Annotated in this window: 54 protein-coding genes, 1 rRNA gene and 1 riboswitch; of the genes, 42 read left to right on the top strand and 13 right to left on the bottom strand. The window is 49.3% G+C overall.

Annotation, left to right across the window (positions count from 1 at the left end; all coding sequences use genetic code 11):
* Window positions 1–102: 102 nt before the first annotated feature.
* A complete protein-coding gene (locus WH45_RS19590; protein WP_046216115.1) occupies window positions 103–1071 on the top strand; it encodes a glycoside hydrolase family 43 protein in 969 nt (322 codons plus the stop codon).
* Between the two features lie 155 nt (window positions 1072–1226).
* Here the strand turns inward: WH45_RS19590 and WH45_RS19585 are convergent, their stop codons facing one another.
* From WH45_RS19585 to WH45_RS19575, 3 genes are all read right to left on the bottom strand, one after another.
* Window positions 1227–2696: an amino acid permease gene (locus WH45_RS19585; protein WP_046216114.1), complete on the bottom strand. Its 1470-nt coding sequence runs from the start codon at window positions 2694–2696 to the stop codon at window positions 1227–1229.
* Window positions 2697–2804: 108 nt separating this feature from the next.
* Window positions 2805–3001, bottom strand: a riboswitch (Lysine riboswitch).
* 167 nt (window positions 3002–3168) lie between these two features.
* Window positions 3169–4311, bottom strand: coding sequence for a virulence factor (locus tag WH45_RS19580; protein WP_046216113.1), 1143 nt, complete (start codon window positions 4309–4311; stop codon window positions 3169–3171).
* A 239-nt stretch (window positions 4312–4550) separates the two neighbouring features.
* Window positions 4551–5738: a slipin family protein gene (locus WH45_RS19575; RefSeq protein ID WP_046216112.1), complete on the bottom strand. Its 1188-nt coding sequence runs from the start codon at window positions 5736–5738 to the stop codon at window positions 4551–4553.
* Window positions 5739–5828: 90 nt separating this feature from the next.
* Between WH45_RS19575 and WH45_RS23620 the strand changes: the two genes are divergently transcribed.
* A complete protein-coding gene (locus WH45_RS23620) occupies window positions 5829–5981 on the top strand; it encodes a hypothetical protein (RefSeq protein ID WP_156075163.1) in 153 nt (50 codons plus the stop codon).
* 406 nt (window positions 5982–6387) lie between these two features.
* Window positions 6388–7506, top strand: coding sequence for a helix-turn-helix transcriptional regulator (locus tag WH45_RS19570; RefSeq protein WP_046216111.1), 1119 nt, complete (start codon window positions 6388–6390; stop codon window positions 7504–7506).
* Window positions 7507–7732: 226 nt separating this feature from the next.
* Here the strand turns inward: WH45_RS19570 and isdG are convergent, their stop codons facing one another.
* The 4 genes from isdG to WH45_RS19550 form a co-directional block, all read right to left on the bottom strand.
* Entirely contained in the window at window positions 7733–8068 is a 336-nt protein-coding gene (gene isdG, locus WH45_RS19565; protein WP_046216110.1) for a heme oxygenase, read from the bottom strand.
* A gap of 1 nt (window position 8069) precedes the next feature.
* Window positions 8070–8864 carry an ABC transporter ATP-binding protein gene (locus tag WH45_RS19560; RefSeq protein ID WP_046216109.1) on the bottom strand — a complete coding sequence of 265 codons (795 nt, stop codon included), beginning with the start codon at window positions 8862–8864 and terminating at the stop codon, window positions 8070–8072.
* Window positions 8861–9829, bottom strand: coding sequence for a FecCD family ABC transporter permease (locus WH45_RS19555; protein WP_046216192.1), 969 nt, complete (start codon window positions 9827–9829; stop codon window positions 8861–8863). Before WH45_RS19555 ends, WH45_RS19560 begins: the two co-directional genes overlap by 4 nt.
* A 97-nt stretch (window positions 9830–9926) precedes the next feature.
* Window positions 9927–10907 (bottom strand): ABC transporter substrate-binding protein, encoded by a 981-nt coding sequence (locus WH45_RS19550; protein ID WP_046216108.1) that lies wholly within the window; start codon window positions 10905–10907, stop codon window positions 9927–9929.
* Between the two features lie 447 nt (window positions 10908–11354).
* On the opposite strand from WH45_RS19550, the gene isdC reads away from it, so the two are divergent.
* The 10 genes from isdC to WH45_RS19500 all read left to right on the top strand — a co-directional run bounded on the left by isdC (window position 11355) and on the right by WH45_RS19500 (window position 23986).
* Window positions 11355–11828 carry a heme uptake protein IsdC gene (gene isdC / locus WH45_RS19545; protein ID WP_046216107.1) on the top strand — a complete coding sequence of 158 codons (474 nt, stop codon included), beginning with the start codon at window positions 11355–11357 and terminating at the stop codon, window positions 11826–11828.
* 37 nt (window positions 11829–11865) lie between these two features.
* On the top strand, window positions 11866–12351 hold the full coding sequence (locus tag WH45_RS19540; RefSeq protein ID WP_046216106.1) for an NEAT domain-containing protein: 486 nt from the start codon (window positions 11866–11868) through the stop codon (window positions 12349–12351).
* Window positions 12352–12520: 169 nt separating this feature from the next.
* The gene (locus WH45_RS19535; protein WP_152663606.1) at window positions 12521–15778 is read left to right on the top strand and encodes an NEAT domain-containing protein; all 3258 of its coding nucleotides are present in this window, start codon (window positions 12521–12523) and stop codon (window positions 15776–15778) included.
* Window positions 15779–15987: 209 nt separating this feature from the next.
* A complete protein-coding gene (isdE, locus tag WH45_RS19530; protein WP_046216105.1) occupies window positions 15988–16947 on the top strand; it encodes a heme ABC transporter substrate-binding protein IsdE in 960 nt (319 codons plus the stop codon).
* Between the two features lie 72 nt (window positions 16948–17019).
* Complete coding sequence (locus WH45_RS19525; RefSeq protein ID WP_046216190.1) at window positions 17020–18033, top strand: FecCD family ABC transporter permease; 1014 nt, start codon at window positions 17020–17022, stop codon at window positions 18031–18033.
* Window positions 18023–18820: an ABC transporter ATP-binding protein gene (locus WH45_RS19520; RefSeq protein WP_046216104.1), complete on the top strand. Its 798-nt coding sequence runs from the start codon at window positions 18023–18025 to the stop codon at window positions 18818–18820. The genes WH45_RS19525 and WH45_RS19520 overlap by 11 nt, the downstream gene beginning before the upstream one ends.
* Window positions 18821–19102: 282 nt before the next feature.
* Window positions 19103–20203, top strand: coding sequence for an MBL fold metallo-hydrolase (locus WH45_RS19515; RefSeq protein WP_046216103.1), 1101 nt, complete (start codon window positions 19103–19105; stop codon window positions 20201–20203).
* Between the two features lie 225 nt (window positions 20204–20428).
* Window positions 20429–22054 (top strand): ABC-F family ATP-binding cassette domain-containing protein, encoded by a 1626-nt coding sequence (locus WH45_RS19510; protein WP_046216102.1) that lies wholly within the window; start codon window positions 20429–20431, stop codon window positions 22052–22054.
* 329 nt (window positions 22055–22383) lie between these two features.
* Window positions 22384–23256 carry a cation diffusion facilitator family transporter gene (locus WH45_RS19505; protein ID WP_046216101.1) on the top strand — a complete coding sequence of 291 codons (873 nt, stop codon included), beginning with the start codon at window positions 22384–22386 and terminating at the stop codon, window positions 23254–23256.
* A 121-nt stretch (window positions 23257–23377) separates the two neighbouring features.
* Window positions 23378–23986, top strand: a complete 609-nt coding sequence (locus WH45_RS19500) for a hypothetical protein (RefSeq protein ID WP_046216100.1) — start codon at window positions 23378–23380, stop codon at window positions 23984–23986.
* A 205-nt stretch (window positions 23987–24191) separates the two neighbouring features.
* On the opposite strand, the gene WH45_RS23270 is transcribed toward WH45_RS19500, so the two are convergent.
* Window positions 24192–24356 carry a DUF1328 domain-containing protein gene (locus WH45_RS23270; RefSeq protein WP_046216099.1) on the bottom strand — a complete coding sequence of 55 codons (165 nt, stop codon included), beginning with the start codon at window positions 24354–24356 and terminating at the stop codon, window positions 24192–24194.
* A gap of 285 nt (window positions 24357–24641) precedes the next feature.
* On the opposite strand from WH45_RS23270, the gene WH45_RS19490 reads away from it, so the two are divergent.
* From WH45_RS19490 to WH45_RS19445, 10 genes are all read left to right on the top strand, one after another.
* Window positions 24642–25175 (top strand): DUF948 domain-containing protein, encoded by a 534-nt coding sequence (locus tag WH45_RS19490; RefSeq protein WP_046216189.1) that lies wholly within the window; start codon window positions 24642–24644, stop codon window positions 25173–25175.
* A 100-nt stretch (window positions 25176–25275) separates the two neighbouring features.
* Window positions 25276–25839: a hypothetical protein gene (locus WH45_RS23000; RefSeq protein ID WP_152663605.1), complete on the top strand. Its 564-nt coding sequence runs from the start codon at window positions 25276–25278 to the stop codon at window positions 25837–25839.
* A gap of 87 nt (window positions 25840–25926) precedes the next feature.
* On the top strand, window positions 25927–26271 hold the full coding sequence (locus WH45_RS19480) for a YflT domain-containing protein (RefSeq protein WP_046216098.1): 345 nt from the start codon (window positions 25927–25929) through the stop codon (window positions 26269–26271).
* A 239-nt stretch (window positions 26272–26510) separates the two neighbouring features.
* A complete protein-coding gene (locus tag WH45_RS19475) occupies window positions 26511–27677 on the top strand; it encodes a PP2C family protein-serine/threonine phosphatase (RefSeq protein WP_046216097.1) in 1167 nt (388 codons plus the stop codon).
* Window positions 27677–31381 carry a response regulator gene (locus WH45_RS19470; protein WP_046216096.1) on the top strand — a complete coding sequence of 1235 codons (3705 nt, stop codon included), beginning with the start codon at window positions 27677–27679 and terminating at the stop codon, window positions 31379–31381. The genes WH45_RS19475 and WH45_RS19470 overlap by 1 nt, the downstream gene beginning before the upstream one ends.
* A gap of 243 nt (window positions 31382–31624) precedes the next feature.
* A complete protein-coding gene (locus WH45_RS19465) occupies window positions 31625–32518 on the top strand; it encodes a CheR family methyltransferase (RefSeq protein WP_046216095.1) in 894 nt (297 codons plus the stop codon).
* 18 nt (window positions 32519–32536) lie between these two features.
* Complete coding sequence (locus WH45_RS19460; protein ID WP_046216094.1) at window positions 32537–34204, top strand: response regulator; 1668 nt, start codon at window positions 32537–32539, stop codon at window positions 34202–34204.
* A gap of 242 nt (window positions 34205–34446) precedes the next feature.
* On the top strand, window positions 34447–34785 hold the full coding sequence (locus tag WH45_RS19455) for an STAS domain-containing protein (RefSeq protein WP_017814317.1): 339 nt from the start codon (window positions 34447–34449) through the stop codon (window positions 34783–34785).
* 18 nt (window positions 34786–34803) lie between these two features.
* The gene (gene rsbW, locus WH45_RS19450; RefSeq protein WP_046216093.1) at window positions 34804–35256 is read left to right on the top strand and encodes an anti-sigma B factor RsbW; all 453 of its coding nucleotides are present in this window, start codon (window positions 34804–34806) and stop codon (window positions 35254–35256) included.
* The gene (locus tag WH45_RS19445) at window positions 35253–36029 is read left to right on the top strand and encodes a sigma-70 family RNA polymerase sigma factor (RefSeq protein WP_046216092.1); all 777 of its coding nucleotides are present in this window, start codon (window positions 35253–35255) and stop codon (window positions 36027–36029) included. Before rsbW ends, WH45_RS19445 begins: the two co-directional genes overlap by 4 nt.
* Window positions 36030–37038: 1009 nt before the next feature.
* On the opposite strand, the gene WH45_RS19440 is transcribed toward WH45_RS19445, so the two are convergent.
* From WH45_RS19440 to WH45_RS19420, 5 genes are all read right to left on the bottom strand, one after another.
* Complete coding sequence (locus WH45_RS19440) at window positions 37039–37425, bottom strand: DUF5665 domain-containing protein (protein ID WP_046216091.1); 387 nt, start codon at window positions 37423–37425, stop codon at window positions 37039–37041.
* A gap of 91 nt (window positions 37426–37516) precedes the next feature.
* Window positions 37517–38203 carry a YtxH domain-containing protein gene (locus tag WH45_RS24265; protein ID WP_052723872.1) on the bottom strand — a complete coding sequence of 229 codons (687 nt, stop codon included), beginning with the start codon at window positions 38201–38203 and terminating at the stop codon, window positions 37517–37519.
* Window positions 38204–38367: 164 nt separating this feature from the next.
* Window positions 38368–38625, bottom strand: coding sequence for a GlsB/YeaQ/YmgE family stress response membrane protein (locus tag WH45_RS19430; protein WP_046216090.1), 258 nt, complete (start codon window positions 38623–38625; stop codon window positions 38368–38370).
* 135 nt (window positions 38626–38760) lie between these two features.
* A complete protein-coding gene (locus tag WH45_RS19425; protein ID WP_052723871.1) occupies window positions 38761–39222 on the bottom strand; it encodes a phosphatase PAP2 family protein in 462 nt (153 codons plus the stop codon).
* A gap of 450 nt (window positions 39223–39672) precedes the next feature.
* The gene (locus WH45_RS19420; RefSeq protein ID WP_046216089.1) at window positions 39673–39897 is read right to left on the bottom strand and encodes a DUF1128 domain-containing protein; all 225 of its coding nucleotides are present in this window, start codon (window positions 39895–39897) and stop codon (window positions 39673–39675) included.
* 146 nt (window positions 39898–40043) lie between these two features.
* On the opposite strand from WH45_RS19420, the gene yyaC reads away from it, so the two are divergent.
* The 19 genes from yyaC to WH45_RS19325 form a co-directional block, all read left to right on the top strand.
* Window positions 40044–40586, top strand: coding sequence for a spore protease YyaC (gene yyaC, locus WH45_RS19415; protein ID WP_052723870.1), 543 nt, complete (start codon window positions 40044–40046; stop codon window positions 40584–40586).
* A 136-nt stretch (window positions 40587–40722) separates the two neighbouring features.
* Window positions 40723–41505, top strand: coding sequence for an alpha/beta fold hydrolase (locus WH45_RS19410; RefSeq protein ID WP_046216088.1), 783 nt, complete (start codon window positions 40723–40725; stop codon window positions 41503–41505).
* A gap of 36 nt (window positions 41506–41541) precedes the next feature.
* Complete coding sequence (locus WH45_RS19405; RefSeq protein WP_046216087.1) at window positions 41542–42186, top strand: DUF6483 family protein; 645 nt, start codon at window positions 41542–41544, stop codon at window positions 42184–42186.
* 25 nt (window positions 42187–42211) lie between these two features.
* Entirely contained in the window at window positions 42212–43399 is a 1188-nt protein-coding gene (locus tag WH45_RS19400; RefSeq protein WP_046216184.1) for a class I SAM-dependent methyltransferase, read from the top strand.
* Window positions 43400–43857: 458 nt separating this feature from the next.
* Window positions 43858–44457 carry an undecaprenyl phosphate transporter UptA gene (locus tag WH45_RS19395; RefSeq protein WP_046216183.1) on the top strand — a complete coding sequence of 200 codons (600 nt, stop codon included), beginning with the start codon at window positions 43858–43860 and terminating at the stop codon, window positions 44455–44457.
* A gap of 25 nt (window positions 44458–44482) precedes the next feature.
* Window positions 44483–45052, top strand: a complete 570-nt coding sequence (locus tag WH45_RS19390; protein ID WP_046216086.1) for a thioredoxin family protein — start codon at window positions 44483–44485, stop codon at window positions 45050–45052.
* Window positions 45053–45694 (top strand): MBL fold metallo-hydrolase, encoded by a 642-nt coding sequence (locus WH45_RS19385; RefSeq protein ID WP_046216085.1) that lies wholly within the window; start codon window positions 45053–45055, stop codon window positions 45692–45694. It begins immediately after the preceding gene.
* A gap of 304 nt (window positions 45695–45998) precedes the next feature.
* Window positions 45999–46376 (top strand): hypothetical protein, encoded by a 378-nt coding sequence (locus WH45_RS19380; RefSeq protein WP_046216084.1) that lies wholly within the window; start codon window positions 45999–46001, stop codon window positions 46374–46376.
* 189 nt (window positions 46377–46565) lie between these two features.
* Window positions 46566–46853, top strand: coding sequence for an Asp-tRNA(Asn)/Glu-tRNA(Gln) amidotransferase subunit GatC (gene gatC / locus WH45_RS19375; RefSeq protein WP_046216083.1), 288 nt, complete (start codon window positions 46566–46568; stop codon window positions 46851–46853).
* Between the two features lie 49 nt (window positions 46854–46902).
* Window positions 46903–48360: an Asp-tRNA(Asn)/Glu-tRNA(Gln) amidotransferase subunit GatA gene (gene gatA / locus WH45_RS19370; protein ID WP_046216082.1), complete on the top strand. Its 1458-nt coding sequence runs from the start codon at window positions 46903–46905 to the stop codon at window positions 48358–48360.
* 28 nt (window positions 48361–48388) lie between these two features.
* On the top strand, window positions 48389–49828 hold the full coding sequence (gene gatB / locus WH45_RS19365; protein WP_046216081.1) for an Asp-tRNA(Asn)/Glu-tRNA(Gln) amidotransferase subunit GatB: 1440 nt from the start codon (window positions 48389–48391) through the stop codon (window positions 49826–49828).
* Between the two features lie 141 nt (window positions 49829–49969).
* Window positions 49970–50443, top strand: coding sequence for a GNAT family N-acetyltransferase (locus WH45_RS19360; RefSeq protein ID WP_046216080.1), 474 nt, complete (start codon window positions 49970–49972; stop codon window positions 50441–50443).
* A 20-nt stretch (window positions 50444–50463) separates the two neighbouring features.
* Window positions 50464–51171, top strand: coding sequence for an MgtC/SapB family protein (locus WH45_RS19355; RefSeq protein ID WP_046216079.1), 708 nt, complete (start codon window positions 50464–50466; stop codon window positions 51169–51171).
* An 89-nt stretch (window positions 51172–51260) separates the two neighbouring features.
* Window positions 51261–51830 (top strand): hypothetical protein, encoded by a 570-nt coding sequence (locus WH45_RS19350; RefSeq protein ID WP_052723869.1) that lies wholly within the window; start codon window positions 51261–51263, stop codon window positions 51828–51830.
* Window positions 51814–53277: a DUF4097 family beta strand repeat-containing protein gene (locus WH45_RS19345; protein WP_052723868.1), complete on the top strand. Its 1464-nt coding sequence runs from the start codon at window positions 51814–51816 to the stop codon at window positions 53275–53277. The genes WH45_RS19350 and WH45_RS19345 overlap by 17 nt, the downstream gene beginning before the upstream one ends.
* 183 nt (window positions 53278–53460) lie before the next feature.
* Window positions 53461–53889: a Fur family transcriptional regulator gene (locus tag WH45_RS19340; protein ID WP_046216078.1), complete on the top strand. Its 429-nt coding sequence runs from the start codon at window positions 53461–53463 to the stop codon at window positions 53887–53889.
* An 86-nt stretch (window positions 53890–53975) separates the two neighbouring features.
* Window positions 53976–55682 carry a glycosyl hydrolase family 18 protein gene (locus tag WH45_RS19335; RefSeq protein ID WP_235338427.1) on the top strand — a complete coding sequence of 569 codons (1707 nt, stop codon included), beginning with the start codon at window positions 53976–53978 and terminating at the stop codon, window positions 55680–55682.
* A 173-nt stretch (window positions 55683–55855) separates the two neighbouring features.
* Complete coding sequence (locus WH45_RS19330) at window positions 55856–56734, top strand: nucleotidyltransferase-like protein (RefSeq protein ID WP_046216077.1); 879 nt, start codon at window positions 55856–55858, stop codon at window positions 56732–56734.
* A 770-nt stretch (window positions 56735–57504) separates the two neighbouring features.
* A 16S ribosomal RNA gene (locus WH45_RS19325) occupies window positions 57505–57671 on the top strand; the annotation flags it as partial.

The raw sequence follows: 57671 nt of genomic DNA, 5'->3' as shown, positions 1-57671 counted from the left end.
TTTCACTTTTTTGAAAGCGCTTTATAATTAAGTGTAGACATTGAGCGGCGCAGGCTGGCATTCAGTGTTAAATCAATTCAGAAGGGTGGAAGTTCCTTGCATATGAAGCGCAAAGTACTTACTATGCTGGTTATTATGACACTGCTCGTCCCTATTTTTGCCGAAAGCAAAGGGTTTGCAGCACATTGGGCATTAAGCGGAGAAGTAGGGGCTCATGATCCTACACTTATCAAAGAGGGAAATAGCTGGTATGCTTTTTCAACGGGTACCGGTATTCAAGTATTAAAATCAGATAACGGAACTAACTTTTATCGTGTACCACAGGTATTCTTGACGCAACCTTCCTGGTGGAAACAGTATACACCTGGATTGACAGGAGATAGAACACTTGATGTATGGGCACCGGATGTTAAAAGCTATAACGGTCGTGTATGGTTATATTATGCAATTTCTTCCGAATTCGGTAAAAATATATCAGCAATCGGTTTGGCTTCAGCCAGCAGCGTAGGTGCTGGCAACTGGCGGGATGAAGGTGTAGTGCTCACAAGCAATACATCCAGTAACTTCAATGCTATCGATCCTGAACTGGTTATTGATAAAGATGGCAATCCTTGGTTGGCATTTGGTTCATTCTGGTCTGGACTTAAATTGACTCGTCTGGATAAAAATACAATGAAACCGACAGGCAGCGTTAGCTCAATTGCCTACCGTCCTACAGGTGAGCATGAAATTGAAGCACCAGCCATTACGTATAATGCACAAACCGGATACTATTATTTATTTGCTTCTATCGATAAATGCTGCAGCGGCGCGAACAGCACTTACAAAATGGTATATGGACGTTCCAAAAGTATCACCGGTCCTTATGTGGACAAAAACGGTGTAAGCATGATGAATGGTGGCGGTACGATTCTGGATGCAGGTAATGATCGTTGGAGAGGCCCAGGTGGACAGGATATCTACAATAACATTATTATCCGACATTCTTATGATGCTACCACCCCTAAAGGTGATCCAAAAATGTTAATCAGCGATCTGAAGTTTGATTCAGCCGGCTGGCCAACCTATTAGCAAACAAATACGGACGTGTCGAGTACACGTCTAAACAAATAAACAAAAGCCTTTCCCGGCAAGAGACCTGAAGTTCAGAGGTTAATCTTGATGGGAAAGGCTTTGTTGTTATATTTCAACAGCTTACAGCATATAACTTATGGAATGTCCTGCATTTACTCGTGTCTGGCACCAGTGTCCAGATCACATTCGGTCAGTGGTACGACTTTGGTTTTTTTGCTGAATTTATAACCCAGCCATAAGACTAGGAACAAAGGCACTGTAATATAAGTAGCAAAAATCGATTTCCAATCGATCGCTTCCGGTGTAATATAGCTCAAGCTTTGCCCCACAATAACGATCGCACATAGTACAAATGCGAATAATGGACCAAACGGGAACCATTTTGCCAAAAAGGGAAGTTCGTGAATATCGCGTCCCTGTGCATAGAAAGCACGGCGGAAACGGTAATGACTGATCGCAATTCCCAGCCAGGTAATAAATCCGCACATTCCTGAAGCGTTCAGCAGCCAGTTATACACAATTCCATCGCCGAACAATGAAGCGAAGAACGCCAGCATACCGAATGCAGCGGTGACGATCAGTGCATTTTGCGGTACACCGCGTCGATTGAGCCGGGCAAACATCTTGGGTGCTTTACCATCACGAGCCAGTGCATACAGCACTCGTGCTGAAGCAAACATGCCGGAGTTACCGGCAGACAATACAGAAGATAGAATAACAGCGTTCATCACAGCAGCAGCAAAGGCAATGCCGGCTTTTTCAAAAATGAGAGTAAATGGACTCACCGCGATATCGGTAATATCATCCCCAAGCAGTGATGGGGTGGTATAAGGAATAATTAATCCGATCACGAGAATCGCCAGGATGTAGAAAATAAGAATACGCCAGAATACCTGACGAATGGCACGCGGCACATGCTGTCTTGGATTCTCACTCTCACCGGCAGCCACGCCAATCAGTTCGGTACCCTGAAAGGAGAAACCAGCTGCCATAAAGACACCGATAAAGGCAAGCAATCCACCGTGAAATGGAGCATCACCCAGTGTAAAGTTACGGAATCCGATCACTTCTCCGCCCATTACGCCGATGATCATCAACACGCCTACAACCAAGAACACAATAACCACAGCGATCTTAATCATGGCAAACCAGTATTCGGCTTCACCGTATCCTTTGACCGATAGAACGTTCAACAGGAAGATAATCGCCAGAAACAGAAAGCTCCAAATAAATGACGAACTGTCCGGAAACCAGTATTTGATAATAATCGTAGCGGCAACGAGCTCTGCGGCAATTGTAACCGCCCAGTTGTACCAGAAGTTCCAACCCATTGCAAAGCCAAAAGCAGGATCGACAAAGCGAGCGGCATACGTATTAAATGAACCGGAATCCGGCATATAAGTTGCCATCTCGCCCAGACTGGTCATAAGAAAATAAACCATAATGCCTACACAGGCGTAAGCCAGCAGAGCGCCGCCAGGACCAGCACCAGCCACCGCACCGCCGCTGGCGAGAAATAATCCTGTCCCGATAGAACCGCCGAGGGCGATCATCGTCATATGTCTGGCACGCAGACCAGCGCGGAGTTTGTGCTCCGGCGCAGATTTCACATTTGAACTCATAATGCTTGTGTACACTCCTTCATCATCGTCCAGGGAAAAGGAGCCAATAAAAAAATAGACCGCTGGCAAGCTGCGATCTATTTTGATAGAATCCGCATCCGACTTTCCCTTTAAGATAGCTCAACACAATGAAAGGCTTGGATTTTTTCATTGTGACAGTTCTGCCCCTTTCGAGTACAGCCCCAGCACAGATATCCAGAGCGGACACCTGAACTTCGGCAGCAGGACCTTTCTAATCGGCGTCACTGGCGGCTCTTGCACCTGTTCCGATTATACTGATTCATGCTGCGACCTCTACCTCATCCGGTTAAGCTGATGAGGCATATTATTCAATTGATTGTATCTGTCAGCTGACGACTAAGTGTGTAGATGGCTTAGAGGTTTAACTGACATGAACGTGTTACAGTATACGATCTTGCAGAAGATTTGGCAATGATTTTTTGAACGGTTCATAGGAATTTCATTATTTGGCTCAATTGGTTTGCTGACGGCTCTTCGCCATTTGCTGCCAGATTGTACCGGCGGCTTCTTCACCGGATTCGATGCGTTCCAGCGCCATTCTGGCCTGCAGGCTGACTTCGAATTCCGGATCTTCGACAGCGGCTTCCAGCGCTTCACGGGCTTCTTCGGTGCCGACCTCGTACAGGAAGCGGGCAGCACGCCAGCGGACGAGCTTGCTGCTGTCCTGCAGGGTGCGAAGCATAGCCGGAGTCGCAGATGGATCGCCGATATCGGACAGGGTATCACCGGCAGTACGGCGGACGGCAGCCGATTTGTCTTCCAGTGCACGATAGAGCAGCTCCATCGCAGCCGGTGTTTTCAGATCGCCCAGATAGACGACCGCGAGGCGGCGGATTTGCATTTTCTCATCGGACAGTGCCTTTTCGATGAGCGGCAGGCTGTCTTCAGTCGGCTCCAGTACGTCAAAGGCGGCGTAGCGAGCGCGCCAGTCTTCACTGTTCATCGCTTCTGTAATCTCATCCAGTGTCATGCCGCGGCGCTGCTCGACGAACTCCTCATTGCTGGCACCGTGCGAGATCGCCTGATCGATAATTTTGCGCAGACGTTCCGGCGGGAAAGCCGCTTCCAGTTCCTGCTCGACTTCACGGGCGATATCCGGCAGTTCGCCGTAGCGTACGCCATAGTCGGTCAGCTTGCGCTCTTTGATCATCGTTGCGCTGGCTACTTCGGTCACTGCCTGCACGAACCGTTCGGCGAGGGAGATGCGTTCTTCTTTAGTGCCGGCTTTGACCCGGATCTGCATCGGAATGCCCCGGAAGAACTGGACAAATACATTGGCTTCCCCGAAATGATCACCGGACAGATCTTCCGGCACTTCCAGCTTGTTCTCGACACCTTCCTGGCCCAGCTTCTCCTGCACTTCGTTCAGGATGGCCGACCAGTCGGCACTCGCCCGGCGATCCAGCGCGACAAAGTCGGCGGTATGGAACACGCTTTTCACACCGTTAATATGCAGCATCTCGCGAATGAAAGAAGGAGCAGAGCGCTCATTGTCCAGCGTATACGTTTTGCGGATACCCTGCGGCAGTTCTTCGTCCAGACGCAGCATCATCGTATTGGGACTTGGTGTAGGTTCGATCGAAATAATTTTCATAATAGGTAGACCTCCATATATCAAATTGTGATTATGCAAAATGCAGATACCCTGTCTGCGAAGCAGCGGGCAGGCTGCGGTTGAATGGAATTGAAGCATCGGATCTAGGCACATACCTCTCTATCTATTGTAACCCAAAGGGGAAACGGTTGGCACATGAGAAAATGATGAAGACCGGCCTTGCCGCAGCAGGCAGAAAAAAGGCTGTTCTCCCATGCAGAGGGAGAGCAGCCTATTCATTACCCTGCATCACGTGCAGGCGGTGTTTCTTTCATGCCCATCAGTGCATTCATCTGTTCCAGCAGATTGCCGCCGCCGGTCAGGGAAATGGTGCCGATTTTCTCGCAAATCTTCTCCAGGAATTCCAGTTCCTTGAGCCGGTATAGTGTGGCATTCTCATCCATCAGCTTGGCGGTATTGAGCAGGCTGCGGGTAGAGGCAGTCTCTTCGCGGCGGGTGATCATATTGGCCTGCGCCTTTTTCTCGGCCAGCAATACGGTGTTCAGAATCGTACGAATATCCCCGGGCAAAATGACATCCTTGAGACCGGCGGACAGGAACTGTACTCCGTATTCTTCACTCTGCGTCTGCAGACGGCTCAGCACAAAGTTCCCGATCTCCTGCTTCATGCGCAGCAGATCATCCAGCTTGAGCGTACCGACATATTCACGCAGCAGCAGCTGCAGCTGAATGTATACCTGTTCGTCAAAGTTTTTGATCTCAGCCGCTCGCAGCGGATCGGTCACCCGGTACTGGCAGACAAAGTTCAGCCGCAGTGGGACTTTATCTTCGGTCAGAATCTCCTGCCCGGTCATATCGAGCTGCTGGCGGCGCAGGTCGATCTTTTTCACGGTTACATTGACCGGGCCGCGCCAGTAAAAGGTACGACCAGGCGGGAGCTGCTGCTGGAGCTGGTTGTCAAAGTAGAGCAGCCCGGTCTCATGGCTGGCAATATCGATCACATACAGATGGGAATGCAGCTTCGCGAGAATGCTGCGGCTGATCTCCTTGCCTACTACTGGCTGGCGAATATCCGCATGGATAAAGCTATGCTCCTGCAGCACATTCCAGTATACATACGTACCGGCGGTTAGCAGACCGTCATATTTGCCATTGACCAGATGGATCACATACTCGTGATCTCCCACCTCGACGACGGTGAGTTCGCGCATCAGCTCGTCATCATGCTGATAGAGCCGGATATTCAAGGTATCTTCGGCAGCCTGGTTATAATTCCATTCCGATGGAGTGAACTGAAACGGCTCGCTGAGCTTGCAGTAGCGTATCGTGGTCTGACCCGACAGATTGAGGTAGCGGTAGCTGCCCGGCTGTAGTGTCTTGATGTAACTGCCCTGCTCGAACAGCAGTCCGCGTTCATCGGCAGCGATATTTATTTTATGTAATGGTTGTGGCTGAATTATTTTCATGGTTGGTTCCTCCTGGGTTATCTTTGTGCGGGAAGTCCTCTCGCATCACATACGGAGCCTGAGCTTAAGACTGCATCTGCCGGGTATCCGGTGCAATCGTGGAGAGAAGCATCATCCGGCTGTGCTGCCCGCCTGATTCCGCTGTCTCTGCCGTTCATGACCATCCACTCGGACCGTCTGCTGCCGAATCCGCCGGCTGCAAAGCATGCTGCTGCGCAGTGCCCGTTACTGGCGGCACCTTGAGAACTTCCTGCTGCAAAGATTTGATTGTTATCGCTCCATTAACAGTGGAGTGCGCTACCTGCGCTCACGTGGAAGGTGAGTGGGATTCGAACCCGATTCACGAATATTTCATAGAGCGTACAGACGAATGCGCATTACGGCATACCATCGCACATCGTGCGCGGCACCGCCGGATCATCTAGAGATCCGCAAGCCTCAGGTAAGCCATTCGTAGTGGACGCTCTATTATATTCGCTGATTTGGACACAAACGAACAGGGCACAAGTATGGCGAGTATCCAAAATAATTCCCAGCCGCAGCCGAACCGGTCAATAGCAGACACGGAATACACCACAACGCAGATCAAAAGTCTGTCCGCACATTCGATATAATGAAGATACAACAATGCATCACAGGAGGAAGAGATATGAGTACACAGGTACAGGAGATGATCAACTGGCTGGAACAGCATCTGCTGGGGGAGTTTTCGCTGGCTGAGCTGGGGCGGAGTGTAGGATATTCGCCGTACTATTGTTCCTTTCTGTTCCGTCATCATACAGGCATCAGCATGAAAAGGTATATCCAGCTGCGCCGCACCTTCCTGTCCAGCATCCGATTGGCGGAGACGGAAGAGCGGATTATCGATATTGCAGTGGAGCATGGCTACTCGTCACAGGAAGCCTTTTCCAGATCATTCAAGGATATTTTCGGGGTGACACCCCATGCTTTTCGGCAGCATCCCCAGCCGCTGCAATCGTATATCCAATTAAACATTGATCCGTACGGGAGGGAATTAACGATGGACATTTCCAGTAAGCAGGGTATTGAGCAGCTGCAGCAGCACGTCGAGTCACTGTATGAGCATCAGATTCTGAATGTGCTCAACGGGCAGACCATGTATGAACAATTCAAGGCGCAGCAGTGGATGGGAGGAAGCGATTATGTTCCTTTTAATGAAGCGATGTGTGTCCATGAGACGACAGAGGATATTTTCAGCGATTCTTTCTGTAAAGTAAGGGCGCAGGGACATCATATATCCAGGGAGCAGTATGAAGTGGTTACCCTGCAGCCGCTGCAAATGCTGAACGATAACGAATACCGCTGCATCGTCCTCTGGTTTGGCGAGGACATGTTCTGTCAGATCAATCTGCTGACCATGCTGGCTTATCTGGAACAGATCGGTTTCCAGGGTACCGTCTATTTCAACGCGGTTCAGGAACAGACGTATGAAGTGAAGCAGACCGAACTTCAACTAGGTTCCTTTACCGGAATCTATCGTCAGGTACTGCTGAACCGATCCATGCCGCCGCAGCAGCTCCTGCCGGTGATGTATCAGGGCATCCGCCTGTATCTCAACCTGCAGCAGCCCGATAACGAGATAACCGCCTATATCCGCAGCCACCCGGCAGAATCCGCCGAGTCGTTAATGCGCAAAATGCTCTCCCTGTTCACCCATTACGGCCTCGGCGACACCCAGTACATGGAACTGATCGTCTCTGTCCGCCAATCCTCTGTATCTGCGCCGGATAGCCGCGACCACCAATAGTCCCAAAAATTACAAAGCGCAGCCGAGCGCTATAGAGTAACAAAATGTATCTTCGAACTGTAGGCCAACTTTGGCCCCCAAAACAAAGTAAAAAGCGAAGAACCTCTACCACTTCGGTAAAGTTCTTCGCTCCCCACAAATGCACCCTGATAAATGCATGGCACAATCTCTATCCCATCCTTCCAAGTCCGCCACTCCAACAGCAGACCTGATGTGTACGTCCGCTTTATACCGCTGCCTGATCTTCCGGCGCTGTCTGCGGCTGACGTACAATTTTCACTTCATAAAAGGTAATCTTGTTATTCAGAATATAATCCGGAATATTGCGGTGAGCGTGCGACTCGCGGAAAGCATCGCTGCGTGTCCAGCCCTGGAAATGATCCTTGGATTCCCAGCGTGTGCTGATCGTTACTTCGTCGTACTCTTTGTTGCTGTCGTTGAACAGCACTTCCAGACCGAGAAATCCTTCCATGAATTCCACTTTGCCGACTTTGTCAAAACGCTCTACGAGCAGATGGGCACTGCCTTTGGTCAGCTGGGATGTGTTGGTTACGATAATCATATTATCTTCCTCCTGAATGGTGAGGAATCTCCGGCACAATCACCGGATACCTCCCTTGAAATTGGATGGTGGCATTCATTCCATAGATATCACGGATAAAGTCGTCGGTCAGCAGTTCCAGCGGATGACCGCAGGCAGCGAGCCGACCCTGCCGAAGAGCAATCATCACATCGCAGTAAGCCGCGGCCTGCTGCAGATCATGCAGCACCATTACAATCGTCAGCCCGGTCTCCCGGTTGATCCGGTGCAGCATGTCCATCACTTCAAACTGATGGGCAATATCGAGAAACGTCGTCGGTTCATCGAGCAGCACAATATCCGTCTGCTGGGCAAGCGCCATGGCGATGCGTGCCCGCTGCTGTTCACCGCCGGACAGTGTGTGGAACATCCGCTCGGAGTACATCGAGATGCCCGTCCACTGCATGACCTGTTCCAGCACATCCCGATCCTCGGCACCCTGCAGCGGCTGGAATCTTTTTTTGTACGGAGCGCGTCCATAGGCGACCAACTCACGGACGGTCAGCTGCGGCAGGGATTCTTTTAATTGCGGCAGCATCGTAATGGTATGCGACCATTCACGGAGACTGTAGCGGTCAGCAGACTTGCCGTGTACGCTAATCTGTCCCTGATCCGGCTGGAGCAGACGGACCAGAATGCGCAGCAGGGTAGATTTGCCGGAGCCGTTGGGGCCGACGATGGCAGTTAGTTTTCCTTTGGGAATGGAGAGGTCAATATCCTCCAGCCGGAAATGTCCGCGGCTCAGGCAGATGCCGCTCGCTTCGATCGCAGTAGTCATGACAGCACCGTCCCTTTTCGTTTTAATAAATAAAGGAAAAACGGAGCGCCGAGCACTGCCAGCAGGATACCGACCGGCAGCTCAATCGGGTCCAGCCAGGAACGGGCGACCGTATCGGCAAATACGACCAGCGTCCCGCCGCCCAGCATGGAGAAGGGCAGCAAAAACCGGTAATCTTCCCCGATCAGCAGCCGGATCATATGCGGCACGACCAGTCCGACAAATCCGACCAGCCCGGCGACGCTCACGGCTGTACCTGCCAGCAGCGCCGCCAGCATGATGATCATGAACCGCTGCAGCTCGACACGCTGACCGAGCAGCCGGGCGGAGTCGTCTCCCAGCAGCAGCAGGTTGGCCGGCTGGATCGCGAACAGACAGAGCAGCAGCCCGATGATCGCATAGGGCGCCATGAACTCCAGATGATGCCAGCTGCGTCCATTTAGTCCGCCGGACAGCCAGGGCAGCACCGCCTGGACCCGATCGCTGAAAATAACCATGATCCCGTTGGTAAACGCACCGAGCAGCGCATTAACGGCCACTCCCGCCAGCACAATTTTGACAGGAGAAGCGCCGCGTTCCCAGGCCATCATATAGATGACGATAGCGGTAGTGAATGATCCGGCAAAGGCACTAATCGGCAGCAGATAGCTGAACTGGGGCAGCATGACCATGGTGATCATCGCTGCCATTCCGCCGCCTGCCGAGACACCGATAATGCCCGGATCGGCGAGCGGATTCTTCATGACGCCCTGCAGCAGTGCACCGGAGGCTGCCAGACAGGCGCCAACGAGCAGCCCGACGAGTACCCTGGGTACACGCAGATCCATCACGATCGTACGGTAGACCGATGGTTGTCCATGCAGCCATACCGAGAACAGTTCCTGCAGGGGAATGGATACGGCACCATGCAATATGCCATAAAGGGAAACGAGCACCAGCAGTACAGGCAGCAGGATGGCGAGCATGAGTCTGCGGCGTGCCCGCTGCCGCAGGTCGGTCTGGGACTGCTGCGAGTTACGGAGCTGCTTCAAGACGCGATGTGCTTTTTGCTGCAGATCGGTATTACTCATGAGTCTGATCCGGATACAGCAGACCGTGCATCAGATCCAGTGCTTCATCAACCCGTGTTCCTGGGTTCGTACCGAATAGATCGGAAGGCAGAACGTCCACCCGATTGTTTTTGACGGCACTAACACTGCTCCATGCCTGATTCTCCTGCATTTCCTTCAGAAATCCGGCTTTCACTTCCTCACCGCTGCCGTGGGTCATGATGAATACATAATCCGGGTCCGCTTCCACGATCCGCTCGGTATTCAGCTGGGCATACTGTGGGTAGTTCTGCAGTCCGGGCAGATCGGCAGCGATATTGGTGCCGCCGGCCAGTTCCAGAATGTTTCCGCTGAGTGAGTTGGGCAGAGCAGCCATATATGTACCGGGCGCTCCATAGACGAGCAGCACTCTTGGTGGATGGGCAGCCGTTTTGGCAGAGGCGGACAGTTGCTGGATATGCTTTTTCAATGTCTCGTTTAGCTGTCTGGCTTTGTCTTCCCGCTGCAGCATCTGGCCGAACAGGGTAATCTGCCGCTGGATATCTTCCACCGAATTGGCCGAACTGAGCACCATCTGCGCGCCGATGCTTTCCACCATCGGAATATCCTTTTCATTGAGCGGTGCGTTGCCGAGTACAACATCCGGCTGCAGGAAAGCGATCTTTTCCAGATCAATCTCGTGTGTTGATCCGATCGTCTGCACTTTCTCGGCGGCAGGCAGAGGAGCTGATCCTGTGGAAGTGGGCCGCCCTACGACGGTTCCACCCAGTGCATATATAATATTTACATCTCCGTTGCTGAGAGCGACGATACGTTCAGGTGTGTGCTGCAGGGAAAGAGTGCGACCGGCAAAGTCTGTCAGCGATACCGCTCCGACGGCTGCAACACCAGCGGCTGCGCTTGCAGAAGAGCCCACTGCCGGAGCTTCCGGCTGACTGCATCCGGCCAGCGTACAGACAAGCAGGATAGATAGTCCAAAATGCGAAGCTTTCATGTCAATTGATGTCCTCCTGCTTATTGTATACAAGGTATTCAAGCTAATTGATAATCATTTTCAATTACCAATCTTGAGTTAAATGATAATTAATATCATTTGTAACGTCAATGATAAAATAAATTTTAAATTTAATTTATAGCTTTGCAGCAGGGAAAAGGCAGGTTGGGTATATCTGCGTATAGAGGAAAGCAAAGGTGGAAGCAAGATTGAAATTCCTTTGGGAGCGTGGTATTACGCCAAAAATGACGTATTGACAAAGATTTGAAAACTGGTCTAACATGAGCATTGTGTAATGCACACATCTTCCCTGATTATGCATGGGGAGGGAAAATCCAGCATTTCACATGTCCGCAAGGGCATTTATTTTTAGGGTTAATTGAGAATGATAATCAATATAACCCAAGGCAATTAAATTTAATAAAGAAAGGAGGAATTCTGTCCAATATGTCACGGAAATATGCATTACCGGTACTGTGGATGCTAACGGTCATTATGCTTATCATCGGGGCGGTACCGTCGTCCGCTACCGCAGCTTCGTCGTCCCGACCGGCGAAAGGTACATACACCATTGATTACGACATACTCCGCGCGGAAGACAATTCCGTCTCCATGGCGAACGACTATTTTGAGAAGCCGGCCAGGCTCTATGTGACCGGCAGCAAAATGACCATGCAGATCACTGTCAATCACAGCGCCTGGACAACGAAGTTCAAGGTGAAATACAAAGGCAAGATCGTCGATACCCGGGTGATCAAGACGAACAAAGCCAAAGATACGCGTGTCGTTCAGTTCCCGATCGCTGATCTGAACAGCCCGATGATCTCGCAGATTCACGTCACCGTACCGTCCTACAACTATGATCACGACTACACAATCCGCTTCAAATTTGACCGAAGCAGCCTTAAAAAGTCCAAATGATCCAATTCCAATCATCCAATCAGAGGAGAGTGTTGTTATGAATATGACAATGAATCGTTCAACCAAATGGAGCTTCAAAAATACCCTGTTGGCTATGGTAATGACAGCTTTGCTGGGCATTCTGGTACTGCCATTCGGCGCTAACCAAGCACACGCAGCACTGGCAAACGGAACGTACTCTGTTGATTACACTGTACTGGCAGATGGCACATCCAACAAATCTCGACTGGACAGCTATGTCGTTAAGCCGGCAACTGTAACTGTAGCTAATGGCGTAACAAAAGCCCGCATTACCATTACAAGCAGCAGCCTGATCACTGCCTTCAAAGTGGAACAAAACGGTCAGTTGGTAGATGCAGCTGTAGTGAGCACCAACACAGCGAATAATACCCGTGTGGTGGAATTCCCGGTATCCAACCTGGATGCCACGCTGAACGCCTATGCCGAGATCAAAATTCCGGTGATCGGCTACACAGGTAAATATAATGTAGATCTGAAATTCGATTCTGCCAGCGCTGAGTAATCGGAAGACAGAACGACAATATCTCCATTACAAAGGAGAATGATGATGTGCAGTATCAATTCGATCAGAGCAGCATCGAATAATAAGAGATAGCGAGACAGAGACTACTGCTTATCTGGAGCTGCAAGGCTCCGGATAAGTCTATTTTGTTAACAGGGGGAGCATCATTTTGAAAAGCCGATTAACGCAGTATGTAGTGAAAAGTGTTGTTTGTATGCTGATTTTCTCCATGTTCTCACCTGCCCTGACAGCGGCCTTCGCAGATACCGCTGACAGCGGACAGACCGCAAGTGTAAGTGGTGATACGTACGGTACGGTAAGCGAGAATACGTATGCACCGGTTGGAGTACCTCTTCATGTGCCTTCACAGGACCCACTGAGCCAGTTCAACTATGGCATAACAGCGACCAGTGCGACATATGATACATATGCGGACGGTCTGTATACGATCAACTATGTGGTGAACAGTACGACCACAGGCAAGGAATTATCCACTTTTAAGGACGGCAATGGCAATGCCGATCATCCCGGAAGAATCCTGATCCAGAACGGAAAATACACGTTCAGCTTCAGAGGTACCAATGCCAATTTGTTTACCTCGGTAAAAGCGGTACAGAATGGCAAAACGAGTGAAGCTGTATTTACAGACGAAAAAGAAAGCAATATTCAGTACACACGAGTAAGCCTGGATATAAATGATCTGAATCAGCCGATTACGCTGGATTATACATTTAACGATTCCTCACGCTCGGCCAATCTGGTACTGGATGCATCGACACTGACCATGGTAGGAGTTGTCGATCCGGTTCCGACACCGGGACCGACCGATCCTGATCTGAAGCAGCCTGCCATCGGCGTCCAGGAGAAGGTATCCTATACTGTTCTGAAAGATGGGACCGGCGAGACGTCCATCATGGACAGCTATATGCAGAAACCTGCTGTGCTCGTGACGACAGCGGACGGCAAACGCTATGTCCAGCTCGGCATTAACAGCAGCAGCATGGTGACCGCACTGCAGACCAACATCAACGGCCAGTATACCGATGTCGATGTGATCGCCAAAGACGCAGCAGCCAATACTCGCACCGTGCAGTTCCCTGCCGATGCGCTGACCGCAGCTAACGCCAAAATATCCGCCAAAGTACATGTTCAGATTCCGGATATCGGCTACGACCACTGGTATTATGTGCAGTTCAAGTTTGACGCTGAAGCCGCTTCACCGGCATATGCGAATGGCACGTATCACCTGAATTATGCCGTGCTGCATGCTACCCGGGAAGAATCTTCCACCATGAGCCGGTACTTTACCGCTCCGGCTGTATTTACCGCGGTAAACGGCAGGTATCATGTCTCCTTTACCGTAAAAAGCAGTTCGATTGTTACCGGGCTAAAGACCAGTGTGAACGGTAAGCTGGTCGATACGGAAGTGGTCAGTCAGGACACCGCCAAAAATGAACGCACCATCCGTTTCCAGGTAGATAACCTGAAAGATATCCTGAATGCCCAGGTTCATGTCAAAGCTACACCAACCTATGAAGCGGATTACAATATCCGTCTGCAATTTGATGCTGCCAGTCTGGTACCGGTCACGGCAACACCAGAAACACCTGCAGTGCCAGGAGCGCCTGAAGTACCGGCAGTGCCTGTTCCTGAACCGGGTACTGTTCACGATGGAATAGCGGATGGACAATACAGCGCTTCGATCACCGCATACAAAAATGGAACCAAAGAAACATCCGTTATGGACGGTTATCTTGGCAAGCCGGCGACTGTAATCAAAAAATCCGGCAAATACTATGTGCAGGTGCTGATCAACAGCAGCAGCTGGATCAAAACATTCAAGGTAAGCGGGCAGGAAGCGGAAGTCATTTCCACATCCGGGGATACCCGTATCGTCCAGTTCCCGGTCGCCAATCTGCCGCGCAAAGTCAAAGTCACTACACATGTCATCGTACCGGGGCTGGTAGTGGGCGGTGTTCCTTATGATCATACGTATAATGTAGACTTGCAGATCGGTTCCCTGACAGGGTATGAAGCACCAGTATTAACAGTAGCTCCGACAGCACTTCCGCTGGACTTTGCCCATCTGGCTGTCGGGACGTACAAGCTGCCGTTCAGCATCGTAATGTCCGGCATCGCAGCAGGTGCCTCCACGCCGCTGGATCGCTTTATGCCAGCCGACCAGCCGGTACAGTTGACTGTGGAAAAAGGAACCCGCTACGTGACCATAACGCTGAACAACGGTAGTGATATCAAAGCGCTGCGCATTCAGGACAAGAATGGCTACAAGGAAGCCGAACTCCTCAGCAGCGATGAAGCGAAAAACACCAAAACAATGAAGTTCAAAGTATCCGATTACACCAAAAATGTACCCGCACAGCTCGTTACTACTGGTGGTGTAAGCATCGCCAGTACTTCGGCAGCAGCCGGTGAGACAGTGTATGATTTTGCATTCAAATTTGATACGGCCAAGGTAAAGGTCGATACAAACACAACTGCTTCTGCATCGAACAAACGCAGCAATAACCTGGCAGATGGCGAATACACCACTACCTACCGTATTTTGCAAAATGGTACCGACAACGATTCCGCGCTGTCTCCGTATATGGACCATACGGCCAGACTGAATGCGCAAAATGGCAAAGTCCAGGCGACCATCACCATCTCGGATAGCGCTGCACTACCGGTATTTATGACCGATTGGGAAGGGAAATACACCCATCCGCAGGTGCTGGATATCTCTGCAGATGGCAAGACACGTACGATCACTTTCGAAGTACCGGATCTGGACAGCAAGCTAAGCATTTTTGCCCATATGAACGCTTCGTCCCGCTATATGACTAATGAGAAAATAGGCGGACAACTGCTGTTCGACCGTTCCACGCTGAAATCGGCCGACGGCAAAGCGGACGCGCAGACGCCGCCAACAGCTGAAGCGGCTCCTGCCGAACCGTCCGGCACTACTGGCGCAGCTCTGGCAGAAAAAGCAGCCACAGACAGTAATCATTCGGCCAGTACCGGCTCTGCCGCAGTACCTGCAGCCAAAGACGCCACACAGAAATACAACATCGGCGTAAAAGTATACAAGGACAAGAGCAATGAACTGTCCGTTATGAACGACTACATCCAACCGACAGCCACGCTGGTGGAAGAGAACGGACAGACCTATGCCGAGCTGACACTGAACAACGGCAGCTGGATGCCTGTACTGCAGATAGAGCAGGATGGCAAGCTGAAGGACGTGGAAAAAGTATCCTCGATCGGCAAGACTACTGTCATTCGTTTCCAGGTGGATAACCTGTCGGACAAGATCAACGCCTATACTCATGTTGTGGTACCCGGTCTGATCATTGGCGGCGTCCCGTACGACCACTGGTATAACGTGCAGATTCAGTTCGATGAAGCGAGCAAAAAGGCCAAAAAATAACAAAACCGGAATCCATGATAACCCGGCGAAACGAAAGATAAGTCTTCCGGGATCTTGATGGATTCCGGCATACAAGCTCTGGCATCAGAATCAATATCATATCGGGGCAGACCCATTTTGCCTGCTCGCCTGCAAGTCTTGGTACAGTATCGTGCCAGGACTTGTGGGCATTCCGGCAATAAATGATTGTGAAAGATGGAGGGAACAATATGCATGTACATCAACCCAAGCGTCCCCGGGCAGCTGACAGATACCGACGCCGATTATGGAAATTATACAGTCCCGTCATTTTGCTGATCTCGCTGACGCTGGCATTATCCGGATGCTCGCCCGCAGCCGGAACAGCATCCACCTCCGCAGCGGCGGAACAGACAGGCACAGCTGCCCAGGATTCGGCACGCATCGTCGCTACTACGGTCGCCATTACCGAGATCGCCAGCGTGCTGGATCTTGATCTGGTCGGCAAGCCCACGAGCGGCAAGACGCTGCCGCAGCGCTATGCCAGTGTACCGGATGTAGGCAACCCGATGAGCCCGGATATGGAAAAGGTGCTGTCACTTCAGCCGACCGACATTTTATCGGTTACCACACTGAAGTACGATCTGGAACCCAAGTTCAAGGACATGAGCGTGAATGCCGAATTTCTGAATCTGGAAAGTCTCGGCAATATGGAGCAGGAAATCCGCAAACTGGGTAAACGCTTCGACCGTACCAAGCAGGCGGATCAGGTGATCACCAAGCTTCAGGACAAAGTAAAACAAATCCAGCAGCAGGTCAAAGGCAAATCCTCACCCAAAGTGCTGATTCTGCTCGGCGTACCGGGGAGCTATCTGGTGGCAACCGAGAATTCGTATATCGGCGATCTGGTCCGAATTGCCGGGGGCACCAATGTGGTGCAGGGCGAGCAGGTAGAGTATCTGGCATCCAATACCGAGTATTTGCAGCAGTCCAATCCGGATATTATCTTGCGGGCTGCCCATGGGATGCCTGAGGAAGTCGTGAAGATGTTTGACGAGGAATTCAAAACCAATGATATCTGGAAGCACTTTAACGCTGTGCAAAAGGGACATGTCTACGATCTGCCGGAGCCGTTGTTCGGAACGACCGCGAGCTTGAATGCCGATGCAGCGCTGGATGAACTGCTCAAGATGCTTTACCCGGCGTCCTGAGCATGACAGGAGGAGAAAATGATGGTATCCAATATTTCCAAGGCAGGACAGCCTGCATCGGCGGCTGCCGGAATGCACAACCGGTCGGATGATTCCTGGCGGCATCGCAGACGAGTATGGAGCTTTATCGCGGTCGGTCTGCTGCTGATAGGGATCGTACTGTTCTCGACCATGACCGGTAGTCTCAAGGTCGGCGCACTGCAGCTGATCCAGGGACTGTGGACAGGCTCCGATGCACAGGTCAATGTTGTACGTGATCTGCGGCTGCCGCGCATTATTGTCGCGCTTATGGCCGGTGCGGCACTGGCGGTGGCCGGTGTGCTGCTCCAGGCTGTGATGAAGAATCCGCTGGCCGATTCGGGAGTGATCGGGATTTCCTCGGGCGCTGCACTCATTTCACTGATTGCCGTTACCGTGTTCCCGGCATTATATTTCTGGATGCCGGCGTTCTCCTTTCTCGGCGGGGCCTTGGCCTGGGCGATGGTGTATGGATTCTCATGGAAATCCGGTCTGAATCCGGTGCGGCTGATCCTGATCGGTGTGGCCGTGAATGCCATTTTCTCGGGACTCGGTCAGTCGTTTAATTATCGCGGCAGTTATGCGGTTACCAGTATTAATCAGGTCACCACCTCTACCCTGTCCATGAAAAAGTGGGTGGATGTGGAGGTGATCCTCTGGTACGGCGGAATAGGGCTTGTTCTGGCGCTGCTCGTCGGCACCTGGTGCAATTATTTATCCCTGCAGGAGAAGACCGCCCGCAATCTGGGACTGCATGTGACGAGGGCCCGGCTGGTGATCTCCGTCATTGCGGTTATTCTCGCTTCCAGTGCAACTGCGATTGCCGGCGTGATCGTATTTATCGGTCTGCTGATTCCGCATATTGCCCGCCAGCTGGTCGGATCGGATCACCGCTGGCTGATTCCGTTTTGTGCATTGTCCGGGGGATTGCTGCTGCTGCTCGCAGATACGCTGGGTCGGACGCTGCTCGCTCCGCAGGAGATTCCCGCTTCTATTATTATGGCGATTATCGGGGGCCCATTCCTGATTTTCCTGATCCGAAGGAGTGATCGTATTCATGGACATTAGAGACATTACCTTTTCCTATGATCGCAAGATCGACCGACTGCACCAGGTGAATGCAGAGATCCTGCCCGGGCGGATTACGACGATTATCGGACCGAATGGCTGCGGCAAATCCACACTGCTGAGCGTGATGTCCAACAATGCTTCTGCCCGGCAAGGGCAGATTGTTCTGGATGGCAGAGAGATCGGGCAGTACCGACCGCGCGAGCTGGCCCGCAAGCTGGCCGTGGTGCACCAGCAGAATGAAGCGCCTCATGATCTGACCGTGGAGCAGCTGGTCCGGTTCGGTCGTCTGCCGCACAGGAGTATATTGTCCGGCCGCCGGGATGAAGATGATGAATCTGTGGAGTGGGCGCTGCAGTGTACCAATCTGGAGGAGAAGCGTTATCGTACGCTGGATCAGCTGTCCGGCGGCGAGCAGCAGCGGGTCTGGATCGCGATGGCACTGGCGCAGCGTACGCCGGTACTGTTTCTCGATGAGCCGACCACCTATCTCGATATGTACTATCAGCTGGAGATTATGGAGCTGATCGAACGGCTGAACCGTGATCATGGATTGACGATCGTCATGGTACTGCATGATATCAATCAGGCGATCCGATACAGTGATCATCTGATCGCGATGAAAGAAGGCCGGATTGTGAAGAGTGGAGAGCCAGAGCAGATATTAACGGCCGAACTGATCCGCTCCGTCTATGGTGTTCATGTGGTTGTCCGGCGGGATGAAGAAGCTGGATTGTATATGGTTCCTGTCAGTATACGTCCGCAGGAACAGCAGTTGGCCCGGTAATGCCGGGCTTTTTTGCGTTGAAGGAATAGATTGCTGTCCAAGGAAGGACCATAGAACTGTTGATGCTGCAATGTTTCGAATTTTAGCGATTATGCGGTCTCTTTGATACGCGGATATGTAAACCGGGTAATAATCTCTCAGTACCTCTATGTTTAGTAACTTCAGATGATAGGCAAAGAGATGGATAGGTGAACGGATGCACGATCCGGATAGAGTACCCGTACGCAGCATGATCCTGCAGCAGGTAGACTGTAAAGACTCATCAGGGAGGAATACTGTCCTATGCCGAAGATTCGCTACAATAATATAGACAATGTCAGCATTGATAAGACGCTTAAACAATTCAAGCAGTGGCGTGAAGACCGCCGCAAGAAAGCAACGAGAGACCGCTCATACGTAGTCCCTCACAAGGAGCCCGAGATTGATTATCTGCATGCCAACCGGGAAGATGCATCGATCACCTGGATCGGGCATTCGACCTTTTTCCTGCAGTATGAAGGGCTGAATATCGTTACCGATCCGGTATGGGCGCAGCGGCTGGCTTTCCAGCGTCGGATCGGACAGCCGGGCATCCCGATCGAAGATGTGCCGCCGATCGATGTTATTCTGATCTCGCATTCCCATTATGATCATATGCACATTAACTCGATCCGCAAGCTGTACCGCAGTTCGACGACTATTCTGGTACCGGCGGGGCTGAAGTCCAAGATGCTTCGCAAAGGATTCCATCGCTGTCATGAAATGCACTGGTGGGAAACATTCAAAATCGGCGATGTGAATATTACCTTCGTCCCGACCCAGCACTGGAGCCGTCGAACGCTGCTGGATACGAATACGTCACACTGGGGCGGCTACGTTATCGAGCCGGTTCATCATCCGGTACTGCCGCAGGAGCCGCATCATATCTGGAATACCGAGCAGGACCCGACAGCGCCAAAGCCGGACGTTCCGGCGGTAACCGGCGATCCCGACAGTGATGGCTATATTCATGAACCGCTGCCGCCGACGATTTATTTTGCCGGAGACAGTGGCTACTTCCCAGGATTTGCCGAGATCGGGCGCCGCTACAAGATTCACGTTGCCCTGATGCCGATTGGTGCCTATGAACCGGAATGGTTCCTTAGTTCCCAGCATACGACCCCGGAAGAAGCCCTTCATGCCTTTTGCGATGTAGGCGCGGAGACGATGATCCCGATGCATTACGGAACGTTCAAATTGGCAGATGATACCGCCAAGGAAGCGCTGGATCGATTGGAAGCCGAGCGCCAGCGTCTTCAGATCGATTCTGAACGGATACGTGTACTCGGCTATGGAGAGACATTGATTGTCCACGGCAATGCGGACGATGAAGTTGAGGACGAAGAGGAAGAGAATGCGATCTGATATAGGTCAGGACTGCCGGTTGGAGGGCCAACCGGCGTCTTGGCATACCTTCCTAACCGCAAAATTTTAAATAAGAAAAGATAGGTGGAATGGTTCGATTACATAAAGTTGTGTGTTATACTATTGCCAACAGTAATTTCATGAAAATGAATACTGCCTTTTTTCATGAAATGAGATAGGTTTCATTACACAATACTTTATAAATGATAAGGATGGGTTGTATATATGATAAGTACTTCAGGCGTCACGCTGCGTTACGGTAAGCGCGCCCTTTTTGAAGATGTAAATATTAAGTTCACGCCAGGTAACTGCTACGGTCTGATCGGTGCGAACGGTGCGGGTAAATCCACCTTCCTCAAAATTCTGTCCGGCGAAGTCGAGCCGAACGAAGGCGATGTGCACATCACACCAGGCGAGCGGATGGCGATCCTCAAACAGAACCAATCCGAATACGATGAGTTCCAGGTGCTGGAGACCGTAATCATGGGTCACAAACGCCTGTACGATATTATGAAAGAAAAAGATGCGCTGTACGCCAAAGAAAATTTCAGCGACGAAGACGGCATGCGTGCCGGCGAGCTGGAAGCCGAATTTGCCGAAATGAACGGCTGGGAAGCGGAAGCCGAAGCGGCCGAGATGCTGAACGGTCTGGGCATCGACAACGAAATGCAGTACAAAATGATGAAAGAACTAAACGGTAACGAAAAAGTACGCGTCCTGCTCGCTCAGGCATTGTTCGGTAACCCGAACATCCTGCTGCTGGATGAGCCTACCAACCACTTGGACATCGAGTCCATTCACTGGCTGGAGAACTTCCTGGCTTCCTACGATGGCACTGTTATCGTAGTCAGTCACGACCGTCACTTCCTGAATACCGTATGTACGCATATCGCCGATATCGACTTTGGCAAAATCCAAATGTATGTCGGTAACTATGACTTCTGGTACGAGTCCAGCCAGCTGGCACTTCAGCTGAGCCGTGAACAGAACAAGAAAAAAGAAGACAAGGTCAAGGAACTGCAGGCCTTTATCCAGCGCTTTAGCGCCAATAAATCCAAGTCCAAGCAGGCCACTTCCCGTAAGAAAATGCTGGACAAAATTACGCTGGATGACATTCGTCCGTCCAACCGTAAATATCCGTTCATCAACTTCAAGGGCGAACGTGAAGCCGGCAAGCAGCTGCTGCTGATTGACGGTCTGAGCAAAACGATTGATGGTGAAAAAGTCATCAACAACCTGACTCTGACAGTCAACAAAGGTGATAAAATCGCTCTTGTCGGTCCTAATGGTAACGTCAAAACCACCTTGTTCCAGATCCTGATGGGTGAAGTGGAACCGGATGAAGGAACCTACCAGTGGGGTGTAACGACTTCCCAGGCGTACTTCCCGAATGACAACTCCGCTTACTTTGACGGAGTGGACGAGACGCTGGTAGACTGGCTGCGTCGTTATTCCAAAGATCCGGATGAATCCTTCCTGCGCGGATTCCTCGGCCGGATGCTGTTCTCCGGTGACGAAGCGCTCAAAAAAGCAAGCGTACTGTCCGGTGGCGAGAAAGTTCGCTGTATGCTGTCCCGCATGATGCTGATGGGCGGTAACGTACTGCTGCTGGACGAGCCAACGAATCACCTGGATCTCGAATCCATTACAGCGCTCAATAATGGTCTGACTGACTTTGATGGTACCATCATCTTTACTTCCCATGACCATCAGTTCGTACAGACGATCGCCAACCGCATCATCGAGATCACGCCAAACGGCATTATCGATCGTATGATGAGTTATGACGAGTACCTGGAAAGCAAAGAAATCCAGGAAATGCGTGAGAAAATGTACCCGGTACAAGTATAATTTTAGAATATCTTCACTAAAAATGAGGCGGTTCCTTTTAGGAGCCGCTTTTTTGTATCTTGCTGCAGCAGTTACGGACGGAGTATTTCAACCAACGATCAGCCACTTATCCTATTTTGTGCAGAGGCAAAAATGTTGCCAATTCATCACAACATTTCACCTGACTCACTTGCTTTGCCCGACGCTACAAGATTTGCTGTAGGCTAAAACGTTTGCCTTTCCCTACAACGTTTCTCTGGACCCACATCAAAGTCGTTTGTTACGATGAACAGACGAAATGGGAAGCGGGCTATACAGCAGGACGGTCTGCAGTGGGAGGACATAACAACATGGTAGATGTATATCAGAATATCAAGGAAGGCGAACGCGGGGCATGGCTCAGTATCATTACGTATCTGGTCCTGTCTGCCTTGAAGCTGGTCCTTGGTTATCTGTTTCTGTCGAGTGCGCTGCGTGCAGACGGGATGAATAATCTGACGGATATTGTAGCTTCTGTCGCCGTATTGATCGGACTGCGTATTTCACAGAAACCGCCGGATTCGGATCATGCCTATGGACATTTCCGGGCGGAGACGGTTGCGGCGCTGATAGCATCTTTTATTATGGCGATGGTCGGCATCCAGGTACTGGTCGATGGAGTGGGGCTGTTATTTTCCGGTCAGCAGCAATCGCCGGAGCCCTGGCTGGCAGGAGTGGCGATTCTCTGCGCGGTCATTATGTATGGAGTCTACCGATATAATCTCCAGCTGGCCCGGCGTACGAACAGTCAGGCATTGCTCGCGGCAGCCAAGGATAATCTTTCCGATGCGATGGTTAGCGTAGGTGCCGCCGTGGGGATTATCGGTTCCCAGCTGGGCATGCCCTGGCTGGATGTAGTGGCTGCTCTGATCGTCGGTCTGCTGATCTGCAAGACCGCCTGGGATATTCTGAGCGACTCCATGCACCGGCTGACCGATGGCTTTGACGAGCAGGAGCTGCCGGGGCTGCGTGAGACAATTGCTTCTATTGAAGGAGTAGAGAATATCAAGGATATCAAGGCCCGTATCAACGGCAGCCAGACACTGGTCGATGTTATTATTGAAGTTTCTCCCGAACTGACGATTATCGAAAGTCACCATATCAGCGATAAAGTTGAAGCGAGGATGGCAGAGGTGCATAATATTCATTATGTACATGTACATGTGGAGCCCAAAGAAACCTGAGCCTATATTTAGATGACAGAGTTGTTGTTCAACGAGCTTAACCGGGTGAAGAACAGTCTCGGAATATACAGTTGTCTATGGGCGTCCCCGTACAGGATGGAATGGAAAAGAGGTAAACGTCGTGAAAGAATCATCGGTTTCCCGGCATCGTTCCAGACGTTCACGTTGGAGAGTGCTGCTGATCGTCCTGCTTATTCTGCTGGTGATCGTCACAGCCGGCATAACCTGGCTGGCCTGGATGATCGCCCCGCAGCGCAATCCGGGTATGGATTATATCCATCTGGATACGACAGCCAAAATACAGACTATGATCAAGGAAAAGCGTCTGGAGATTACGCTGAATCAGCAGGAATTCAATCAGCTCGCCCGCAGAGAGCTAATGGATCACCAGGAAGATTATCCTGCAGGACTGCGGATTAGCGGAGCTGATTTCACCTGGGAAGGCGATATGATCCATGCGGATTTGAGAGGAACGTATCTGGGTATTCCTTTTGGAGCACTGCTTGATTTTGATGCGCAGCTGCAGGGCAATCGGCTGGTGCTGACGCATCAGCATACGACCGTACGCCATGGACAATGGCAGGGAGCGCTGCTGCAGCCGCTGGATATCTCACTGACCAAGTATTTTCCGGCTGTTGTAGATGTCAGGCAGCTGGAATTTGAACGGGATCAGGTCATTATCCGTTTCCGGCTGGATCTGCTCAAGCTGCCAAGATTGCTGCTGCGTTGAGAACATTCAAAGCACCTAAAAGGATTTTAACTAAGGTAACCGTAACACTCGCAAGAAAGCGCCTTAAACTTAAAAGAGATCACACCCAAAGAGCCGCCCTCCACGATAGGAGAGCGGCTCTTTGGGTGTGATACACAGCTGATCCGGCAGCCAATGGTTATTTCCATCAGCACCGGGCAAATTGCCTGATCAGGCTGTAGATCAGTTAATACGTTCGTCTGCGCCCGGTGAACAGGCTGATTACGAACAATACGAGGAACAGGAAGAACAGTACCTTGGCAATCGTTGCAGCTGCTTCGACAATACCAAAGAATCCAAAGATTCCGGCAACAATTGCAATAATCAGGAAAATAACCGACCATTTCAACATGATTATCACCCTTTCTTTATGGAAATAACGATAAATAAATGGAAATAAGGACAAATAATTTTTTCGATATCAACCGGATGATCCAGCCGTATGGAATTAGTTACTTATTAATTGGTAAATGTTTCTTAACCGCGCCATTACACCTTGAACCAGAGGCGTTGATATTTATGTGAACAGTGTCCACTTCTGTTTCGGTCGTAAAACAGAAGGGTAGTTTATGAATAACATCCTGAAAAAATGTGAAACCAAAACATTCATTGTTGAAAGAGAGGGTAAATCATGAACATTGTTATCAGTATCAGTGTAGCGATTGTCGCTATCGCATTCGCAGTACTCGTTGTATTCCTCGTTAAGACCCTGTTATCCGCCAAGGATTCGCTGGATAATGTATCCGCAACCCTGAAGGATGTACAAAAGACAATGGAAGAACTGACATACGAAGTCAAACAGACCATCCGTAATGTCAATGATATTACTGGAGACGTCGAACATAAGCTTCAACAGGTTGATCCGGTTGTAGAATCCGTTAAAAACCTTGGTGTTGTGCTCAGTGAAATCACTGAAACGGTCAAAGATCTGACAATCAAAACAAAAGAAGTATCCGGTACATTGTTTGATCGCGTAAAATTTGCCAGCGGCAAATCAGAGCATTCCACAAATGCACATTCCATGGTAACTGCTTCCACTCCGGAAGACCGTACATTGCAATCCTACTCCGCTACGTATGACAAAAACGGTCATAACAATGGCGCATGGTTAAACTGGGTAGATACAGCCGTTAATGTATGGCAGAAATTCCGCAAGATTCCTTCAAAATAACCTTGTCTGACTAAAATGTTCCTGACCATCTCCAAACGACCAATGGCTAAATGACGATTTCATGTGTAAACCGAGAAAGGGTGAGACGATGCTTACTTACATGATGTTACTTGCTGGAATATTGTCCCCTTACACCGGTTCTGCCCAGGTATCTGATGCACCGTTACAGCCAGTCGTAGCTGTGCAAACTGCTGAGTATGCCGCTATGCCGGCCAGCAACAGTGTCCAGACCGCTTCCATGCCGTCTGCAACAGATTCCGTATACGAAGCACCTTATACTCAGGATACATTAAACTATAGTACCCTGAACGGCGTATCCCTCAGTGATAGCCGGGCAGAACTGCTGGAGAAAAAGGGCGAACCGCTCCGTAAGGTACAGACGGATGCAGGTTATACGGAATATGAATATGGCGATGTGAAAGTGGGTATGATGGGAGAGCACATTTATTATGTAAGTGTGCCAGCCCGTGCTGGATCGCTGACACTGGATGGTCACACGCTTCCATTTAACAAGCAGGCGATCACCAGTGAGCTGGGTCAGCCGGACTTCACAGCAGATGATGGGGAAGGTTATAACAACGACTTTTATGCTTTCAAAGTCTTTACTAACCCCGACACAGGAGAGATTGTCAGCGCAGACATTTTCGACACGACAACTGAATAATCTACAAAAAAATCAAAACAGGCTGTTTCATACGTTTCCTGTATGGGTAATTGCTATAATAATCATCTTTTGAGGATGGTGAGTGACATGAATCCGACGAATGCCAAGCCATATGCCACAGTGGTGGAAAACGGAACCCGGGCTGTTGAGGTTGTGAAAGAGCTGCAGGGTACAGGATATGGATTTGATGATATCTATGTACTGGCACATAGCCAAGACCTCACAGACAAGATTACCGAGACCGCCGGTGCGCAGGAAGTTGGGATCAAGGAAGAAGGCATGTTCGACTCATTAGCCAATCTTTTCCGTTCACGCGGCGATGAATTGCGCGCCAAGATCACTTCGCTGGGATTTACCCAGGCCGAAGCCGACTTTTATGAGCAGGAACTGGACAAGGATAAAGTACTTATTATTGCCAATCATAAATCCTAATTATACAGGCTTGATTCAGTAGTGAAGACAAAGAGGTTGTATCAAAATCATATAACCGTTGTCCCCGCTAGGGCCTAGATTTGTAAGGAAAATGCCTTCAATTCCACTTCCATGGTGGAGTTGGAGGTTTTTTGACGAGTTTTTGATACAGCCCCTTTTTGGATAACAATGACAGTTGGCTTATAATGAAGAAAAGGTAAAAGAATCCGCTTCATGAAATAAGGGAATGAGGAGAAGTTATGAATATATTAATCGTTGATGATAATCCGACCAATGTAATTATTATCCGGGAAATTCTGAAAAGAGAACAATATACCAATATCGTGACTTCAGCTTCAGCGAGAGAGATGTTTGAACATCTCGGTCTGGGCGAGCCGGATGCAATTGCGCGTGCCAAAGCTAATTCATTTGACCTGATTCTGCTCGATATGATGATGCCGGAGATGGATGGAATCGAAGCCTGCCGGATCATCCAGCAGCATGAACTGCTCAAGGATATTCCGATTATTATGGTAACAGCGGTCGGCGACTCCAAAAAGCTGGCCGAAGCGCTGGATGCCGGTGCAATGGACTATGTGACCAAGCCGATCAACAAGGTGGAACTGCTGGCGCGTATGCGTCTGGCGCTGCGGCTCAAGCACGAGAAAGACTGGCATAAGGAACGGGATCAGCATATCCAGGATGAACTCAAGCTGGCGAGTCTCGTACAGCATGCCGTACTCAGTACGCCGATCCATGATCCTTCTTTCCAGATTGAAGCGTTGTACAAGCCATCCTTTGAGCTGGCAGGTGATCTGTACGCCTGGTATCCGCTTGGAGAAGGACGATATGGCGTTATTTTGCTGGATATGATGGGACACGGTATTTCCTCTTCACTGTTCTGTATGTTTATCGCTTCGGTGCTCAAGGATACGGTCACTACCTATGTGGAGCCGGAGAAAGTGATCCAGGAGCTGAACCGTCGATTTAATCAGCTGCATATTGAGAATCAGCTGGTACAATACTACTTTACCGCCATCTATCTGGTGGTGGACACCAAATACAAACGGATCGATTATGTGAATGCCGGACATCCGCCGGGACTTTTCTTTGATGATAACGGAGAAGTGACCAAGCTCAGCACAAGCACATTCCCGGTAGGACTGTTTGACCGGATTGAAATGGAGTCCCGCAGCTTCCACTATGAAGGCGACGGACATCTGGTGCTGTATACCGATGGTCTGCTCGAAGCGGTGGAAGGTGATCAGGATGTTCAGCTTAATTTCCTGATCGATCAGCTGAAATCCAATCATCATCTGGATAAAAACAAAATCGAAACGGTATTTTTTGAAGCAAGTGCACCTGCAGACCGAGATGATGATAAGTGTCTGGTGTGGATTTCACTCAATGAAGGAGCGGACAATTAATGAAGCTGAGAACGAAGCTGGTCCTGGGGTTCAGTGTCATCATTTTATTATTGATGACGCTGGGCTTTATTACGTATGACCGGATGAACTACATGAACGAACAGCTAGACAAGGTATACCAGGAACGGTATCTCAAAGTACGGTATTCGACCGATATGCGCTCCGAAATGAATATTATCGCCCGTGAAGTGGCCAATATGCTGCTCAGCACGTCTACACAGCCGATCGAGCAGACCCGGACGACGATTGAACAGAACATTACCAGCGGGGAGAATAACCTCAAGCTGTTAAAAGAATCTTCCAATTCACCGGAGGAGAAAAGGCAGATCGAGACGGTCACTGCCAACTGGCAGACTTTTGTGGATTATTCCCGCCAGCAGACTTCCCTTGTGGCTGGAGACCAGATTGCTGCTGCCAACAATTACCGTACACAGGTAGGCTTGGCTGCACAGACGAATCTGAACCAGAGCATCTCGGCTCTTGCCGAGTATCAGGATAATGCGATTGATACCGAGATTGATCAAGCCAATGCCGCTTACCAGAATTCTATTCGCATCACGACTTATGTCATGCTTGCCGGTGTAGTATTGAGCTTGCTCGTTATGCTGTGGATTGTACCAAGCATCAGCAAGGGACTTGGAACGGTCTCTATGATGATCAAGGGATTTTCGGAAGAACGTTTTGGCATTATTCGCCGCATACAGGTCAAATCCAAGGATGAGATCGGCGATGTGGCCCGTGTATTCCAGCGTATGGCCGAAGATCTGCAGGAAAAGCGTCATATGGAGGAGCAGTATCGTCAGGCCCAGGAAGACCAGTCCTGGCTGGACTCCAATACGGCGCGCATTACCGAACTGCTGCGTGGCGTAAGCACGCTGGAACAGAGTGCGCAGACCTTCATTAATGAATTTGCGCCAACACTGGGTGCCCACTTTGGAGCATTGTATCTGCGCACAAATGAAGTGACCGACAAAATGCTGCTCAAAGCAGCCTATGCTGCTGATGGTGAGCTGTGTTCGAAGAAGGAAATCCGCATTGGCGAAGGACTGACCGGCCAGTGCGCCGCAGACCAAAAGCCGATCGTACTGGATCATGTCCCTCAAGGATATATTCCTGTCAATTCCGGATTGGGCTCCAGTCAGCCGCGGAGTGTACTCATCTATCCTGTACTGTTCAATGATGAACTGCTGGGTGTTATTGAGCTGGCTTCGCTGAATACATTTACGTCACTGCAGCGGCAGCTGCTTCACTTACTCACTCAGGACCTGGGCATTATTGTCAACAATATTAACCGCCGTTTGCACGTCGAGGAGCTGCTGCGCGAATCGCAGACATTGACCGAAGAGCTGCAGAGTCAATCCGAAGAGCTGCAGCTGCAGCAGGAAGAACTGCGCCGTTCCAACGAGCGTCTGGAAGAGCAGACCGAGGAGCTCAAACGTTCCGAAGATATGCTGCAGCGCCAGCAGGAGGAATTGGAGCATTTCAACAATGAACTGATTGCCAAAACCCGTGAGCTGCAGGAGCAGATCCAGCACGTGGAAGAGCAAAATGAAGAGATCGAGCAGAGCAAGCACCAGCTGGAACAGCAGGCGATGCAGCTGGCTGTAACCAGTAAATACAAATCGGAATTCCTGGCCAATATGTCCCATGAACTCCGTACACCGCTGAACAGTCTGCTGATTCTATCCCAGCTGCTTACAGAGAACAAGGATGGCAATCTGACCGAGAAGCAGATGGAGTACGCAAGCACGATTTACATGTCCGGTGCCGACCTGCTCAAGATGATTGATGAGATTCTGGATCTCTCCAAAGTAGATGCCGGCAAGATGGAAATTAACCGTGAAGCAGTACCGGTGAAAAATCTGGAGTCCTTTGTCAATATGAACTTTGCGCCTGTAGCGGCGAAAAAAGGAATCGACCTGCATATTACGGTCGGCGAACAGATGCCGGAGGCTATTGTTACCGATGAGCATCGGGTGAAGCAGGTACTGCGCAATATGCTGTCTAATGCATTTAAGTTCACGGAAAAAGGATATATCGAAATGAATGTGGATCAGGCCGATCCGGCGGAACTGCCACCTTATCTGAACAGAGAACAATCTTATGTCGCCGTTAAGGTGATCGATAGCGGCATCGGTATTCCACAGGACAAGCTTGATCTGATCTTCGAAGCGTTCCAGCAGGTAGACGGTACAACCAGCCGCAAATACGGCGGTACCGGTCTGGGACTGTCGATCAGCCGTGAGCTGTCCCGTCTGCTGGGCGGAGGGATCACGGTCAGCTCGGAGGAAGGCAAGGGAAGTGTCTTCACTCTGTATCTGCCCAAGCTGGTTCCGTCATCATCCGAACGGACAGAGACGAATACGGGAACGGCTGTCGATCAGGTGAGTCCTGCCTATATGCCAGCTGATTTTACCGGTCAGGTACTGCAGCAGACTTCAGCACGCATGAATAACCGCAAGCTGGCCAGTGAAATGGAGTCCGCTGTGATTCCCCAGTCGCTCGGCGATGACCGTGACCAGCTTGGCAAGGAAGACAAAGTGCTGCTTATCATCGAGGATGATGCCAATTTCGCCAAAATCCTGATGGATATGGCCAGAGGTCGTGGCTTCAAAGCACTCGTAGCGATGCAGGGCGATACCGGTCTGCATATGGCCAAGACGTACAAACCGGACGCGATTATCCTGGATATCCAGCTGCCGGTTATCGATGGCTGGGCGATTCTCAGCGAGCTGAAGAGCAATGCGCATACCCGTCATATTCCGGTGCATGTCATCTCCGTTATGGATGAAGTCAAGCAGGGTCTGATGATGGGGGCGATTGCCTACCTCAAAAAGCCATCCAGTAAAGAAGCGCTGGAAAAAGCATTTTCCCATCTGGAATCTTATACCGAGCAGGGACTCAAGCAGCTGCTGATTGTAGAGGATGATGAGATTCAGCGTCAGTCCATTATTGAGCTGATCGGTCATGACGATGTAGCTATCACTGCTGTCTCGACCGGCAAAGCTGCGCTGGCAGAACTGGATGGCAAGCGGTATGATTGTATGGTGCTGGATCTGATGCTGACCGATATGACCGGCTTTGAACTGCTGGATCGTATTCGTGATAATCATCAGCTCAAAGATCTGCCGATCATTATTTATACCGGCAAGGATCTGGATACCAAGGAAGAGACCCAGCTGCGCAAATATGCAGAATCAATTATCGTCAAGGATGTCAAATCACCGGAACGTCTGCTGGATGAGACAACTCTCTTCCTGCACCGGGTGGAGGCGGATCTGCCGGAAGACAAGCGCCGTATTCTGCAGAAGCTGCATAACAAGGAGACCCTGTTTGAAGGCAAGCGGATTCTCCTCGTCGATGATGATGTACGCAATGTGTTTGCACTGTCCAGCGTACTGGAAGGATACCGCATGGAGGTTACCTTTGCGGAGAATGGACGGGAAGCGATCGACATTTTGGAAAAGCAGGACTTTGACCTGATCCTGATGGATATGATGATGCCGGAGATGGACGGGTATGAAGCGATGCGCATTATCCGCCAGATGCCTGGATACGACAAATTGCCGATTATTGCATTGACTGCCAAAGCAATGAAAGACGATCGATCCAAGTGTATTGAGGCCGGAGCATCTGATTATGTCAAAAAACCGATCCAAACGGATCAACTTTTGTCATTAATGCGTGTTTGGTTGTATTCGTAGACCACAAAAGTGGGTAAATGAATTATAATGTAGAACGTTGGCTAATTACCTGCATCTATACGTACAGCCAATGCGGATTCGGACATATCCCATTTTTGCGGATATGAGCTTGATATAAACATGAGGAACGACCATATATTTTCGGAAAGTGTAAAAGTTGAGAGGCCGGCTGCACAAGTAAAGCAGTCGGCTGGTTGCGGAATAAGAATTGCGTACAGTTTACAAGGAATCGGGGCTGAAAAGATGACACCGACGAATCATGAACAAATACAGAACAACTCAAACTCGCCCCAGGGGGAAAGCCAGATCATTACCAATCTTGCAGAACGCGAGAATATTGAAATTGACCTGCTGCTGGAAGGGGTACACCGTTTGTACGGGTATGATTTTCGTAACTATGCGCGTGCTTCGCTGACCCGCAGAATATGGCATCATATCCATGCCGAGAATCTCAAATCCGTCTCGGCGCTGCAGGAGAAAATACTGCATGACCGTTCCTGTTTTGAGCGGTTTGTGCAGAATCTCTCGATTCCGGTAACGGAAATGTTCCGGGATCCGCAGCTGTTCCGTATGTTCCGGGAAAAAGTAATACCCCTGCTGCGTACCTATCCGTATATCCGGATCTGGCATGCCGGCTGCTCTACCGGAGAGGAAGTCTATTCGATGGCTATCCTGCTGCATGAGGAAGGTCTGCTGGACAAAGCACGAATCTACGCAACCGATATGAACAATCGTTCACTGCAGCAGGCGCGCGAAGGTGTATTCGGAATTGACCGTATGCAGCTGTATACCAAAAACTATCTGGAAGCCGGCGGGACCCGCTCGTTCTCCGAATATTATACAGCCAAGTACCAATCCGTTATCTTTCAGCCGTTCCTTCGCAAGCATATTATTTTTGCGGAGCATAACCTGGCTACGGACCGCTCGTTCAACGAGTTTAATGTGATTTTTTGCCGGAATGTAATGATCTATTTTGACGATAAACTCCGTGAACGTGTTCATGGATTGTTTCATGAAAGTCTTAGCCGTTTCGGTATTCTGGTGCTGGGCTCCAAGGAGTCCATGCAATTCACCGGCTACAGTGATTCATACGAACCGCTGGATCGGCTGGAAAAGGTATACCGGAAAATTAACTAGAGAATGTAGGGGGATACCATGAGGTTTCATGAACCGATTCATATCTTGCTGGTAGATGATCGACCTGAAAACTTGCTTGCCCTGGAAGCCGTTCTCGAGAGTGAACGTTATAATCTCGTCAAAGCGACTTCAGGGGAAGAAGCGCTGCGCTGTCTGCTCAAGGATGAATTTGCTGTTATTATACTGGATGTGCAGATGCCGGGTATGGATGGCATCGAGACAGCCAAGCTAATCAAGGCCCGGGAGAAAACGAAGGAAATTCCAATTATTTTTGTGTCTGCGAACAGTAAGGAAGCCGAGCATTTATTTGCCGGATATTCTGCAGGTGCTATTGATTACATGGTAAAACCGTTTATTCCACAAATCCTGAAATCCAAGATTGAGGGATTTGTAAATATGTACCTGACCAACAAGCGCCACAAAACACAGTCCATGCTGCTGCAGCAAAAAACGCTGGAGCTGGAAAAAATGAACCAGGAGCTGGTTCGTGCCAAGGAAGCTGCAGAGATTGCAGCCAAAGCCAAAACCGAATTCCTAGCGATGATGAGCCACGAAATCCGGACGCCGATGAATGGAGTTATCGGTATGATCGATCTGCTGATGGAGACCGATCTTCAACCTGAACAAAAGGACTATGCCGAGATTATTCGCAGCAGTGCGGATACACTGGTCATGGTCATTAACGATATTCTCGACTTTACCAAGATGGAGTCGGGCAAAATGGAACTGGAAGAGCATCCATTTTCACTGGAAGGATGTATCTCTGAAGTGTTTGGTCTTTTCTCTGTCGAAGCTGGCAAAAAGGGCCTGGAATTGTTGTACCGAATTGGGGATAATGTACCGGGTTATCTGTTCGGCGATATGGCGCGTCTGCGTCAGGTGTTGATCAATTTGACTGCCAATGCGGTCAAATTTACCGAACAGGGCGGTGTATACCTTGAAGTGGAATGTGCCGGACAGCGGGATAACCGTCTGGAGCTGGAGTTCAAAGTAAAGGATACCGGTATCGGCATTGCCCTGGAGAAACGAGAGCAGTTGTTCCAGCCTTTTTCACAATTGGATTCGTCTATGACGAGAAAGTATGGTGGAACTGGACTGGGGCTGGCCATTTGCAAAAACCTTGTTCAAATGATGGGCGGAGACATTCGTCTGGAATGCAGTGAGATGGAACCTGGCGAAGGAGCGGTATTTGCCTTTAGCATTTGTGTGGGTGAATATACGGTGGAAGAGACGGAAGTTGGCACTGTAGAGGAAAGACCGGTGAATCTGCTGCAAAAGAGCAGCTCCATTCCTCACATTCTGATTGTAGACGACCATCCGATCAATCAGAAGCTAATGGTTAGTATGCTCAATAGACTCGGATATGAGCCGGATACTGCAGATGACGGAGATCAAGCGATCCGGATGGCCTCTGCCCAGACGTATGATTATATTTTTATGGATGTACAGATGCCTAATATTGACGGACTTGAAGCAACGCGAATTATACGCGAGATGGGGAATGGAGAACGCTCGGTAATTATTGCGATGACTGCTGATGTGATGGAAGGCATCAAGGGAAGATGCTTTGCAGCAGGCATGGATGACTATATCAGTAAGCCGGTCAAGATGAACAGTGTCAAGACGGTAATGGAACGATATGCACTGGAGCTGTCCCGTTATGAAGCCAAGAAGACGGTATATTGATCCTTCTCAGACATAAATCGAATAAAAAAACATAATGCGCAATAAAGCCGTGCTGCCAGCAGGGAACACCGGCTGAATTTGCGCCGTTCGTATAAAGGTTGTCATAACAACTAAATATTGTATATAATACAAATATCGGGATATAATCAGATGGATCTCCCAATCGGCTATCTATAGAGATGTTTCAGAAGATAACAGATTGGGTTATTAGTAAAGAAACCATTGTTCAGGGGAGAATGTCTATGACTACTAACAAAAATGAAAAGTTTAATGCAGTAACCCAACTCGAAGAAGGCGCATGCACCGTCTTTTTAAGCGGGGAAATGGATTTATCGGTAGCGCCTGATTTTCGTCTGGTGATGGAGCCGCTTGTAGGCGACGCCGGCCAGGATCTGATCGTAAACATGAAAGACCTGAAATATATTGATAGCACAGGTATCGGTATCCTACTTTCTATCCTCAAAGCGCGGCACGGTATGAATGCCAGCTTTACTGTTGAAGAGGTTCCTCCACAAATTCAGAAACTGTTTGAAATGACCGGTATTGCCAAGTTTTTTGCCCCTCAGGAGAACTCCCACTAGGAAAGGATCGAACATAGCATGAAAGCTGATACTCAAAAAGTAATACTTAATTTACCTGCAACCGCAGAGTTTGTAGATGTAGTACGATTAAACCTGTACGGAATTGCTTCCAAAATGGGATTTTCATATGAAGATATTGAAGATATGAAAGTTGCCGTATCCGAAGCATGTAATAATTCCGTGCTGTATGCCTATGGGCAAAATGATGGACATATTGACGTTACGTTCGAAATCGGTGAAGAAACGTTATCCATTACCGTCGAAGACGAAGGGGAGAGCTTCGAATCGGTACGGGGTATCGGTGAAGAAAGCACACTGCACGACAAAGATCTGAACGATGTCCAGATTGGCGGACTTGGCTTCTACCTGATGCAGGCATTGATGGATAATGTCAGCATTGAGAATGTTGCCGGCCAGGGCACACGTGTGGTCATGTCCAAAAGCCTTGCTCTAAGCGAGGAAAGAGTATGAGTGAAAGAGTGACTCCCCCCGAATCGATGGACGAGGCGATCGGCCTGATCTGGGAGTATCAACAAACAAAAGACAATGACATTGCGACTGTACTGATCAAAAAGTACGAGCCGATGGTCAAGATGGCTGCGGGTAAAATTGCCCGTAACCGCCCGGACCTGTATGAGGACTTGTACCAGGTCGGTCAAATGGCATTGATTCGTCTTTTGCAGCAGTATGATATCTCTCTGGGGATTCCCTTTGAACCATATGCCATGAAGAGCATGATCGGGCATATGAAAAACTTTTTGCGCGATAAATCGTGGTACATACAGGTTCCGCGCCGAATCAAAGAAAAGGGAGCCCTGGTTCAGCAGGCGATCGACGAGTTGACGGTCAAGCTGGAACGTTCCCCTAGTGTGCGGGAAATCGCAGCTTTTCTGGAGCTGTCCGAGGAAGAAACAATTGAAGTCCTGGCAGGACGCGAATGCTATCACTATGTATCTCTGGATTCGCCGCTGTCCCAGGAAGAAAGTGCGGCTACACTGGGCGAGTTAATCAGTGCAGACGTAAATGATTACGATGCAGTAGAGAAGCGGATGGATCTGCAGCAGGCACTCAGCCAGCTGAAGGAGCAGGAACAAAAAGTACTGCTGCTTGCCTTCCAGGAAGGTCAATCCCAACGTGCGATTGCGCAAAAACTGGGCGTTTCCCAGATGAGCGTATCGCGGATCCAGAAACGCGCTACGGAGAAGCTTAAGCAAATTATGTCTAACGCTTCATCATCGGGTTAATGTTGCACATGTACAAGATTAAATTGTCGGTTATGGCAATTGACTGAGGTATGCTTTGATTCTCCGGATGGAGGTTGAAGCATACCTTTTTTAATTTCTCCGCAGGGCTGCTTATAGGCTTCTTATGGTGTATATGCTTCATGTACTGCAGAGCTTGTTGGATAGTACTGCTGCTGTTGACTGTTTTGGTTGGGGCTTTTGCTTTTGGGCGAGGTGACTAGAGATCAGCTATATTTAGAATCATCCGCTCCGAAATTGGATTAGTCTCCTGCCCCTCGTTAAGATCAGATATCCTGAATGTCCGCTTGCAGCGGAGGATATCCGATCTTAAATAGGGCCGCTTCGCTGCTGGAGTCTAATTCCAATTCCTCCGCTCCGTAGTTGGACATACCTATTTATTTCTGGAAACCTCAAAGAATTGAAGCATTACAGGATTAAGAGTAGTAGCCTTTTTAGAAGTAGTAGAAGCAATAGCTTCAAAATTTTCGGAAGTTTTAAAGGTAGCAAAAATTCTACAAGTTCTAAAATTACATAAGGAATTACTTAAAGCTCTGACCTCGCTAATTATCTAAAAAGTTAAGAAATAAAAATTTTAAGTATTCTAATCTTTTATCTTTTGGTTTTAAAAATAGCATAGTCGGCTAAAGCAGCGTAGCGGAGGAAAGGGAATCGTTCCAGAGGCCGACATTTAAGATTGGATATTTACCGATGTAATCGGTGATTCAAAATATCCAATCTTAACCGGAGAACGACGGAATGATCCCTTTCTGAAGCGGTTGATGGATACAAACCGATTTATAGCAATAACTCAAAAAGAAAATTCCTGCTACTCGGATAAAAATTCCTCCGTTGAAAGAGGTTCCTTTTATCCAAGCACAGGAATTTAAATGAGATCAATAAGGATATACCAACCTCGATGTTTCTCCAAGCTGTCTTTGCTCTGCTGCATAACAGACATAAGTAACATGCAGTGGGCGAATGACAGCCAACCAGGCAAATGATGCGGTAGTTAGCCGGTGCCTCCACTGGTGTCTGCACCCTGGGATGCTTTGACATAGTCGAGAATCTGGCTGATATACTCACCAATCAACGGCAGGGAGACCATCTGGCTCAGGATGAAAGCGAGCAGTGCCAGAATGACGATCGTACCGAGCGACAGGCCGAGACCGCGGGCAGTACCGGCAATGAAGTTAGTGATCAGTCGGCGTCTGACACTGCTGTAATTTTCGATGATGTCCCGGATTTCTGCCTTGTCCAGCGCTTTGGTCAGCTGGTCGAGGCGTTCGTTCAGGCGCTTCACTTCATGACGCAGCTCGAATGGATGCTCGCGCACACTATCCGGCGGTGGTACAACTTCAGGGGAGGTGGGTGATAATTCGGTGTCTTTGTCAGCCATGGGATTCCCTCGCTCTCATAAGAATTAGCCACACCGGGCATAAAAATAGCCGACTGCAATGAGCCGGCTATTTTGGTCAATCCAGGATGTATTAGCGTTTATTATTGGAATTGAAACTGTTATTGTTGGTAGTTGGACTGGAACCGGTTGTAGTAGAACCTGGCTTAGTCGTAGATGTTGTAGTTGTAGAGCTGCTTGGTGTAGAACCTGTGCTTGTAGAGCCGGTAGAACCATTGGATGAAGAAGAGGAAGAACCGGAACCGGACGAAGTCAGCGGTTGGGAATCCTTTTTCACATCTTCAGCAGCTTTGGTTACTTCTTTGGCTACATCTTCTTTAGCACCTTTTACATCTTCAGCGATGTTTTTGGAAGCTTCAGCTACATGTTTGACGATGTTTTCTTTGGCATCGGCTTTGTCTTGATCTGCAGACTCGCCTACACCGATAGAAGATTTGGCTTTACCCGTCAGATCGGTTGCTTTGGTAGCTACCGTCTGGGCAATTGTTGTTGCTTTGTCGCCTACAACGCCTGCCAGTTCTACCGTTTTGTCACTGATCAGGCCAGCAGCCTGCATCGTTTGGTCGGATACCGTACCATAGACGTTTTTGGTTTTCTCACCGGCTACAGCCAGTTTGTCGGACAGGTCACTGCGCAGCTCACGTCCCGGTTTTGGGGAGAAGAGCAGTGCGGCCGCAGCGCCGATCAGGCCACCGATAAATACACCTTTCAAAAATGTGGATCCGCTTTGCATTGGGTACTCTTTTTCTGCTTCGTTCATGAACAATCACTCCTTCAATTAGTGTAAATTGCGTATAGTAGCGTACAGTCCTCCGGCAATAGCCGAAGATCCAGCCATATCATATCAAGTGAAGCTTCTCTAGGAGTAATAAGTACTATGTTGCAGCTTACCAAAGGTATGGCTTATATCATGCCTGGCTGAGATCAAGATGCCCGTCGAAGCACTTTGGATAACAGTCCAAGCAGAAAAACGAAAATCGCTGTGCCCAGAATAGCCGGTATAATGGCAAAATCACCGATATTCGGGCCAAAGTCACCAAACAACAGGGCACCCAGCCATGCTCCTACGAATCCGGCAATAGCGGCTCCGATAATGCCACCAGGCATTGCTTTGCCTGCGAGCGCGTTACCGATCAGGCCGATAATAACGGCAAGCACGATACTGATGATGATTCCCCACATGCAGATCGCCTCCTTTACATGTACATTAAGCTAGTCCATTTCAGCTAAAGGCACATAACCGGTGAAGTGGGCTATCTCGCTTGTTTGTCTTACTTCGTATATAAACATGGGGCATACGCATGAAACATTACCACTCTATGGCCTTGAACCATTTAAAGGCGGCTGCGGCCTTCTTTTCTGCCAAAGGGATAACGCATAAGCGCATGTGATCAGCCACAGAAATCCACTGGCAAAACCGGCAATGATATCCGTTGGATAATGCACTCCCAGATATACCCGTGTCACACCGATCAGTATAATGAGCAGAATGCCGCAGAGGATAGCTGGCACCATAGATTGATGGTTCTGTCTGCGGTAACGGGCCCAGATAAAGAACAGCATACCGTACATCGCTGCAGCTATTGTGGCATGTCCACTGGGGAAACTGTATCCTGACGCATGCGTCCAGAATTCCAGTTCAGGCCGCGGGCGCATAAAATGCGATTTTAGAACCGTATTCAGCAGCCAGGCACCGCCAGAGGTGAGCAGCAGCATCAATGCTTCACGATATTGATGCCGCACCGACAGCAGCAGGGCAAAACCGAGAGATACAAACATGGTCGAATAAAAACCGCCAAGATAAGTGAAAAACAGCATGATCGTTCGTATAGGTTCATCGTGGAACGTACGTACACTTTGCTGAAACTCATTTTCCCATATATGGACCTTACCACCGAATGCATTCTGAATGAGCCAGGTAGCTACATTGAGCAGGATAAAGGAGAAGCCTGCGCCTGCAATCAGTACCAGGGTGATTAACAGCCATAATGGCAGATTCGGGAATTTGCGTCCTGAACGTTCAGGAAAAGCTGGAGATGAGATAAGGATCGCCTTCTTTCATTTGTTATCGTTATGTTAAATTTAACCCGCCAACAGCGACTGAACCCTGTTAGCGGCAAACAATCATGAACATTATGCTAACTGTGTACGGATGAAAGAGAAGTACGTAACAGGAAGTGGACAAAAAAAGCCCGCTCCTGCCTACACAGGAACGGGCTTTGATACGAATTACTTATTGCGCAGACGGCCCAGTTCGGACACAAGCGCTTCAACTTCACTGATGCTCAAATTCGGTTTGTTCATGACAATATCATATACTTCGTGGATATCTTCATACTGATCCAGCGAAAAGGCAGAAGCCTGCATCGCTGCACCACTGGCCATCCGAAGCTTGGTTTTGATCGCTTCAATCATGACTTCCAGATTCTCCGTTGTGTGTTGGGACAAATCCATCGGTGCGTTCTCCCTTTCTGTAACAAAAGCTGATTTTGTTGTATTGTACCATGGATAGAGCCGGGGAACCAATATTTTGCGGTAATAGGGCGCATCGGTTAAAATTACTATAGGTACGCACATTCGAGGAGGGAATCTACTATTATATGATTAATCGTCAATCAAGTCTGCTTCCCTATGACCAGCAGAATCGGCGTAATGTGAATACGGATGGATTAACCCAGTTTTTCCGGATGATTCACAGCCGCCATGCACTGGATGAACTTGCCTTTGTGTGTATCGGGACAGACCGCTCCACCGGGGATGCACTTGGACCGCTGATCGGCAGCGGGCTGGAGGCACGCGGGATTCCTCATGTTACAGGTACAATGGATTATCCCTGTGATGCGCATAATCTGCATGAACGCATTCCGCAGATATCCGTCGATCTGACGATTATTGCGATAGATGCCTGTCTGGGCCATTCGCGTTCGGTCGGTCTCTACAGCATTGGAGAAGAGCCATTATTTCCGGCATTGTCTGTCGGGGGCAAATTTCCGGGTGTAGGCGCGTACAGCATCGCAGCCATCGTCAACGAGAATGGACCCAAGCCCTACTGGACGCTGCAGACCACTTCGCTTCGCCAGGTAATGAAGATGGCAGACGACGTTGTGGAGGCAGCAGTCCGTGGGCTCGGCGTGACCGATTAATTCGGCTTGCTCGGCAGATAAGGGTGATACTTCAGCGAACAGGATATTATCTTATGTGGTATTGAATATCATTTACCTATTATAGATGAACAATTCGTATATATTTCCGAATAATTGTACAGGGAGGCACACATTTATGAACCAGCATATTCAGCATTCGCCCGAACTGCTTTACTTTACCGATACCGGCACAGGAGAGCCGCTTGTGCTGCTGCACGGATTTATGGGCAGCGCCGCCTACTGGGATGAAGTGGTTCCGGAATTGTCTAAGCGTTACCGCTGTATCGTACCCGATCTGCGCGGGCATGGACGCAGTCCGGCACCGGAAGGTTCCTACCGGATCGAACAGATGGCCGAGGATGTGATCCGGCTGCTGGATCATCTGGAGCTCAGTCAGGTAACTGTGCTGGGTCATTCGATGGGTGGGTATATTGCACTCGTACTGGCTGAACAGTATTCCGGTTATTTGAAAGCATGGGGACTGGTCCACTCTACCGGCTACGAAGATTCACCGGAAGCCCGGGAGAAGCGTCTGCAGACCGTTTCCAAAATCAACAGTGAAGGTGTAGCCGCTTTTGTGGACGGATTTATTGAAGGATTGTTTGCGCCTGAATCGGTGACTTCTTTGCCGCAGGCGGTGCAAAAAGCACGGGAGATTGGATACCATACGCCACCTCAGGGAGCATGCGGCGCAGCCATGGCGATGCGTGAGCGTCCGGATCGACGCTCGGTGATCGCTTCTTCCACCCTTCCGGTATTGCTCGTCGCGGGTGAACGTGATGCCATTGTACCGGCAGAACGTTTGTTTACTGCCGAAGGAGAACAGATCACAGCTATAGTTATTCCGGGGGTAGGGCATATGAGTATGCTGGAGGCCCCACAGGAACTTGTATCCGTCATTGACCGGTTTTTAAAATAAACATCATTACAGACTCATACTGAAGGCGGGATAGGAATGTTCAGAAAAGACTACCTCATGGGCATGATCGAGGATATGGCCAGCATGATCTCCAAAGCGTTCGGACTCAAGGAAGAAAAGAAATATACGGAAGCACTATGGGAAGTCGATGATCTAATGCGCAAAAACTTCCGTTTGAACAGCGAACTCGTTAATCGTATGCCGACCGATGAAGTGATTGATATGTTCCGTGTCGGTCCGACCGTCGAGGTAGACCAGTTACAGGGTTTGGCGCGTATGATCAAGGTCGAAGCAGACATTTATGCCGCTGGCGGTCATGAAGAGGACGCAGTCGTACGCCGGATCAAATCCCTGCATCTGTTTCTGTACAGCGCAGTCCATGGAGCAGACCGCAGTCTGCTGGATTATCCGCAGCATATGGATGAACTGCTCGACCAGCTGGAGGAATATATGCTTCCTGCCGCTGTAGAGAAACTGATGGTGGAATATGAAGAGCAGGAAGGCTATTATGATAATGCGATGGATGCACTCCGCCGTCTGACCGAACTGGACCCTGTAGAGGGTGAACAGATCGGTAATGCCTTTTATGAACGCATGCTCCGCAAAAGCGATGAAGAGCTGCAAGAGGGCGGCATCACCCGGGCAGATATTGAAGCGGCGCATGCCCGGCTGCAAAATTGAAAAGGAAAGAAAGTGATTGTACATCATGGATTCACTCCAGAAACTGATTCACCAGCTGATCGAGAGCGGTGAACTGATCTCGGCGACGCTCAGTCAGCGCCGCAAACGGGAACCCGATGCATTTAACAAAGTCATCATCAAGCCGGTTGAACTCAAAAAGCAGCTGCACTACCAGTTTGCTTATCATTATAATAACAAAGTCACTCATGAGAACGTGCCCGCTACCGAAGCGGAGCGCCCGCTCATGGAACTGTTCGAGCAATCGATGCGACAGGGACTGCTATGTACGACCGAAGCGGATTATCAGGTGCTGATCAGCAAGAAGTACAAAGTATCCATCCTGACCAAGACCGCGACCAAGACCGAAGCCGATCTCAACCATAACCGCAAAAAGCGCTACATTCTGGACGAAGGCGAGCCGGTTCCATTTCTGGTCGAGCTGGGCATTATGAATGCAGACGGCAAAGTGTTTGCCAAAAAGTACGACAAGTTTCGTCAAATCAACCGTTTCCTGGAGATGGTGCAGGATATACTGCCTTCCCTGCCGGAAGACCGGGAACTGACGATTGTGGACTTTGGCTGCGGCAAGTCGTACCTGACATTTGCCCTGTATCATTATCTGAATATCCAGCAGCGCCGTCCACTGCGTATTGTCGGTCTCGATCTCAAAGCCGACGTTATCCAGCACTGCAGCCAGCTGGCCGAGAAGCTGAATTATGACAAGCTTCTCTTCCTCGTCGGTGATATCGCGGATTATAACGAACTGGATCAGGTAGATATGGTCGTTACCCTGCATGCCTGTGATACGGCAACCGACGCAGCACTGGAAAAAGCGGTGCGCTGGGATGCGTCGGTTATTCTCTCTGTACCATGCTGTCAGCATGAATTGTTCAGCCAGGTGGAGAACGATGCGCTGAGCCCGCTGTTGTCACACGGTATCCTCAAGGAACGCTTCTCTGCGCTGGCTACCGACGCGATTCGTGCCAAGTTACTGGATCTGATGGGCTATCGCACCCAGCTGCTTGAGTTTATCGATATGGAGCATACGCCCAAGAACATTCTGATCCGTGCGGTCAAAGGCTCTGCGGGAGACACTGCGACGATGTGGCAGGAGTACAGCGTATTCCGCAACATGCTGCAGGCCAATCCTTATCTGGAAAATGCCTGCCGCGACCTGCTTCCGCAGGAGCAGACCAGCAAAACGGCACTGTAAAATGCCAACGATGCTGCTGTAGTAAGGCTAATTTTCCTATGCTAGATCTTTTTCAGCCAAACGTGCTGTGTTGGAAAGCAAGCTGTACACTGTTAAAGTTGATCTTTCAGGTCCCATGGAAGTTTTTCCTTGGAACCTGTATCCTTGCCGTGATAATATCTGTATCGACATCACTATCACTATTCAGACTTACTCTACACCGACGGACTGCTTGTTTGGGCAGTCCGTTTTTTATGCTGTACCAAAGCAAACTTCATCCAAGCCAGATAATTTCGGTACTATCTTGATCTGTGTCTGCACAGTCGCATTCACACAACATGTGCGCTTAAAACTAGCCCATGTTCCACCCCTGTGCTAAAATATGTGGGGACATCATGACGGCACAGCGCTTGATTCATTGGGGAATACATAAGCCTGATATAGAGAGACAGGAACGCAACCATACTGAAGGAGGACTGGTGGAGATTATTTCCGATATTATTTCACAACTATTGCACTGGGTAGAACAGCTTGGCTATGCCGGCATTATGCTGGGTCTGATGATTGAGGTTATCCCGAGCGAGATCGTACTGGCCTATGGAGGATTCCTTGTATCCACCGGCAGTATCAATTATTTTGGAGCGGTGGCTTTTGGTACCATCGGTGGGGTGATCGCTCAGCTGTTCATTTACTGGATCGGTCGCTACGGCGGACGTCCTGTTTTGGAAAAGTACGGCAAGTACATCCTGATCAAGAAAAGCCATATTGATCACGCGGAAGAATGGTTTGAGAAGTACGGCACCGGCGTTATTTTCACGGCGCGTTTTATTCCAGTCGTACGCCATGCGATTTCCATTCCGGCAGGCATTACCAAGATGTCGCATGCCCGCTTTATTATTCTGACGACACTGGCGGTTATTCCATGGTCAGCCCTGTTTGTTTATCTGGGTATGGTACTGGGCAGCCAGTGGGAGAACATCGACCAGATCGCCAGCAAGTATACGACGCCAATTCTGATTGTAGCGGTTGTGCTGCTGGCATCCTACTTTTTGGTTAAAAGGAAGATGAAAAAGAAATAAACCCATCCGAAAGGCGGCGGAATTGATGAGCAAGCGCAATCTGGCAGACAAGTGGGAAGTAGCTATCACGCCCGAGCAGTTTATGGAGGGTATGACACAGAACAAGGAAGCGTTCCATGATGGATATACCTTATTCAACTGGACCGATCTGGATGACCATGAATTTTTCAAATTGCTTAATCACCGCGATGATCTGCGTTCCATTATTATTGCGGCAGACTGGTGTGGTGATGTCGTACGCAATATTCCGGTCGTATTCCGTGCTTTTGAAGAAGCGGGCATTCCGACCAGGGTGCTGATTCTCGAAGAACATCAGGATGTGATGGATGAATACCTGACCATGGGCGGACGCTCCGTACCGATTGTGATTATTACCGATACCGGCGGTCACGTGCTGGGACAATGGGGACCGCGTCCGGAACACGTACAGGAGCTGATGGTTGCTTTCCGTGAAGAGAATCCGGATCGCGAAGCACCGGATTACAAGGATAAAATGGCCGAGGTACGCAAGGCCATGCTGGAGCGCTATGGTGAAGGTGCCGCTTCCCATGCGATGGTGATCCGTGAACTGCATGAATTATTATCAGGAGTGTGAATGGCTTTGTTTAAAATAGAGACTTTTTCGCTGGGACCGCTGCAGACGAATGCCTATCTGCTTATCGCGGAAGACAATCAGCGTGCAGTTGTGATCGATCCGGGCATGAACCCCGGTTCACTGATCCGCCGTATTGATACGCTGAAGCTTAGGATTGAAGCCATTTTGCTGACCCATGCCCATTTTGATCATATGGGCGGAGTTCAGGAGATGCGCCAGCACTATAACTGCCCGGTTTATCTGCATGATCTGGAAGCGGAATGGATGACCAATCCACGGCTTAACGGTTCGGCCATGTGGCCGGATGTGACGCCTCCGATCATTGCAGAGCCTGCCGAATATGCTCTGGACAAAGGACAAAAGCTGGAGCTGATCGGTCATACGTTTACGGTGTATCATACACCGGGCCATTCACCGGGCAGCGTCAGCTTCCTTTGCGGAACAGAGCTGTTCTCCGGTGACGTGTTGTTCCGTATGGGGGTAGGACGTACTGACCTGACCGGTGGCAGCGAACGTGATCTGATCGATTCGATTCGTACCGTTCTGTACCGTTTTGCCGATGAGACCAAAGTTTATCCGGGACATGGACCGAGAACAACGATAGGTGCCGAGAAAGCCGGCAATCCTTATGTTCCGGCCTGAGAAACAGGCTTCTGCACGAATATGCATAAAATAGCACAATAACATTTGTCAGCTGCACAGACTGCCTTTTACCAATAATTACTCGCGAATTACCGACAAATCAGACAAGCAGGCCGGATTCCCTTCCAGCCTGCTTGTTTTATTTTGGAAATAAAATGACACCAATCGACCTCTTCAGACGTACTTTATAAAATGCATTTTTTCACAAGGGTATTAAGATGTAATTTTCAGGATAAAAGTGGACACCACTTACTTATTGTAGTAGGATGTACAAATAAGGAGATAAGCTAGGGGGAGATAGACGATGCTGCATCTGGGAGAAAAAGTCGTAGTTGTCACTGATACCTTTGAGCAAAATCTGCCTGTAGGAGATTATGGATATATAATTGCATATGACCGTAACCCTGATAATGCCTTCGATTATGTCATTCGTATTCCTAAAGCAAATCGTAACTTCTTTGTACCGGCTGGCGATATTGAGCCGGAGGAGAAATTGCTGCAGCAGGAAGCTGAACGAGTCGGACGCGAGGCACTGATCGATTATGCTCTGGCAACACACAATGAGAAGTTATTTTTTCAAGTGATGAATGGTGAGGAACTTCCGGTACCTGAAGAACCTTTAACAGATAAAAGTACACAGGCTGATTTCGTCAAACAAATCAATCTGCGTGCTTGGATTTAAAAGAGTCGGCGCTGCCGGCTCTTTTTTTATTGCTGTCGCTTTAACGGATTGAATTGTCCGGGTATGTAACCTATAATGGAAAAAGTTATTTCCCGCCGGGTTCACCCGTCATTTGGACAGGCAGTCATTGATCCATGAATGGCGCACAGTTGGTGGGAGACCGGTACAGGATTGAAGGAGGGTTTATCAATGACCATTAATATTCAGGATGTGGAACATGTAGCCAGACTGGCGCGTCTCGATCTGAATCAAGAAGAGAAAGAAATGTTCACTGCGCAGCTGGATGCTATTCTTAAATATGCGGAAAAGCTGAATGAGCTGGATACGGAAAATGTCGAGCCAACCACCCATGTGCTGCATGTCAGCAATGTAATGCGTGAAGACAAGGTACATGAGAGTCTGCCGATCGAGAAAGTACTGCGCAATGCCCCGGATGATGAAGATGGGCAGTTCAAAGTACCGGCTGTTCTGGAATAGCACCGGGCGGCCCGACCACAAGTAACCCGAATTGAAGGAGGACACGGAAGTGACTTTATTTGACCTCAGTCTGAATGAAATACATAACCGGCTGCATGCCAAAGATCTGGCAGTAACCGATCTTGTAGCACAGGCATTCGAGACGATTAACGAACGTGATGACCGCATCCAGGCATATCTTACACTGGATGAGGAAGCAGCCCAACGCCAAGCGGCTGCACTTGATAAGAAAATAGCCAGCGGCGAAGCACGCGGTCTGCTGTTCGGTCTGCCGGCAGGAATCAAGGACAATATCGTAACCGAAGGACTGCGTACGACCTGTGCCAGTCAATTTTTGCGTAATTATGATCCGATCTATAACGCGACTGTTATGGACAAGCTGCAGCTGGCGGATTCCGTTACGCTCGGCAAACTGAACATGGACGAATTTGCTATGGGCGGTTCCAACGAGAATTCCAGCTTTATGCCGGTACGCAACCCGTGGAATCTGGATCATGTACCCGGTGGTTCAAGCGGCGGTTCCGCAGCGGCAGTGGCAGCGGGTGAAGCGTATTTCACCCTTGGCTCCGACACCGGCGGTTCGATTCGTCAGCCAGCGTCCTATTGCGGCGTAGTTGGACTCAAGCCAACGTATGGTCTTGTATCCCGCTTCGGTCTTGTAGCCTTTGCCTCATCGCTTGACCAGATTGGCCCGATCACCAAAAATGTGGAAGATTCCGCCTACGTTCTGCAGGCAATTGCCGGCTACGATGAGAAAGACTCTACTTCGGCCAAAGTCGATATTCCTGACTATATCAGTGCACTGACAGGCGATATCAAAGGACTGAAAATCGCCGTTCCTTCCGAATATATCGGTGAAGGTGTCGATGCGGCAGTCAAGGAATCGATCATAAGCGCACTCAAAGTGCTGGAAAGTCTCGGCGCCGAGTGGGAAGAAGTCTCTCTTCCTTATACCGAATATGCGGTAGCTACCTATTATCTGCTCGCTTCCTCGGAAGCTTCGTCCAATCTGGCCCGTTTTGACGGTGTTCGTTATGGCGTACGTGCCGAGAACCCGGGCAATCTGCTGGAAATGTATCATCAGTCCCGCAGCGAAGGCTTTGGTCCGGAAGTGAAGCGCCGGATTATGCTGGGAACGTATGCGCTCAGCTCCGGTTATTATGATGCTTATTATCTCAAAGCACAGAAAGTCCGTACATTGATCAAGCAGGACTTTGACAATGTATTTGCCAAATATGACGTTATCGTCGGACCAACAGCACCGACAACCGCATTCAAGCTCGGTTCCCAGGTCAACGATCCGTTAACGATGTACCTGAACGACATTTTGACCATTCCGGTGAGTCTGGCAGGCGTACCCGCGATCAGTGTTCCATGCGGCTTTGTCTCCGGACTGCCTGTCGGCATGCAGATTATCGGCAAAGCCTTTGACGAACAGACGGTTTTGCGTGTGGCGCATGCATTTGAACAGAATACCGATTTCCATCAGCAGCGTCCACAGCTGTAAAACCATGTGAAGAAGGAGGAATCTACCGATGTCTACAGCCAGATATGAAACAGTCGTCGGACTGGAAGTTCACGTTGAACTTCATACCCAATCGAAAATCTTTTGCGGCTGCTCCACCGCATTTGGAGCACCACCCAATACCCATACCTGCCCAGTCTGCCTCGGTCATCCGGGCGTACTGCCGGTACTAAACCGTCAGGCTGTGGAATATGCGATGAAAGCAGCAATGGCACTGAACTGCCAGGTTGCCGACGTGAGCAAGTTTGACCGCAAAAACTACTTTTATCCGGATTCGCCCAAGGCGTATCAGATTTCCCAATTTGATCAGCCGATCGGTGAACACGGATGGATCGATATCGAAGTGAATGGCGAGACCAAGCGCATTGGCATTACCCGTCTGCATCTGGAAGAAGATGCGGGCAAGCTGACCCATACTTCGGGCGGTTATGACTCACTCGTTGACTTTAACCGTGTCGGTACACCGCTGATCGAGATCGTTTCGGAGCCAGAGATTTCTTCCCCGGAAGAAGCCCGCGCCTATCTGGAGAAATTGCGTGCCATCATGCAGTACTGTGATGTATCGGATGTGAAAATGGAAGAAGGATCGCTGCGCTGTGATGCCAATATCAGTCTGCGCCCTGTTGGACAGGCCGAACTGGGCACACGCGCCGAACTGAAAAACATGAACTCTTTCCGCGGCGTACAACGTGGTCTGGAGTATGAAGAGCTACGTCAGGCACAGATTCTGGATGACGGGGAAAAAGTCGTCCAGGAGACCCGCCGCTGGGACGAAACGCTTGGCAAAACGATTTCTATGCGCGGCAAGGAAGAGTCGCATGATTATCGTTATTTCCCGGACCCGGATCTGGTTACCCTTCATATCGATCAGCAGTGGAAAGACCGGGTGCTTGCATCGATTCCGGAGCTGCCGGATGCACGCCAGGCACGCTATACGGCCGAGTACGGACTGGCTGCCTATGATGCAGCAGTTATTACATCGTCCAAACCGCTGGCCGATCTGTTTGAAGAGAGTCTGAACTACACCGGCGATGCCAAGTCTGCAGCCAACTGGATTCAGGGTGAACTGCTCGGTTATCTGAACGCCAACAATCTCGAAGCTTCTGCCGTTCCGCTGACCGGTCAGGCACTTGGCGAGATGATCGGCCTGATTGAAAAAGGAACGATCAGCAACAAAATCGCCAAAACCGTATTCAAGGAAATGCTGCAGTCCGGCAAAAGCCCACAGCAGGTTGTTGAAGAACAGGGTCTGACCCAGATCAGTGACGAAGGTGCGATCAAAGCGATCGTGCAGGAAGTGATCGCTGCCAATCCGCAGTCCGTTGCCGATTATCAGGCAGGCAAAGATAAAGCGATCGGGTTCCTGGTCGGGCAGGTCATGAAGCAGAGCAAAGGCAAAGCCAACCCAGGCATGGTTAACCAGTTGCTGGCCGAATTGCTGCCCCGCTAAATACAGCGTATAATTTAACAGGAATTCACGACATACAGATCACTTAGAGGACATGCCAATCGGGGCATGTCCTTTTTAAAATAACCATAGTCTATCCGATCTGCCATCAGGCTGTCGCTGACTGTAGAGGAGCCGCCAACCATGATACGCCAATGCTCACTGGAAGATGATGATATTGTAAGACAGATCTGGGCGCTGCAGCATATTGCCTACCGAATGGAAGCTCAGTTGATTGGAGTCAAGGAACTTCCGCCGCTTATGGATACTGTAGAGAGTATTCGCCGCTGCGGTGAGACGTTTTATGGGTACTTTAATGAGGAGGAAGAAATTCAGGGCGTAGTGGCTGTAGAGGAGGAGAAGCCGGATACATTGACTGTTTCGCGGATGATGGTGCATCCGGCAGCTTCCGGGCGTGGCATCGCCAGTCAGCTGCTGTCTTATGTGTTTGAACAGTATCCGCAGGTACCGCTTTATATTGTATCTACAGGTACAAAGAATGAGCCGGCGGTCGGTCTGTATCGCAAGCATGGATTTCAGCCGATCGAGTCTTTTGAAGTAGCGCCTGGTGTGGAACTGACGACTTTTCATCGTCATAATCCCGACATCACGAATTAACAGGAGGTGTAATTACAAGTATGGCCAATCCCTGGTTCATTGATAACCTGAGTATTCTGTTCCGCCTGCTGGCTGCGATGCTGATGGGCGGACTGATCGGCTGGGAACGGGAGCGTTCCAGTCATGCGGCCGGCCTGCGCACCCATATACTGGTTTGTGTCGGTTCTGCGCTGATTATGATGCTGTCCGTATACGGATTTGCCGATTTTATCCATGAGACCAATGTGCGTATCGACCCGGCGCGTTTGGCGACGGCGGTCATTTCCGGAATCGGGTTTCTCGGCGCAGGAACCATTCTGTTTACCGGCAAGGCGATTACCGGTCTGACGACTGCGGCTTCACTCTGGGTGGTGGCAGCGATCGGATTGGCAATTGGGGCAGGGTTTTACTTTGCCGCGTTTGTATCCACGCTGCTGGTGCTGCTGAATCTGTGGGTGCTGAATATTGTCGAGCAGCGCTATATTCGCCGCAGCAAAGCGCATTCCATTACCATTGAAGGCATATCAGGTGTACTGACACTTGACCGGGTATCCAAATTTTTGTACGCCGAGAATATTACGATCAAGAGAATCACCTTTCTTAAAGAACGCAGCGGTCATACCCTGTCCTCGGAAACATTGCTTACCGAGCTGCGGATGAATGTGGAGATTCATCATGAGTACAACCCGATGGATATGATCAGCCGTATGCAAAAAATCGAGGGAGTCACTGCAGTCTCCATCGAGTAAAAATTGGACCACTTGTTGATCGGCTGGCAGCCGATTTGCAGAAATCATCGAACATACCTGCTGTCAGCGGTATGGAAGGAGGAATCAACATGGCGAACTCCCCGTCCAGACTCCCGCTTAAGCGCAAATTTATTGCCGTGCTGCTTGCAGCGATTTTACCGGGTTTTGGTCACATTTATCTTGGACTGGCACAGAAAGGCATTCAGTTTATCGCTTTGCTGCTGCTGGATATTACAGCACTCTTTTATTTCACCTCACAGGGTATTCAGATTAACCTGCCGTTCCTGGGTTTGCTGGCCCTGCTGGTACCGGTCATTTACTTTTATAACGTATATGATGTACTGCAATCCACCGATTGGATCAATGAGCATATACGTGCCTTTGTTCCTTTCAAAAAGAAAAACCGGCCGTACGCCGGTCTGCGCGGTATCAGTTTTGGACTGCTGCTTATCCTGGAGGGAGCGATGATCTGTATCCTGCTGCTTCGTCCTTACTGGCTGCGCAATATTGTCAGTTTCTGGGGAGGCTATCTGACCGCATTCGTATGTCTGCTTATTGGCGTACTGCTGCTGGTTTTCCAGGGACTGCGTATCTACCGAGCTCTGCATAAGGGAGCACAGGACAATACAGGAGGTGTGATTCATGCCCACAAAAATTAGAGTTGGCAGAATTACCGCCTCCCTGCTCTGGATCGCAGTCGGCATTCTGGTATTCTTTGATCAGTGGACCAATGGTGGACAGCTGTTATGGCTGCTGAAATGGTGGCCGGTCATCCTTATCGTCTGGGGAGTGGAATACATTATTTTTTATATATTATCCCGCCGGAGACGGTTCAGGCTGCGGATGGATATCAGAGGCATGCTGATTGCTCTGCTGGCAGCAGTATCCATTTTCCTGGTTACCGAGCAGAATCAGTATTTGTATTTATGGAGCCGGGTCAGTCTTGATCTGACAGCAGCTTCAGCAGAATTCAATGAAGCTTCGGGAACGCGTACCGAGCTGGACAATGTCACTGTTCCGATCACGGAAGAGACCGATGAACTGAATGTGGAAGGCATTAACGGCGATCTGATTATTCATTCGGGTAATGTCGATCAGATTCAGATACGTCCGGTCGTATGGGTCGATGAGGTGGAGCGGGAAGAGGCCAAGAGCATTGCCCTGTCTACCAAAATCAATGCTACCGAAGGCCGTGAGATTGATATTCGCCCGGAGACACTTTCTTATGGGGAGTCGAGTAATCGCCAGCCGCGGGTAAATATGGAGATTACCGTGCCGGCCAGCCGTCATTTTGATATCAATGTACAGACGACCAATGGCAAGATTACGATGAGCAATATTGAAGCACTGCGCAGCATTTCGGTTCGCAGTGGCAATGGCGGTCTCGTACTGCGCGATCTGCTGGGTGATGTCAAAGCGCAGACGACCAATGGCAATATGGAGATTACATCGATACTTGGAAATGTCAATGCAGACACCAACCAAGGGACGTTCCGGGCTAATGATATTAGTGGAGCCGCCCGACTGTATACCCAGGTAGGCGATATCTCACTTACCGGAGGACTGGGCGATATTGATGTAAATACCCGCAACGGTAATATTTTTGTTGATGAAGCCAATTTTGAGACACGGGCAGAGACGTTAAATGGAAATATTGAACTTCGGTCCATCAGCATAGGAGGGGACTGGTCTGTCTATAGTGCAGTAGGTGTCATCAATTTGTATCTGCCGGCTACCGGCAACTACGAAATTGCCGGCTCCAACAGCTATGGTACGATCAGAACCGATCTGCCATTGGAAGTGAAAAACAAAACGATCAGCGGAACATTCGGCACCGATGATCATAGGGTTCGCGTAGATGGCAATGGCGATCTGAATGTGCTGCACAATACAGACTCCATTATCAAAGATAACGACCAGCAGCAAATTGCTCCTTCTTCCGGTAATGGAGATGCTGACAGCACATCGCCAGACAATACCGGTACCTCGTCAGAAAATAACGATGCAAGGAGAGCGGCCGATTCGGTACTTTCTCCATCAGCGGATTCACCGGCCGATTCAGACCCATCATCCGTCAACTCGCCTGCAGAATCGGAATCACCGTAATCCATTGTTTTCCGTACTTTTCTGTTCAAGATTTGCCTTGAATAGATTGCTTTGAGCAGCGTTGACAAGCTTCTTCGGCAACCTTTACAATGTGAAGGGCAATAGCTGACCTGCAAGTTCGTATTGATGGATGACAGTCAGACAGGAATTTAATTTGCGTAGTTCAACAAGGCGGTGGACCAGATGACAACACGTGTTCAACATGCACTCGAGCAGCTAAAGACCAGTGGAGTACGGATTACACCACAGCGTCATGCCATACTCGCCTATTTGCTAGAGTCCATGGAGCACCCGACCGCTGATGAGATTTACCGTTCACTGGAACCGCGGTTTCCCAGCATGAGTGTTGCGACGGTGTATAATAATTTGAAAATGTTTATTGAAGCAGGCATGGTTCGTGAACTGACATATGGAGATAGTTCCAGCCGTTTTGACGCGAACGTAACCGAGCATTATCATATTATTTGTGAGCAATGCGGCAAAATTGAAGATTTTAATTACCCTTCACTTCGGGAAGTAGAAAATCAGGCAGAACAGCATACAGGCTTTCAGATTTCCGGTCACCGGATGGAATTGTATGGAATTTGCACCGATTGCAGAGATCTAAAGTAAGGTTAATTCCAGCAGCACGGGATCAGGATATCCTGTGCTGCTTTTTTATTAGAATCAGACGACACAACTACATACAGGAGGCTGTATTGAGCAGACAGAAGCGAGCACGTGCGAACAGAAGTCGTAGAGTCAGACGTTGGTGGATCGTATGGATACTCCTTATAGCAGTAACAGCAGCTATTTATATTTTTATTCCGAACCCGTTTCATGAAGATCCGGATTGGAAAGGAATCGATAAGCCAATCTTTGTCAAAGGCGAGCTGATGAGTTATTCGGCGCAGGGAACAGGAGATTCGCTGCAGCTTCCTTTACCCGTACTTCAGCAAGAGGTAGATCCCAATATTCGGTATGAACAAGCTACCCGGTCGATTATTTTGACATCCAGCAATAATATTATGCATCTCCAGCAGGGCAGTACCGCCGCAGAGCTTAATATGAAGCCGCTCCAGCTTCGTGTCGCTCCCGAGCAGCAGGATGTGCTGTATATTCCCCTTGCTCCGCTCAAGCAGATCTATCATATCGATGTACATGAAGATCCCGATACCGGAGCTGTGATTCTGATGCGTGCAGGAGATCGAATTCAATATGCCACTGCCTCCGCGGAAAATAGCAGCAGGACGCTTCCACTTCGCAGTGAAGCCAGCCTTCACGCACCGATATATACAGATGTACCGGATGGAGCGCATTTGAGAATATGGCAGACCGGCGAAGAGTGGGTACAGGTACAACTCGATAACGGAATCACCGGTTATATGCAGCGCAGCCAAATCCGAATGGGCGAATTGGCCACCATACCCGTTCCCAACATTCCGGATAACCGTGTACAGACCGAATGGAAGGGCAAAAAGGTTAATCTGACCTGGGAGGCTATATATGAGAAGCGGCGTGATCCGCATACCATCGGTGAACTGCCGGGGGTGAATGTAATAAGTCCTACCTGGTTTGAGATTATCGATGGCTCTGGAAATGTACGAAGCAAAGCAGATATGGAATACGTGAACTGGGCCCATCATCGCGGAATTGAAGTCTGGGCACTGCTCAGTAATGGATTCAATGCAGACCGCACGACAGAAGCCCTCTCCAGTTACGAGAACCGGCGGCATATTATTACACAAATGATAGAGTATGCCCGGGTATACCAGTTGGATGGCATCAATATCGACTTTGAGAGTGTGCATACATCAGATGGTCCCAATGTTACTCAGTTTATCCGTGAACTGAAGCCGCTGGCAGCTCGGCATAGCCTGGTATTGTCGATGGATGTGACACCCAAATCAAATAGCGAGCTCTGGTCCAAATTCCTGGATCGGGAATCCCTGGCGCCTTCGCTCGATTATATGATGGTCATGGCCTACGATGAACACTGGGCAGCCAGCCCAATAGCAGGTTCCGTCGCTTCATTGGATTGGACGGAGAAAGCCATGAGACGTGTCTTGGAAGAAGACGAAGTACCGGCTGACAAGTTGATACTGGGTATTCCCCTGTATACCCGGATATGGACCGAGAAATCCGAGAATGGAGCCACCAAAGTCTCTTCCAAAGCAGTCGGCATGGAAAGCATTGCCAAACTGCTGACCGAGAAAAAACTAAAACCACGTTTGGATCAAGCATCAGGCCAAAACTATGTCGAGTACAAGGAAAAAGGCGCTACGTACAAAATCTGGATTGAGGATGAAGTATCACTCGCAGCCAGAGTAGAGCTCGCCCGTAAACTCCAGCTGGGAGGAATTGCTTCGTGGACCCGCAGCCTCGGAGATGAACATGCCTGGGATATCCTATCTACGTTTAAGTAAAAAATAGCACACAGAAAAAGACCGAATACGCATTTTGCGTATCTGGTCTTTTTTTGACGAATAGGAAAAATTAATGCACCCAGGCAGGAAAGGTATTCCAAAATGTAGAAGTTAACCCTTAAGTCAAAAGAATCCAAAATATATTAACCCCCGGGCAGATAAGGGAGGATCATGTGGAATTAACCAATCTTTCGTTTCTGAATGAAAGCTTCAATAACCATAAAGTAGTCGGAGCGGTAGCATGCAAAAGCAAAGGCAGTCAATTTAACGGTTCACTGCTGCATGATTTTGAAGTATTGATCATTGTTGTCTGTCGTCAGGATCATGAGGAAGAAATCATAGAACATCGTATGGATATTTCCAATACCCATATTCAGGTCATTTATATAGATCGCGAACTGATGGAAAATTACGCGGTTGCCGGCCAGCAGCGACGTATCGTCGAGCAGTTTATCAAGGGAGAAGTTATCTGGGATACCGATGGTGAAGTAGAGAGGATGAGAAGCCAACTTAAAGAGATGGCAGGTCATCTGGCGGAACGTCGTATTTTCAGAGAATTCAGCCTGTTCCTCACTTTGTATGTGGAAGCGCGTTATCATATGCAGAACAAGCAGACAATGGATGCCTACAACTGTATATTTCAGGCACTTCAGCATTGGGCGAAGCTCGAACTATGCGAAAAAGGAATCTACCCCGAATCAGCTGTCTGGGAACAGGTACAAAAGCAAAAGCTCGATGTCTATAAGCTGTATGAGCAGCTGGCCTTCAGTATGGAGACAATGGACCAGAGAGTGGAGCTGGTTCTGCTGGCTTGTGAATTCTCCGTTATGTCCAAAATGCAAGAATGCTCGGCTGTGCTGTTCCGAGTACTCCGCAGCAGAAAGCAACCGTGGAGCATCGAAGAGCTAATCCAGCATCCCGAACTCAGTCATGTCGGCAATGCCCTATCCACAGTAGTACGCAAGCTCGTATACCGATCCCTGATCGGCGAGACCGTAACCTGGACACCCCAACCTGGCGGCGAAAGAGAAATCCGTTACTGGATCAGTTAATTCCTAGGCCAGAAAGTTACGGTATAGCCCGCACAACTCATAACCAAGCCAATATACGAGTAACTAATGACAGAATAACTAAATACGCAAATAATTAATGAGAAAACAACCCAAGAAAATAACAAAAAAAGAAATGACTGAACAAAATCATTAAATAGGGCAAGTGCACTATAATGTTACGATAATATCATGTATGAAATTAAAACAATTAAAGTCCAATATAATCTTGCCACAGTACAAACAAATCATCAAAATGAACAAAACAAGCAGTCATAGAACTGCTTGGACAGCACTATAATAAAATGCTAAATAAATAGTTGACGACTCTCAGGAAAATATGATAAATTATAAAACGTTCCGCTTGTGGAATAAACTACTCAGCAATGAGTAAGGTCAGCATCTTACTTTCAGCAAAATGATTTAAGTTATCTTATAAAATGATTTAAATCATCTTTCGAAAAAAAGTGTTGACAAAAAAAAGAATGCATGATACATTATAAGAGTTGTCGCGAACGAGTGACGATGAAAAGAAAACTATCATGAGATAGCATTTGGCGGGTAACTAAAACAAGAAAAACTTCTTGAAAAAAAAGTGCTTGCTAAATAAAAAGGAACATGATATGATATAAGAGTTGCTGCGAGAGACGCAGCGGCAACAAAAAAAGAATTTGATCTTTGAAAACTGAACAACGAGTGAGTGAAGAACTTCGGTTCTTCAAATATAGAGAACAGCAATGTTCTCGTCAGCAACGAATGAGCAAGTCAAACACTTTATGGAGAGTTTGATCCTGGCTCAGGACGAACGCTGGCGGCGTGCCTAATACATGCAAGTCGAGCGGAGTTGATAGGAAGCTTGCTTCCTTGAGACTTAGCGGCGGACGGGTGAGTAACACGTAGGCAACCTGCCCCTCAGACTGGGATAACTACCGGAAACGGT

The sequence above is a fragment of the Paenibacillus wulumuqiensis genome, from assembly GCF_000971965.1.
GTDB lineage: Bacteria > Bacillota > Bacilli > Paenibacillales > Paenibacillaceae > Saccharibacillus > Saccharibacillus wulumuqiensis.
Note: the sequence above shows the minus strand (reverse complement) of the source record. Positions and strands in the feature narration are given on the sequence as shown.

Excerpts from the sequence above, each read along its gene's own strand:
- WH45_RS19410 (WP_046216088.1), top strand. The coding sequence starts at position 40,723 with ATGAACCAGCATATTCAGCATTCGCCCGAACTGCTTTACTTTACCGAT.
- WH45_RS19480 (WP_046216098.1), top strand. The coding sequence starts at position 25,927 with ATGAATCCGACGAATGCCAAGCCATATGCCACAGTGGTGGAAAACGGA.
- WH45_RS19540 (WP_046216106.1), top strand. The coding sequence starts at position 11,866 with ATGAATATGACAATGAATCGTTCAACCAAATGGAGCTTCAAAAATACC.
- isdE (WP_046216105.1), top strand. The coding sequence starts at position 15,988 with ATGCATGTACATCAACCCAAGCGTCCCCGGGCAGCTGACAGATACCGA.
- WH45_RS19525 (WP_046216190.1), top strand. The coding sequence starts at position 17,020 with ATGCACAACCGGTCGGATGATTCCTGGCGGCATCGCAGACGAGTATGG.
- WH45_RS19585 (WP_046216114.1), bottom strand. The coding sequence starts at position 2,696 with ATGAGTTCAAATGTGAAATCTGCGCCGGAGCACAAACTCCGCGCTGGT.
- gatC (WP_046216083.1), top strand. The coding sequence starts at position 46,566 with ATGACCATTAATATTCAGGATGTGGAACATGTAGCCAGACTGGCGCGT.
- WH45_RS19360 (WP_046216080.1), top strand. The coding sequence starts at position 49,970 with ATGATACGCCAATGCTCACTGGAAGATGATGATATTGTAAGACAGATC.
- WH45_RS19420 (WP_046216089.1), bottom strand. The coding sequence starts at position 39,897 with ATGGATTTGTCCCAACACACAACGGAGAATCTGGAAGTCATGATTGAA.
- WH45_RS19465 (WP_046216095.1), top strand. The coding sequence starts at position 31,625 with ATGACACCGACGAATCATGAACAAATACAGAACAACTCAAACTCGCCC.
- WH45_RS19590 (WP_046216115.1), top strand. The coding sequence starts at position 103 with ATGAAGCGCAAAGTACTTACTATGCTGGTTATTATGACACTGCTCGTC.
- WH45_RS19515 (WP_046216103.1), top strand. The coding sequence starts at position 19,103 with ATGCCGAAGATTCGCTACAATAATATAGACAATGTCAGCATTGATAAG.
- WH45_RS19510 (WP_046216102.1), top strand. The coding sequence starts at position 20,429 with ATGATAAGTACTTCAGGCGTCACGCTGCGTTACGGTAAGCGCGCCCTT.
- WH45_RS19340 (WP_046216078.1), top strand. The coding sequence starts at position 53,461 with ATGACAACACGTGTTCAACATGCACTCGAGCAGCTAAAGACCAGTGGA.
- WH45_RS19350 (WP_052723869.1), top strand. The coding sequence starts at position 51,261 with ATGGCGAACTCCCCGTCCAGACTCCCGCTTAAGCGCAAATTTATTGCC.
- WH45_RS19580 (WP_046216113.1), bottom strand. The coding sequence starts at position 4,311 with ATGAAAATTATTTCGATCGAACCTACACCAAGTCCCAATACGATGATG.
- WH45_RS19380 (WP_046216084.1), top strand. The coding sequence starts at position 45,999 with ATGCTGCATCTGGGAGAAAAAGTCGTAGTTGTCACTGATACCTTTGAG.
- WH45_RS19575 (WP_046216112.1), bottom strand. The coding sequence starts at position 5,738 with ATGAAAATAATTCAGCCACAACCATTACATAAAATAAATATCGCTGCC.
- WH45_RS19520 (WP_046216104.1), top strand. The coding sequence starts at position 18,023 with ATGGACATTAGAGACATTACCTTTTCCTATGATCGCAAGATCGACCGA.
- WH45_RS19475 (WP_046216097.1), top strand. The coding sequence starts at position 26,511 with ATGAATATATTAATCGTTGATGATAATCCGACCAATGTAATTATTATC.
- WH45_RS19345 (WP_052723868.1), top strand. The coding sequence starts at position 51,814 with ATGCCCACAAAAATTAGAGTTGGCAGAATTACCGCCTCCCTGCTCTGG.
- WH45_RS19470 (WP_046216096.1), top strand. The coding sequence starts at position 27,677 with ATGAAGCTGAGAACGAAGCTGGTCCTGGGGTTCAGTGTCATCATTTTA.
- isdC (WP_046216107.1), top strand. The coding sequence starts at position 11,355 with ATGTCACGGAAATATGCATTACCGGTACTGTGGATGCTAACGGTCATT.
- WH45_RS19445 (WP_046216092.1), top strand. The coding sequence starts at position 35,253 with ATGAGTGAAAGAGTGACTCCCCCCGAATCGATGGACGAGGCGATCGGC.
- gatB (WP_046216081.1), top strand. The coding sequence starts at position 48,389 with ATGTCTACAGCCAGATATGAAACAGTCGTCGGACTGGAAGTTCACGTT.
- WH45_RS19430 (WP_046216090.1), bottom strand. The coding sequence starts at position 38,625 with ATGTGGGGAATCATCATCAGTATCGTGCTTGCCGTTATTATCGGCCTG.
- yyaC (WP_052723870.1), top strand. The coding sequence starts at position 40,044 with ATGATTAATCGTCAATCAAGTCTGCTTCCCTATGACCAGCAGAATCGG.
- WH45_RS19400 (WP_046216184.1), top strand. The coding sequence starts at position 42,212 with ATGGATTCACTCCAGAAACTGATTCACCAGCTGATCGAGAGCGGTGAA.
- WH45_RS19405 (WP_046216087.1), top strand. The coding sequence starts at position 41,542 with ATGTTCAGAAAAGACTACCTCATGGGCATGATCGAGGATATGGCCAGC.
- WH45_RS23000 (WP_152663605.1), top strand. The coding sequence starts at position 25,276 with ATGATGTTACTTGCTGGAATATTGTCCCCTTACACCGGTTCTGCCCAG.
- WH45_RS24265 (WP_052723872.1), bottom strand. The coding sequence starts at position 38,203 with ATGAACGAAGCAGAAAAAGAGTACCCAATGCAAAGCGGATCCACATTT.
- WH45_RS19355 (WP_046216079.1), top strand. The coding sequence starts at position 50,464 with ATGGCCAATCCCTGGTTCATTGATAACCTGAGTATTCTGTTCCGCCTG.
- WH45_RS23270 (WP_046216099.1), bottom strand. The coding sequence starts at position 24,356 with ATGTTGAAATGGTCGGTTATTTTCCTGATTATTGCAATTGTTGCCGGA.
- WH45_RS19570 (WP_046216111.1), top strand. The coding sequence starts at position 6,388 with ATGAGTACACAGGTACAGGAGATGATCAACTGGCTGGAACAGCATCTG.
- WH45_RS19425 (WP_052723871.1), bottom strand. The coding sequence starts at position 39,222 with ATGTTTGTATCTCTCGGTTTTGCCCTGCTGCTGTCGGTGCGGCATCAA.
- rsbW (WP_046216093.1), top strand. The coding sequence starts at position 34,804 with ATGAAAGCTGATACTCAAAAAGTAATACTTAATTTACCTGCAACCGCA.
- WH45_RS19455 (WP_017814317.1), top strand. The coding sequence starts at position 34,447 with ATGACTACTAACAAAAATGAAAAGTTTAATGCAGTAACCCAACTCGAA.
- WH45_RS19505 (WP_046216101.1), top strand. The coding sequence starts at position 22,384 with ATGGTAGATGTATATCAGAATATCAAGGAAGGCGAACGCGGGGCATGG.
- WH45_RS19555 (WP_046216192.1), bottom strand. The coding sequence starts at position 9,829 with ATGCTCGCCATCCTGCTGCCTGTACTGCTGGTGCTCGTTTCCCTTTAT.
- WH45_RS19460 (WP_046216094.1), top strand. The coding sequence starts at position 32,537 with ATGAGGTTTCATGAACCGATTCATATCTTGCTGGTAGATGATCGACCT.
- WH45_RS19550 (WP_046216108.1), bottom strand. The coding sequence starts at position 10,907 with ATGAAAGCTTCGCATTTTGGACTATCTATCCTGCTTGTCTGTACGCTG.
- WH45_RS19385 (WP_046216085.1), top strand. The coding sequence starts at position 45,053 with ATGGCTTTGTTTAAAATAGAGACTTTTTCGCTGGGACCGCTGCAGACG.
- isdG (WP_046216110.1), bottom strand. The coding sequence starts at position 8,068 with ATGATTATCGTAACCAACACATCCCAGCTGACCAAAGGCAGTGCCCAT.
- WH45_RS19390 (WP_046216086.1), top strand. The coding sequence starts at position 44,483 with ATGAGCAAGCGCAATCTGGCAGACAAGTGGGAAGTAGCTATCACGCCC.
- WH45_RS19560 (WP_046216109.1), bottom strand. The coding sequence starts at position 8,864 with ATGACTACTGCGATCGAAGCGAGCGGCATCTGCCTGAGCCGCGGACAT.
- WH45_RS19440 (WP_046216091.1), bottom strand. The coding sequence starts at position 37,425 with ATGGCTGACAAAGACACCGAATTATCACCCACCTCCCCTGAAGTTGTA.